This window comes from Streptomyces sp. NPDC058045, assembly GCF_042885635.1.
Taxonomy (GTDB): domain Bacteria; phylum Actinomycetota; class Actinomycetes; order Streptomycetales; family Streptomycetaceae; genus Streptomyces.
On the sequence record NZ_JBHVRR010000014.1, the window covers coordinates 1 to 57,671 of the forward strand.

Consider the following 57,671-nt stretch of genomic DNA (forward strand, 5'->3'; position numbering starts at 1 on the left):
CCCCTTGTCCAAGGGGCGCGGGGAACTGTGCGACAGCGGGCCGTCCGACGGCTACTCCTCGTCCGACGGATCCTCCTCGTCCCCGTCCTCCCGCGGTTCCGCGGGCCGCTCAGGCCGCCGCGTCCGGCTGCTGGGCGTGTCCCGCAGATACGACGCGCCACCGTCCGTCGCGTGCCCGCCCGGCGAGGGACCCCCGCCGTCCCGCCGCCGCAGATACCGCTCGAACTCGCGGGCGATGGCCTCGCCGGACGCCTCCGGAAGCTCCGCGGTGTCCCGCGCCTCCTCCAGCGTCTGCACATACTCGGCGACCTCGCTGTCCTCCGCCGCGAGCTGGTCCACGCCCAACTGCCAGGCCCGCGCGTCCTCCGGCAGCTCACCCAGCGGGATCCGTACGTCGATCAGATCCTCAAGACGGTTCAGCAGGGCCAGGGTGGCCTTCGGGTTCGGTGGCTGGGACACATAGTGCGGGACGGCCGCCCACAGGCTGACCGCCGGGACGCCGGCATGGGTGCAGGCCTCCTGGAGGATGCCGACGATGCCGGTCGGGCCTTCGTACTTGGTCTCCTCCAGGTCCATGGTGCGGGCCAGATCCGGATCGGAGGTGACGCCGCTGACCGGGACCGGCCGGGTGTGCGGGGTGTCGCCGAGCAGCGCGCCAAGGACCACCACCAGCTCCACCCCCAACTCATGTGCGAAGCCCAGCAGTTCGTTGCAGAACGAGCGCCAGCGCATCGATGGTTCGATACCGCGCACCAGCACCAGGTCCCGCGGTTTGTCGCCGCCGACCCGGACCACGGAGAGCCGCGTCGTCGGCCAGGTGATCTTGCGCACTCCGCCGTCCAGCCACACCGTGGGCCGGTTGACCTGGAAGTCGTAGTAGTCCTCCGCGTCCAGCGCCGCGAACACCTCGCCCTTCCACTCGCTGTCGAGATGCGCGACCGCGGTGGAAGCGGCGTCACCGGCATCGTTCCAGCCTTCGAACGCGGCCACCATGACCGGGTCGACCAGCTCGGGAACCCCCTCGAGCTCGATCACCCAGCGCCTCCTTCCGACGAGCCCTCGCGTACGACCCAACCTTACGGCGTGTGCGCGATCAGTCCCGGGGGTTCGTCATCGCCCCGTGAATCCGGTGGTGCGGCAAGGCGGTTGGGGCGGGATCACTTCTCCAGCAGCCGCCGCACCCCGGCCCGCACCTCGTCGCCGGCCAGGCCGCGGATGGTGAGCGTGGTACGGCGGCGCAGCACGTCGTCCGCGGTCTCGGCCCACTCGTGGTCCCGCGCGTACACCACCTGCGCCCAGATCTCCGGGGCGTCGGGGTGGATCCGCTCGGCCAGCTCGGGGCGCTCGTTGGCGAGGCGGGCGATGTCGAAGGCCAGCGAACCGTAGTGCGTGGCCAGATGCCGCGCGGTCTCCGGCGACATCCGCGGGCCGGGCGCGGGGTGGTCCACCAGCAGCCGGTGCGCCACCGCGCGCGGGCTGGCCACCCCGGGCAGGGGCAGCCGCCGCGGCAACCGCCCGATCGGCTCGAAGTCCTCGCCCAGCGGGTGGCCGGGCAGCGTCTCCAGCTTCTGCATCACGGTCCGCCCGATGTGCCGGAACGTGGTCCACTTGCCGCCGGCCACCGACAGCATCCCGCCGCGGCCCTCGGTGACGACGGTCTCCCGCTTCGCCTTGGAGGTGTCGCCCGGCCCGCCCGGCAGCACCCGCAGCCCGGCGAACGAGTAGGTGATCAGGTCCCGGGAGAGCTGCTGGTCGCGGACGGAGAAGGCGGCCTCGTCGAGAATCTGCGCGATGTCCTGCTCGGTGACCGCGACCTCGCCCGGCTCGCCCTCGTACTCCTCGTCGGTGGTGCCGAGCAGCAGCATGTCCTCCCAGGGGAGGGCGAAGGTGATGCGGTACTTGTCGATGGGCGTGGCCAGCGCCGCCTTCCACGGCGCGGTCCGCTTCAGCACCAGATGGGCGCCCTTGGACAGCCGTATCGACGGGTCGGCGCCCCGGTCCTCCATCCGGCGCAGGTGGTCCACCCAGGGGCCGGTGGCGTTGAGCACCAGGCGGGCGTCCACCCCGAACTCGTCGCCGTCGAGGCGGTCCCGCAGTTCGGCGCCGGTGACCCGGCCGCGGGTGAAGCGCAGCCCGGTGACCTCGGCGTGGTTCAGCACCACGGCACCCGCGTTGACCGCGGCCCGTACCGTCATCAGTGCCATCCGCGCGTCGTTCATCTGGTTGTCGCCGTAGACCGCGACCGCCTTCAGACCGTCGGTGCGCAGCTCCGGCACATCCTGCTGGGCCCGCGCCGGACTGAGCAGATGCCCGATGCCGTCCCCGAACGCGGAGAGCGCCGAGTACGCGAGGACACCCGCGCCGAGCTTGGCCGCGCCGTGCGGGCCGCCCTTGTAGACGGGCAGGTAGAAGGTGAGCGGATTGGCCAGGTGCGGGGCGACCTGGCGGGAGACGGCGCGCCGCTCGAAGTGGTTCTCCGCGACCAGCTTCACCGCACCGGTCTGGAGGTACCGCAGCCCGCCGTGCAGCAGCTTCGAGGACGCCGAGGAGGTGGCGCCGGCGAAGTCCCCGGAGTCCACCAGGGCCACCCTGAGCCCGGACTGCGCGGCGTGCCAGGCGGTGGAGATGCCCAGGATGCCGCCGCCGACCACCAGGAGGTCGTAGGTGGCGCGCGCCAACCGCTCCCGGGTCTCGGCGCGGCCCGGGTTGGCGCCGGCTGCCGGATGCGTGCCCAGTGCGGGAACGCGCTCAAGGGTGGTCATGGTGTTACTCCTTGTCGACTTGTCCGACTCGATCCGCCGGTCCGGCCGGGGCCCGGTGCGGGCCCCGGCCCGCCCGGTCAGTCCTCGTCGAGCCAGCCCATGGTCCGCTGTACGGCCTTGAGCCAGAGCTTGTACTCGCGCTCCCGGGTCTCCGCGTCCATGCGGGGCGTCCACTCGGCGGCCCGGCGCCAGTTGGCGCGCAGCGCCTCGGTGTCCGGCCAGAAGCCGACGGCGAGGCCGGCGGCGTAGGCCGCGCCGAGGCAGGTCGTCTCCGCGACCATGGGCCGCACCACGGGCGCGTCCAGGACGTCGGAGAGGGTCTGCATCAGCAGGTTGTTGGAGGTCATGCCGCCGTCCACCTTGAGGGCGGTCAGCTCGACCCCGGAGTCCTTCGTCATGGCGTCGGCGATCTCCCGCGTCTGCCAGGCGGTGGCCTCCAGCACGGCCCGCGCGATGTGCGCCTTGGTGACGTACCGGGTCAGACCGGCGATCACCCCGCGCGCGTCGGAGTGCCAGTACGGGGCGAAGAGGCCGGAGAAGGCCGGTACGAAGTAGGCGCCGCCGTTGTCCTCGACGGAGGAGGCGAGGGTCTCGATCTCGGCGGCGGAGTTGATCAGGCCCATCTGGTCCCGCATCCACTGCACCAGCGCACCGGTGACCGCGATGGAGCCCTCCAGCGCGTAGACCGGCTTCTGCTCGCCGATCTGGTAGCCGACCGTGGTGATCAGGCCCGAGTAGGAGTTGATGGCCTTGTCACCGGTGTTGATCAGCATGAACGTGCCGGTGCCGTAGGTGGACTTGGCCTCGCCCTCCGCGTAGCAGGTCTGGCCGAAGAGGGCGGCCTGCTGGTCGCCGAGGGCGGAGGCGACGGGGATGCCGCCGAGGGTCTCGCCGAGGCGGCCGCCGGTGATCTCGCCGTACACCTCGGCCGAGGAGCGGATCTCCGGGAGCATCTGCATGGGCACGCCGATGGACGAGCAGATCTTCTCGTCCCAGGTCATGGTGTGCAGGTTCATCAGGAGGGTGCGGGAGGCGTTGGTGACGTCGGTGACGTGGTGGCCGCCGTTGACTCCGCCGGTGAGGTTCCAGATGACCCAGGAGTCCATGGTGCCGAAGAGGATGTCCCCGGCCTCGGCGCGCTCCTGGAGCCCCGGCACGTTGTCCAGGAGCCAGCGGGCCTTGGGCCCGGCGAAGTAGGAGGCGAGGGGCAGGCCGGTCTCGCGGCGGAAGCGGTCCTGGCCGACGTTGCGCCCGAGTTCCTTGCAGAGCGCGTCGGTGCGGGTGTCCTGCCAGACGATGGCGTTGTGCACCGGCTCGCCGGTGTTCTTGTCCCAGAGCAGCGTGGTCTCACGCTGGTTGGTGATGCCGATGGCCTTGATGTCGTCGCGGGTGATGCCGGCCTTCTCGATGGCGCCGACGACCACGGCCTGGACGTTGGTCCAGATCTCGTTGGCGTCGTGCTCCACCCAGCCGGGCTTCGGCAGGATCTGCTCGTGCTCGCGCTGGTCGACGGAGACGATGCGGCCGTCCCGGTCGAAGACGATGCACCGGCTGGAGGTGGTGCCCTGGTCGATGGCTGCGATGAACGGCCCGGTGCCGTGCGAGTGGGCTGCGGGGCTGGTTGCGTCGGTCACGGTGTGCTCCAGAGTCTGTTCGTTGGCGTCTGCGCGGAGGTGTACGGCGGGGTGCCGCGTACGGCGCTACCGGCCGGGTGCACGTTCAGGCGAACGTGAGGTTGTAGAACCCGGCCGCGAGGGCGCCGCCGATGAGCGGTCCCACCACGGGTATCCACGCATAGCTCCAGTCAGACCCACCCTTGTTCGGCAGTGGCAGCAGCGCATGTACGATGCGCGGCCCGAGGTCGCGCACCGGGTTGATGGCGTACCCCGTCGGACCGCCCAGGGAGAGGCCGATACCGACCACGACCAGCGAGGTGATCAGCGCACCGAGCGTGCCGAGGCCGTCGCCGTCGGCGTTGAGGCCCTGGGTGAGGATCGCGATGACCAGCACGAAGGTGGCGATGACCTCGGTCAGCACGTTCTGCCAGGTGTTCCGGATCTCGGGGCCGGTGGAGAAGACGCCGAGCACCGGTCCGGCCTTGGGCGCCGCCTTCTGGTCGACCATCCCCTCCTCGGCCGGCAGCTCGGCCAGGACCTCCGGGTCCTTGAGGTGCGCCTGGAACTGGCCGTAGTACGTGAGCCAGACGAGTACCGCGCCGATCATCGCGCCGAAGAGCTCCGAGACCAGGTAGAGCGGGACGTCGCTCCACTTGGTGCCGCCCTCGATGGCCAGGCCGATGGTGAGCGCCGGATTGAGGTGGGCGCCGGAGAGCCCGCCGGCCAGATAGGCGCCGGTGAGCACGGCGAAGCCCCACCCGAAGGTGATGGCCAGCCAGCCGGCGCCGTGCGCCTTGGAGCGCTTGAAGGTGACGGCGGCGCAGACACCGCCGCCCAGCAGGGTGAGAAGGGCGGTACCTACGGTCTCGCCGATGAAGATGTCGGAGCTGGACACCCGCGACTCCTTTGTCCTTCGTCCAGGGGAAGGCGAACCCCGGGTCCCTCCGGTGGTCCGCGCCCTCGGTGAGGGCGGTTCCCGGCCCATGGCGTTGTCGCAATGTAGCGTGTATTGCCGTTTGGTGTTCGACAATGCCGACCGATGGACGCGAGTCTTTCGTTCCCTCCGGTGGTGAGTCAAGGGTGGAAGCACCCAAAGTCCGATCGTTACCGATCCCCGAGCCGGTCAAAACGTGGCCCTGGTCAGTCGCGTCTTGACAACCCGCGCCGCCCGGTCTCCAGGGCCGCACCCCGGACACGGGGAACCGGCGCCTCCGGCGCGCGTGGGCGCAGAGCGCGGGACGGGGGCGCGGGACGGAGGTCGCGGGCGGGGTGCGGATGCCGGCGGCACTCGGGAACGCCGCGTACGGGCGCCGCGCGGGGAGGCGCCGGGCGGGCGTGCGTCAGAAGCGCTGGGCGCCCAGGTCCCGGGAGACGGAGCGGGCGCAGTCCCGTACCGCGGCGATCAGTTCCGGGCGCAGCTCGCCGTCCCGGCAGACCCGCTCCACGGCGCCGGTGACGCCGACCGCGCCGACCGGCATCCGGCGCCGGTCGTGGATGGGGGCGGCGATCGAGGCCACGCCCTCCCAGGTCTCCTCCACATCGGCCGCGTAGCCGCGCGCCCTGGTCAGATCGAGCACCTGCTCCAGATCGCCCAGGCCCGCCACGGTGCGTGCGGTGAACGTCTTCCGCTCCGCCTCCACGACCTCGCTGTGCGCCACCGGGTCGTAGGCGCAGAGCACCTTGCCGAGGGCGGTGCTGTGCAGCGGCTGCATCGCGCCGACCTCCAGCACCTGCCGGCTGTCGTCCGGCCGGAAGACGTGGTGCACGACCAGGACGCCCTGCTGGTGGAGCACGCCCAGATAGGCGCTCTCGCCGCTGGAGCGGGCCAGGTCGTCGGTCCAGACGAGGGCGCGGGCCCGCAACTCGTGCACATCGAGGTAGCTGTTGCCCAGGCGCAGCAGTTCGGCGCCCAACTGGTAGCGCCCGGAGGCCGGGTCCTGCTCGACGAAGCCCTCGTCGTGCAGGGTGCGCAGGATGCCGTGCGCGGTGCCTTTGGCCAGGCCCAGCGAGGAGGCGATGTCCGACAGGCCGAGCCGTCGCTCGCCGCCCGCCAGCAGCCGCAGCATCGCGGCTGCCCGTTCGAGCGACTGGATGTTCCGTGCCATCGCCGCTCCCACCTCCGTCCCCCGGCCGTCCCGGCCTCCAGGCCGACCGTTCACACCTGAATTCCGGCCGCGTTCGACAATGCTGAACACTATCGGTCGTTGCCGACCTCGTACCAAACCCATGCCGCCGGAGCGTCGCTCTCCGGCCACCGACGGGAAGGTACGCCAAGCCCGTCCGACCGGTGGACGCCCCCACCGCGGAAACAGCCCGCCCGGCTACCCTGGCCGGGTGCGGATCCCCCAGGACTCCGCAAAGCCGACAGCCGTCGCATCCCAGGGAGCACTCTCATGGCCTCGCTGCCGACCCCGTCCACCGCGCCCGCCGACAGCCCCGGCAGGACCGCCGCCCTCCGTGCGGCGCTCGCCGGCCGGGTGGTGGTGGCCGACGGTGCGATGGGCACCATGCTCCAGGCGCAGGACCCCACCCTGGACGACTTCCAGCAGCTCGAAGGCTGCAACGAGATCCTCAACATCACCCGCCCCGACATCGTCCGCTCCGTCCACGGCGAGTACCTCGCGGTGGGCGTCGACTGCATCGAGACGAACACCTTCGGCGCGAACCACACCGCGCTGGGCGAGTACGAGGTCTCCGACCGCATCTTCGAACTCTCCGAGGCCGGAGCCCGGATCGCCCGCGAGGCCACCGACGAGTACACCGCCGGGGACGGCAGGCTGCGCTGGGTCCTCGGCTCCATCGGCCCCGGCACCAAGCTCCCCACCCTCGGCCATATCGACTACGGCACCCTGCGCGACGGTTTCCAGGCCAACGCGGAGGGACTGATCGCCGGCGGTGCGGACGCGCTGCTGGTGGAGACCACCCAGGACCTGCTCCAGACCAAGGCCGCCCTGCTCGGTGCCCGCCGCGCCATCGAGGCGGCCGGCAGCGGCCAGCCTCTGCTGTGCTCGCTGGCCTTCGAAACCACCGGCACCATGCTGCTCGGCTCCGAGATCGGCGCCGCCCTGGCCGCCCTGGAGCCGCTCGGCGTCGACCTGATCGGCCTGAACTGCTCCACCGGACCGGCCGAGATGAGCGAGCACCTCCGCTTCCTCGCCCGGCACTCCCGCATCCCGCTGCTCTGTATGCCCAACGCCGGACTGCCCGTACTGACCAAGGACGGCGCCCACTTCCCGCTGGACCCGCAGGGCCTGGCCGACGCCCAGCAGAACTTCGTACGGGACTACGGGCTGTCCCTGGTCGGCGGGTGCTGCGGTACGACGCCCGAGCATCTGCGCCAGTTGGTGGAGCGGGTGCGGGGTGTCACGCCGCCGGAGCGCTCCCCGCAGCCCGAACCCGGCGCCTCCTCGCTCTACCAGGCCGTGCCGTTCCGGCAGGACACCTCCTATCTGGCCATCGGCGAGCGGACCAACGCCAACGGCTCGAAGAAGTTCCGCACCGCCATGCTGGAGGGCCGCTGGGAGGACTGCGTCGAGATCGCCCGGGAGCAGATCCGGGAGGGCGCCCATCTGCTCGACCTGTGTGTGGACTACGTGGGCCGGGACGGCGTCGCCGATATGCGGGAGCTGGCCGGGCGCTTCGCCACCGCGTCCACCCTGCCGATCGTGCTGGACTCCACCGAGGTCGGTGTACTGCGCGCCGGGCTGGAGAAGCTGGGCGGCCGGGCCGTCATCAACTCGGTCAACTACGAGGACGGGGACGGGCCCGAGTCGCGCTTCGCGCAGGTGACCGCGCTGGCCGTGGAGCACGGGGCGGCGCTGATCGCCCTCACCATCGACGAGGAGGGCCAGGCGCGCACCGCCGAGCACAAGGTGGCGATCGCCGAGCGCCTCATCGCCGACCTGACCGGCAACTGGGGCGTGCTGGAGTCGGACATCCTGATCGACTGCCTGACCTTCACCATCTGCACCGGCCAGGAGGAGTCCCGCAAGGACGGGGTGGCCACCATCGAGGCGATCCGCGAGCTGAAGAAGCGGCACCCCGAGGTGCAGACCACCCTCGGCCTGTCCAACATCTCCTTCGGGCTGAACCCCGCGGCGCGCATCGTCCTCAACTCGGTCTTCCTGGACGAGTGCGTCAAGGCCGGTCTGGACTCGGCCATCGTGCACGCCTCCAAGATCCTCCCGATCGCCCGCTTCGACGAGGAGCAGGTCACCGTCGCACGCGACCTGGTCTACGACCGGCGGCGCGAGGGCTACGACCCCCTTCAGAAGCTGATGGAGCTCTTCGAGGGCGCCACCGCGAAGTCCCTGAAGGCGGGCAAGGCCGAGGAGTTGGCCGCGCTGCCGCTGGACGAACGGCTGAAGCGGCGCATCATCGACGGCGAGAAGAACGGCCTGGAGGACGATCTGGCCGAGGCGCTCCAGACCCGCAAGGCCCTCGACATCGTCAACGACACCCTGCTCGACGGCATGAAGGTGGTCGGCGAACTCTTCGGATCCGGCCAGATGCAACTGCCGTTCGTGCTCCAGTCCGCCGAGGTGATGAAGAGCGCGGTGGCCTATCTGGAGCCGTACATGGAGAAGGCCGAGGGCGAGGAGGGCAAGGGCACCATCGTGCTGGCCACCGTCCGCGGTGATGTTCACGACATCGGCAAGAATCTGGTCGACATCATCCTGTCCAACAACGGCTACAACGTGGTCAATCTGGGCATCAAGCAGCCGGTTTCAGCCATTCTCGACGCGGCCGAGGAGCACCGGGCCGATGTCATCGGCATGTCCGGGCTGCTGGTCAAGTCCACCGTGATCATGAAGGAGAACCTGGAGGAGCTGAACCAGCGCGGCCTCTCCGCCGACTTCCCGGTGATCCTCGGCGGAGCCGCCCTCACCCGCGCCTATGTCGAGCAGGACCTGCACGAGCTGTACCAGGGCGAAGTCCGGTACGCCCGGGACGCGTTCGAGGGGCTGCGGCTGATGGACGCGCTGGTCGCCGTCAAGCGCGGAGTGCCCGGCGCCACCCTGCCCGAGCTGCGGCAGCGGCGGGTGCGGGCGGCCACCCCCGAGGTCGAGGACCGCCCCGAGGAGGGCACCGTCCGCTCCGACGTCGCCACCGACAACCCGGTCCCCGAGCCCCCGTTCCGCGGCACCCGGGTCAGCAAGGGCATCCCGCTCAAGGAGTACGCGTCCTGGCTGGACGAGGGCGCCCTCTTCAAGGGCCAGTGGGGGCTGAAGCAGTCCCGCACCGGCGACGGGCCCACCTACGAGGAGCTGGTCGAGACCGAGGGGCGGCCCCGGCTGCGCGGCTGGCTGGACCGGCTCCAGACGGACAACCTGCTCGAAGCGGCCGTGGTGCACGGCTACTTCCCCTGCGTCTCCAAGGGCGACGACCTGATCGTCCTGGACGACGAGGGCAATGAGCGGACCCGCTTCACCTTCCCCCGCCAGCGCCGCGGCCGCCGCCTCTGCCTGGCCGACTTCTTCCGCCCCGAGGAGTCCGGCGAGATCGATGTGGTGGGCTTCCAGGTGGTGACCGTCGGCTCCCGGATCGGGGAGGCCACCGCCGAGTTGTTCGCCGCCGACTCCTACCGCGACTACCTCGAACTGCACGGCCTGTCCGTGCAGTTGGCCGAGGCGCTGGCCGAGTACTGGCACGCCCGGGTGCGCGCCGAGCTGGGCTTCGGCGGGGAGGACCCACAGGCCATGGAGGACATGTTCGCCCTGAAGTACCGGGGCGCCCGCTTCTCACTGGGCTACGGGGCCTGCCCCGAGCTGGAGGACCGGGCCAAGATCGCCGAGCTGCTGCGACCGGAGCGGATCGGCGTGCACCTCTCGGAGGAGTTCCAGCTCCACCCCGAGCAGTCCACCGACGCCATCGTCATCCACCACCCCGAGGCCAAGTACTTCAACGCCCGCTGACCGCGGGCGTCGACGTACCGGCCGACCGCCCCCGGGCCGCTCCGCGGGCGGGCCGATGCGGTGGGACGTACACTGGTCGGTCCAGTGCAGGCCGGCTGCCTTCCTGCCACCAGGGAGGCAGCCGGCCTTCTCGTCCCTTCACGGAGGTGCGCCGGATGACCAGTACGGTCCCCGCTGTCGGAACCCGAACGGCCGACGGGTCCACCCTTCAGGCCGTGCTGCTCGACATGGACGGCACCCTCGTGGACACCGAGGGCTTCTGGTGGGAGGCCGAGGTCGAGGTGTTCGCCCGGCTCGGCCACGCCCTGGACGAGGCCTGGCGGGAGGTGGTCGTGGGCGGGCCGATGAGCCGCAGCGCCGGCTTCCTGCTGGAGTCGACGGGCGCCAACGTCACCGTCGAGGAGCTGACCGTACTGCTCAACGAGGGCTTCGAGCGCCGTATCGGCCGGGCGCTGCCGCTGATGCCGGGGGCCGCCCGGCTGCTGGGCGAGCTGGCCGAGCACCGGGTGCCCACCGCGCTGGTCTCCGCCTCGCACCGGCGGATCATCGACCGGGTACTGATCTCGCTCGGCCCGCAGCACTTCACCATGACCGTGGCCGGCGACGAGGTGGAGCGCACCAAGCCGCACCCCGACCCGTACCTTCTGGCCGCCGAGGGGCTCGGGGTGGACCCGGCGCGGTGTGCGGTGGTGGAGGACACCGCGACCGGGGTCGCGGCGGGGGAGGCGGCGGGCTGCCGGGTGGTGGCGGTGCCGTCCGTGGCGCCGATCCCGGCGACGCCGCACCGCACCGTGGTCTCCTCGCTGGAGGACGTCGACCTGCCCTTTCTGCACGGTCTGATGACGCGTCGGCCGCGGCGCTGAGCGGGTGTGCTGACCCGTTCGGTGTGGCTGAAAACCGATGCCTCGCCCGAAGTTTCAACTGTGAGATTGCTCACAGGAGTTGGAGGCGGTGCGGCTGGACGCACCGCACATGTGAAGAGGGTGTGCCGCGACCTTGTGTCCCGATTGCGGCACCGGTGCGCGAAAGCTTCCCGCGCTGGGTCACCGGAACGCTCATGCCTGGTCGCACTCCGTGACCAAGCGCAGGCCCCGGCCGCCTGAAGCCCCAACATGCGTGCGCACTAACCTCGTTGCCAGAAACCGCACCCCTACCCGCGCCCGCGCTCCCTCGGCAGAACCGGCCGACCGGTACCGGGATCGAACGAGCTCTGGAGAACGTCGAGCATGAACCGCAAGACCTTGGTGTTGCCAGCCGTGATCGGCCTGCTCGCCCCCGTGCTCGCCGCCTGCGGCGCCACGGGCACCGGCAACCAGGGCGACGGCGCGATAGTAGTCGGAACCACCGACCCGTTCTCCGTCTCGAAGGAGGAGCCGGCCCCCTTCGACCCCGCCTACGCCTACGACGCCGGCTCCTGGAACCTGCTGCGGCAGACCGTGCAGACACTGGTCGCGCTGCCCCGCGGCGGCGGCGAGCCGATACCCGAGGCCGCCCGGAAGTGCGGCTTCACCGACACCGGCAACGAGCGCTACGCCTGCACCCTCCGCGACGGCCTCCGCTTCGCCAACGGCAAGGAGATCACCGCGGCCGAGGTGAAGTACTCCATCGAGCGGGTGCTGCGCATCAACGCCGACAGCGGCACGGCGGGGCTGCTCTCCAGCATCGACACCGTGGAGACCGACGGCAGTTCCCGGGTCGTCTTCCACCTCAAGACGCCCGACGCGACCTTCCCGTACAAGCTGGCCACCCCCGTCGCCGGCATCGTCTCGCCCGACGACTACCCGAAGAACAAGCTCCGCACCGGCTTCCACCTCGACGGCTCCGGGCCCTACACCGTCGACCTGAAGTCCGACGGCGAGGTCCTGACCAAGGCCGTCTTCAGCAAGAACTCCAACTACAAGGGCGAGTTGGGGCCGAAGGCCGACCATGTCGAGGTGCGGTCCTTCCCGGACGACGCGGCCGGCATGGGCAAGGCGCTCGCCAAGGGCGACATCGACGTGATGGGACGCACCCTCTCGCCCGAACTGGTACGGAAGTACTCGGACTCCCCGGGCAAGGACATCAACCTCATCGAGTCGCACGGGCTGGAGATCCGCTACCTCGGTTTCAACACCAGCGCCCCCGGCGTGCGCAACAAGGCCGTCCGCCAGGCCATGGCCCAGGTGGTGGACCGCGGCGCCCTGGTCGACAAGGTCTACGGCGAGATGGCCGAGCCGCTCTACTCGCTGGTGCCGGCCACCGTCATCGGGCACGCCAACGCCTTCTTCAACACCTACGGCAACCCCAGCACCCCCAAAGCCCGCGGCATCCTCCAGAAGGCCGGCATCACCACCCCGGTCAAGCTGACCCTGAACTACACCACCGACCACTACGGTCCGGCCACCAAGAAGGAGTTCGAGGAGCTGAAGCGGCAGCTCAACGCCAGCGGCCTGTTCAAGGTGGACATCAAGGGCGCCGCCTGGAGCAAGTACCGCGCCGCCGAACTCAAGGGCCGCTACGAGGTGTACGGCATGGGCTGGTTCCCCGACTTCCCCGACCCGGACAACTTCGTCGCCCCCTTCCTCGACAAGGGCAACTTCCTCAACTCGCCCTACACCAACAACGACATCCGCCACAAGCTGATCCCCCAGTCGCGGCGCGAGGCCGACCGGGCCACCGCCACCAAGAGCCTCACCAGGATCCAGGACCTCGTCGCCCAGGACGTGCCCGTACTGCCGCTCTGGCAGGGCAAGCAGTACGTCGCCGCCCGCAACGAGATCCAGGGCGCCGAATGGGCCCTGGACTCCTCCTCCAACCTCCAGCTCTGGGAACTGCGCCGAGGCGTCAGCGGCTGACCCGGGCCACCGCGGCCGGACACCGGACGGCGGGGCGCCCCACCAGGGAGCGCCCCGCCGTCCGCCGTACCACCGCGCCTACTGCGCCCCCGGCCGCACCAGCCCGCTCTCATACGCGTACACCGCGGCCTGCACCCGGTCCCGCAGGCCCAACTTCGTGAGCACATGGCCCACATGGGTCTTCACCGTCGTCTCGCTGACGAACAGGTCCGCCGCGATCTCCGCGTTCGACAGGCCGCGCGCCACCAGCTTGAGCACCTCCACCTCACGCTCGGTCAGCGCGCCCAGCGTGTCCGGCACCGGCTCCTCGCCCGAGGGCAGATGCCCCGCGTACTTGTCCAGCAGCCGGCGGGTGATGCTCGGGGCCAGCATCGCCTCACCGGCGGCCACCACCCGGATCGCCTGCACCAGCTCGTCCGCCGGCGCGTCCTTGAGCAGGAAGCCGCTGGCACCGGCGCGCAGCGCCTCCACCACGTACTCGTCCAGATCGAAGGTCGTCAGCACCAGCACCTTCGCCGGGCCGTCCCGGCCGGGGCCGGTGATCTGCCGGGTGGCCTCCACACCGTCCATCCGCGGCATCCGGATGTCCATCAGCACCACATCGGGCTGGAGCGCACGCACCTGGTCGAGGGCCTGGAGGCCGTCCCCGGCCTCGCCCACGACCGCGATGTCCTGCTCGGCCTCCAGGATCATCCGGAAGCCGGTGCGCAGCAGGGGCTGGTCGTCGACCAGTAGGACGCGGATGGCCACGTGACTCTCCTTCGGCTAGGCCGTGTCGTTTGGATCTCCGTGGAGCAAGGAGCGGGGTCTGGTGCGTGCTCTCGGCGTGCCGGTTGGAAGTCCTCGTAGCGGAGCTACTTGGACGCCAAGCGGCAGGTGCTCGCCGAGTACGAGCAGGTTGGAAGTCCTCGTAGCGGAGCTACTTGGGCTTTCGGCCGGTGCGGCGAGTGGGGCACCTCCCAGCGGTAGCTGGGGGAGCGTGCCAGTTCCTGCGACGCCGCGGAGATCCAAACGATACGGCCTAGTGCGCGCCCATTCTGCCCTGCGGACCCGGCTCCCCCCGAGGCGGCCCGACGGGGAGAACGGCGGGAGCCACCGGCAGCGGATAGGGCGGGGGAGTACCGCCGAACTCCGGGCACACCGCGCGGTGATCGCACCAGCCGCAGAGCTTGGTGCGGCGCGGCCGCCAGTCCCCGGACTCGGTCGCCGAGCGGATCGCCTCCCACAGCGCGGCCAGCTTCCGCTCCACCGCCTCCAGATCCGCCGGCACCGGGTCGTACGTCACCACATCGCCGCTGCCGAGATACACCAACTGCAGCCGCCGCGGCACCACTTGCCTCAGCCGCCACACCACCAGCGCGTAGAACTTCATCTGGAACAGCGCACCCTGCGCGTACTCGGGGCGCGGGGCCTTGCCCGTCTTGTAGTCGACGATGCGGACCTCGCCGGTGGGCGCCACATCCACCCGGTCGATGATGCCGCGCAGCCGCAGCCCCGAGGACAGCTCCGTCTCCACGAACAACTCCCGCTCGGCGGGCTCCAGTCGGGTCGGATCCTCCAGCGAGAACCAGCGCTCCACCAGCGCCTCCGCCTCCGCCAGCCACCGCGCCAACCGCTCGGCGGGCTCCTCGCCCTCCCCCTGCCCGGCCTCCGCCGCGGCGAACAGCTCCTCCAGCTCGGGCCGGGCCGCCCGCAGCCTGTCCCACTGCCCCGGCAGCATCGCCTTGGCCAGCGGAGCCGTACGCTCCGCCGCCGGTACGTCGAAGAGGCGCTCCAGCACCGCATGGACGAGCGTGCCCCGGGTGGCCGCCTCGCTCGGCTTCTCCGGCAGCCGGTCGATCACCCGGAAGCGGTAGAGCAGGGGGCACTGCATGAAATCACTCGCCCGCGACGGGGACAGCGAGGCGGGCGGCGCGGGCGGACGGCCCCCGCCCGGCCCCCTGCCCGCCGCCTCACCCGCAGGCCGCGCCCCGGACTCCCGCCGCTGCTCGCCGGCCCCGCCGTCCGTGCCGGTCACCCCACCCGTACTCGTCTCCATGACCCCAGACCCTACGGCGCCGCACTGACACCCGGCCGCATACCATCGACGGCAGACCCGCTCGCCCTGCATGATCAGGAGCGAGGACTGCTTCGACCGAGGGGACCGAGGGCAACGTGGACGAGAGCGGCGGCAGCGGGCAGCCGCGGTCCGGTGACGGCAGCGCGGGCGACCCCCGCGGCTCGGCACCGCGCCCGCACGCCGAGGACCACCCCGCCACCGGCGCCCACCCGGCCCCGGACGAGCCCGGAACGGATCCGGTTGCCCCGGAATCTGATGGTCCGGAGGCGGGCGACCCCGGGGAGCGGACGGCGGAGCCGGTCGGACCGGCGGAGGGGAAGCGGCCCGAGCCGGATGAGTCCGTGTCGGACGCACCCGAGCCGGACGCCCCCGATTCCGGCCAGCCCGACCCGGACGGATCCGAGCGGCGCCAACCCGGGGCGGGCAAGCCTCAGTTGAACGAACGTGAGCAGGGGGAACGGGAAGAACCGGCGAGTCCGGCGGGGGCGGCGGAGAGGCCGGAGGACGCGGCCGCCGACCCCGCACCCGACGCCCCTGACCCCGACCCCGCCGGGTCGACGCCCGACCCTGACGACCCCGACCCCGACCCCGCCGACCGCCCCTCCCACCCCCGGCAGAAACAGCCCCCCGCCGGGCGGACGCCCGCGCACACACCCGGGGGCGGTCCGCAGCCCGACGGCGGAAAGGGCGGGGGCAAGCAGGACGGCAAGTCCGCGCCCGGTGGCGGCATCCTGATGGGCCGCCCGTTCGGGGTGCCCGTCTACGTGGCCCCGAGCTGGTTCCTCGTCGCCGCCCTCATCACCTGGGTGTTCGGCGGGCAGTTGGAGCGTGTGCTGCCGCATCTGGGCGCCGCCCGCTATCTCGTCGCCCTCTTCTTCGCGGTCGCCTTCTACGCCTCTGTCCTCGTCCACGAACTGGCGCACACCGTCGTCGCGCTGCGCTACAAGCTGCCGGTGCGGCGGATCCAGTTGCAGTTCTTCGGCGGGGTCTCCGAGATCGAGAAGGAGTCCGAGAGCCCGGGCCGCGAGTTCCTGCTCGCCTTCGTCGGACCGCTGCTCTCCCTCGTCCTCGCCGCCGTCTTCTACGGCTCCATGCGCGCGGTGGAACGCGGTTCCGTACCGGGTGTCCTGCTCGCCGGCCTGATGATCTCCAACCTGCTGGTCGCCGCGTTCAACCTGCTCCCCGGTCTGCCCCTGGACGGCGGCCGGATGCTCCGCGCCGTCGTCTGGAAGATCACCGGCCGGCCGATGGCGGGCACCGTGGCCGCCGCCTGGGTGGGCCGCGCGCTCGCCGTCTCCGTACTGATCGGCCTGCCGCTGGCCACCTCCTCCGACACCTTCGGCGGCAACCAGGGCGGCACCAGCGGCTTCGACACCGTCACCAACGCCCTGCTCGCCGCCATCCTCGCCGCCATCATCTGGACCGGCGCCGGCAACAGCCTCCGGATGGCCCGGCTCCGCGAACACCTCCCCGAGCTGCGCGCCCGCACCCTGACCCGCCGCGCCGTCCCCGTCACCGCCGACACCCCGCTCTCCGAGGCCCTGCGCCGCGCCAACGCCTCCGGTGCCCGCGCCCTGGTCGTCGTCGACCCGGACGGCGAGCCCCGCGCCCTGGTCCGGGAGGCGGGCATCGTCGGCGTCCCGGAGCACCGCAGGCCGTGGGTCGCGGTCGGCTCCCTCGCCCAGGACCTCACCGAGGGCATGAGGGTCTCCGCCGAGTTGGCCGGCGAGGAACTGCTCGACTTCCTGCGCACCACCCCCGCCTCCGAGTACCTGGTGGTGGAGGAGTCCGGGGAGATCTACGGGGTGCTCTCGGCGGCGGATGTCGAGCGTGCCTTCGTCAAGGCGATGGCCCGGCCCAGCTGAGCCGCGGCGCCGGGCCGGGGCCTGCCTCCCGCGGTCCGGCGCACCCGCGGGGGACCGGTAGGCTGGGCACATGTCCGAACCGACCGGTGCCGCCCGCAGGCGCGGGCCCTTCAAGGTCGGGGACCAGGTCCAGCTCACCGACCCCAAGGGTCGCCACTACACGTTCACGCTTGAGGCCGGGAAAAGCTTCCACACCCACAAGGGCTCCTTCCCTCACGACGAACTGATCGGCTCCCCCGAGGGCAGCGTTGTCCGCACCACCGGAAACGTCGCCTACCTCGCGCTGCGCCCCCTGCTCCCCGACTACGTCCTGTCCATGCCCCGCGGCGCCGCCGTGGTCTACCCCAAGGACGCGGGGCAGGTGCTGGCCTTCGCCGACATCTTCCCCGGCGCCCGGGTCGTCGAGGCCGGGGTGGGCTCCGGTTCGCTGAGCAGCTTCCTGCTCCGCGCCGTCGGCGACCAGGGGATGCTGCACTCCTACGAGCGGCGGCAGGACTTCGCCGACATCGCCCGGCAGAACGTGGAGCGCTACTTCGGCGCCCCGCACCCGGCCTGGCAGTTGACCGTCGGCGACCTCCAGGACAACCTCTCCGACACCGAGGTCGACCGGGTCATCCTCGACATGCTCGCCCCCTGGGAGTGCCTGGACGCCGTCTCCAAGGCACTGGTCCCCGGCGGGATCCTGTGCAGCTATGTCGCCACCACCACCCAGCTCGCCCGGACCGTCGAGTCCATCCGGGAGCTCGGCTGCTTCAACGAGCCGACCGCCTGGGAGTCGATGATCCGCAACTGGCACATCGAGGGCCTCGCCGTCCGCCCCGACCACCGCATGATCGGGCACACCGGCTTCCTGCTCACCGCCCGCCGCCTCGCCGACGGAGTGGAGCCCCCGATGCGCCGCCGCCGCCCCTCCAAGGGCGCCTACGGCGAGGACTACGCGGGCCCCAACGCCGAAGGCGGCACGCCTCGTTGACGGCGCCCCACAACAGGACGTAGTCGCTCAAAGCAGACAACTCCCCGCTGGCGCCGCCGAGTTCCCCCAACATCCCGGGAACTCGGCGGCGTCAGCCGTACGTTGACGTCTCGGCAGCTCATCACGCCCCGGCGTTCCCACGCCCTGTGAGGTGTGACACCATACTGGCCACCCCCCGCCGGTACGCCCCTCGCAGGAGACGGTTCCAGTGCAGCAACCCGTCGTCCCCGAACTCGCCCACACCACCCCCCGGCCCATCCACTGGGTGGCCACCGCCGCCGCACTCGCCGCGGTCCTCGCCGCCTCCTCGTTCCTGCAGCCCGACTCGGCCACCGCGCAGGCCCACGACGTGCACGCCAGAACGGCGCCCACCACCGCCGCGGCCCCCGACGCCGAGGCCGCCACCTACCCCATCGAATGCGGCGGCGCCAAGACCCTGGTCCAGCACAGCGCCACCGGCGACCTGGACGGCGACCACCGCCCCGAGACCGTCGCCGTCGTCCGCTGCGACGCGGGCTCCGGCACCCCGCCCGACGGCGTCTACGTACTGACCGCCCCGGCCGGCGGCAAGCCCCGCACGGTGGCCACCCTGATAGATCCCAAGGACCGCTTCACCGTCACCGAACTCGCCATACGCCAGGGCTCCGTCAACGCGACCCTGCTCGGATACTCCTCACCGGACGTTCCGTCCTGCTGCCCGGACCAGAAGCAGGACACCAACTGGCGCTGGCAGAACGGTGCCTTCCAGCGCTCCGAGGGGAACCAGGCGCGCGGCGTCTGACGCCCCGGACGGCGACGGCCGACTCGAACCGTGCTCACTCAGCGCGACAAAACAGCTACTTCCAGCCATCGTTGAGGCGTCGCACCCGTACTCGTTCGCCCCGGGCGTAACTCCCGTTCCGGTGAACGGTCACTCCGCGTCAGGCCCGTAGACCTCCACGCGGTCGGCCACCCGCCGCACATGGATGCAGTCGCCCGGACACTCCACGGCGGAGTCGCGTACCTCGGTGAGAAGCGGCAGCGGAACCGGCGCCGTCGCACCCGGTTCCTGGAGCAACTCGTCGGCGGAGCTCTTCACATAGGCCAGACCGTCGATGTCCAGCTCGAACACCTCGGGCGCGTACTGCGCGCAGATCCCGTCGCCGGTGCAGAGATCCTGGTCGATCCACACCTCAAGAGCGGCCTCACCGCCGGTGCCCGGTACGTCTTCTCCGGTCTCCTGCTGAACGCTCATGTCTCCTGCCGGGTACGGCGCCGGGTGTGCCCGCCGCCGCAGCAAGTCGGGCCAACCCTGACGGGTGTTGGAGGTGCCGACCCTACAACCGACCGGCAATGGATGTTGTTCCGATGCAGTTCGGTGGGTATTCCCCTGGCGTGAGCGAGGGCCAGAGGTGAAGATCGGACACACCTCCGGGTCTTTGTGATCTAGGGGTTTCAATCGACATCCACCCAGGTAGGGTCTGGAAGCGTCCAGCTCCCCTTGGAGGAGGTGAGGACCGTGGCAGCCCACGACGACGACATGAACCGCGGCATCCGCCCGGGTCGCGGGTCCGACGACCCGGCCGGGCAGATTGCCTATCTTGAGCAGGAGATCGCCGTCCTGCGACGCAAGCTCGCCGACTCTCCGCGGCACACGAGGATTCTCGAAGAGCGGATCGTCGAGTTGCAGACCAACCTGGCCGGTGTCTCCGCACAGAACGAACGCCTCGCCAACACACTCCGTGAGGCCCGCGACCAGATCGTGGCCCTCAAGGAGGAGGTCGACCGGCTCGCTCAGCCGCCGGCCGGCTTCGGCGTCTTCCTGACCGCCAACGAGGACGGCACCGCCGACATCTTCACCGGGGGCCGCAAGCTCCGGGTGAACGTCAGCCCCGGCGTCGAACTCGAAGAGCTCAGGCGCGGCCAGGAGGTCATGCTCAACGAGGCGCTCAACGTGGTCGACGCGATGCAGTTCGAGCGCGTCGGCGACATCGTCACCCTCAAGGAGATCCTGGAGGACGGCGAACGCGCCCTGGTGCTCGGGCACACCGACGAGGAGCGGGTGGTCCGGCTCGCCGAGCCCCTGCTCGACGTCACCATCCGCCCCGGCGACGCCCTCCTGCTCGAACCGCGCTCCGGCTACGTCTACGAGGTCGTGCCCAAGAGCGAGGTCGAGGAACTGGTCCTCGAAGAGGTCCCCGACATCAGCTACGAGAAGATCGGCGGACTCGGCGGCCAGATCGAGCTGATCCGGGACGCCGTCGAACTTCCCTACCTCTACCCGGACCTCTTCAAGGAGCACGAGCTGCGGCCCCCCAAGGGCGTGCTGCTCTACGGCCCTCCCGGCTGCGGCAAGACCCTGATCGCCAAGGCCGTGGCCAACTCCCTTGCCAAGAAGGTCGCCGAGGTCACCGGCCAGCCCGCCGGCAAGAGCTACTTCCTCAACATCAAGGGCCCCGAGCTGCTCAACAAGTACGTGGGTGAGACCGAGCGGCACATCCGGCTCGTCTTCCAGCGGGCCCGCGAGAAGGCCAGCGAGGGCACCCCCGTCATCGTCTTCTTCGACGAGATGGAGTCCCTCTTCCGTACCCGCGGCAGCGGCGTCAGCTCGGACGTGGAGAACACCATCGTCCCGCAGCTCCTTGCCGAGATCGACGGTGTGGAGGGCCTGGAGAACGTCATCGTCATCGGCGCCTCCAACCGCGAGGACATGATCGACCCGGCGATCCTCCGCCCCGGCCGCCTCGATGTGAAGATCAAGATCGAGCGCCCGGACGCCGAGGCGGCGAAGGACATCTTCGCCAAGTACCTCACCGACCGGCTCCCGCTGCACGCGGACGACCTGAGCGAGCACGGCAGCGACAAGGCCGCCACCGTGGTCGCCATGATCCAGTCCGTGGTCGAGCAGATGTACGCGGAGTCCGAGGAGAACCGCTTCCTCGAAGTCACCTACGCCAACGGCGACAAGGAAGTCCTCTACTTCAAGGACTTCAACTCCGGCGCCATGATCGAGAACATCGTCGGCCGCGCCAAGAAGATGGCCATCAAGGCCTTCCTCGAACAGGACCAGAAGGGCCTCCGCGTCTCCCACCTGCTCCAGGCCTGCGTGGACGAGTTCAAGGAGAACGAGGACCTGCCCAACACCACCAACCCGGACGACTGGGCCCGCATCTCCGGCAAGAAGGGCGAGCGGATCGTCTACATCCGTACCCTCGTCACCGGAAAGCAGGGCGCGGACACCGGGCGCTCCATCGACACCGTCGCGAACACCGGACAGTACCTGTAGGAGAACGGGGAGGCTGCGGGTGCCCGTGCCGGGTACCCGCAGCCGCCTGTTTTCCGGGCACCGGGAATTCCCGGAACACCCCCGGACCAGCAAGGCCGCAAATGATCTCCCCACCAGAGCAGAGGCGTTCTAGGCTCTTTCGTACCGCCGAGTCGCGCACTGCGGGGACGGGCACCGCATCCGCACTCAAGCACCAGCGGTACTTGAGCGCCGCCCCCGCCCGGGGGCGCCGCCGGGCAAGGAGGGCCGCATGACCGTACGGCGAGTAATGGGCATCGAGACGGAGTACGGAATCTCCGTCCCCGGCCATCCCAATGCCAATGCCATGCTCACCTCGTCCCAGATCGTGAACGCCTACGCGGCGGCGATGCACCGGGCCCGCCGTGCCCGCTGGGACTTCGAGGAGGAGAACCCGCTCCGCGACGCCCGGGGCTTCGACCTCGCCCGGGAGGCCGCGGACTCCAGCCAGCTCACCGACGAGGACATCGGCCTGGCCAACGTCATCCTGACCAACGGCGCCCGCCTCTACGTCGACCACGCACACCCCGAGTACAGCGCCCCCGAGGTCACCAACCCGCGGGACGCGGTGCTCTGGGACAAGGCCGGCGAGCGCATCATGGCGGAGGCCGCCGAGCGCGCCGCCCAGCTGCCCGGCGCCCAGCCGATCCACCTGTACAAGAACAACACCGACAACAAGGGCGCCAGTTACGGCACGCACGAGAACTACCTGATGAAGCGGGAGACCCCGTTCTCGGACATCGTGCGGCATCTGACGCCGTTCTTCGTCTCCCGGCAGGTCGTCACCGGCGCCGGGCGGGTGGGCATCGGCCAGGACGGCAACGAGCACGGCTTCCAGCTCAGCCAGCGCGCGGACTACTTCGAGGTCGAGGTGGGCCTGGAGACCACCCTGAAGCGCCCCATCATCAACACCCGCGACGAGCCGCACGCCGACGCGGAGAAGTACCGCAGGCTGCATGTGATCATCGGGGACGCCAACCTCTCCGAGATCTCCACCTATCTCAAGCTGGGCACCACCGCACTGGTCCTCTCCATGATCGAGGACGGCTTCATCGCCGTGGACCTCGCCGTCGACCAGCCGGTACGCACCCTGCACCAGGTCTCCCACGACCCCACGCTGCACCACCTGATCACCCTCCGCAGCGGCCGCACCCTCACCGCCGTCCAGCTCCAGATGGAGTACTACGAGCTGGCCCGCAAATACGTCGAGGAGCGCTACGGCGTCGACGCGGACGAGCAGACCAGGGATGTGCTGGCCCGCTGGGAGGACGTCCTGGGCCGGCTGGAGCGGGACCCGATGAGCCTCTCCGGCGAGCTGGACTGGGTGGCCAAGCGCAAGCTGATGGAGGGCTACCGCCGCCGCGACGGCCTGGACTGGGACGCCGCCCGCCTCCACCTCGTCGACCTCCAGTACGCGGATGTGCGCGCCGACAAGGGCCTGTACAACCGGCTGGCGGCGCGCGGCACCATGCAGCGGCTGCTGGACGAGGACGAGGTCACCCGGGCGCGTACCCATCCGCCGGAGGACACCAGGGCCTACTTCCGCGGCCGCTGCCTTGAGCAGTACGCGGACGACGTGGCCGCCGCCTCCTGGGACTCGGTCATCTTCGACCTGCCCGGGCACGACTCGCTCCAGCGGGTGCCCACCCTGGAGCCGCTACGCGGAACGCGTCATCACGTCAAGGAACTGCTGGACCGCTGCCGTACGGCGGAAGACCTGGTCAGGGTGCTGTCCGGGAGCTGACGGGCCGCACCGGCGGGCGCGGTCGGAGCCCTGCCGGAAGGCTGAAAGGTGTGCCGTCCGGGAATCATGAAGGTGGTTCCCGGACGTTGCAGCAAGAGCGGGGCCGATGTCGGACCCTGCTTGTAGGGTCTGATCTTGAACGACTGTGACGGTCGAAGTCTCGAACCGAGCGGGGTGAGGGTCATGGCAACCAAGGACACCGGCGGCGGACAGCAGAAGGCCGCGCGTTCCACCGACGAGGCCGACGAGCAGGCGCAGGAAGCGCAGGGTTCGGAGGACCTCAAGGAGCGCCAGGACAAGCTCAACGACGATGTGGACGACGTCCTGGACGAGATCGACGACGTCCTGGAGTCCAACGCCGAGGACTTTGTGAAGTCCTTTGTGCAGAAGGGCGGGCAGTAGCCCCGCACCCCGGTCCCGGAGCCTGGCCGCAGCAGGTGGATCACCGCTCCGGGACGGGTAGGGTCCCAGGCGTACCGAGCCCCGGCTGCACGGCAGTTCAGGGTTGGATCAAGGATCGCCGGCAGCGTGCCGCAGGGTGGCTGCCGCATATCTGGAAGGAAACGTGTGGAAGCCAACACTCGTAGCACCGGGCGTCTGCCGGCTGCCTTCCTGACGCCGGGATCGTCGTCCTTCGTGGACTTCCTCTCCGCGCACAAGCCCGGACTGCTGCCGGGGAACCGCGAGCTGCCCGTGCAGGGCGCGATCGAGGCCCCGCACGGCACCACCATCGTCGCGGCCACCTTCGACGGCGGTGTCGTACTGGCCGGTGACCGGCGGGCCACCATGGGCAACGTCATCGCCCAGCGGGACGTCGAGAAGGTCTTCCCGGCGGACGAGTTCTCCGCGGTGGGCATCGCGGGGACCGCCGGTCTCGCCGTGGAGATGGTGAAGCTCTTCCAGTTGGAGCTGGAGCACTTCGAGAAGGTGGAGGGCGCCACCCTCTCCCTGGAGGGCAAGGCGAACCGCCTCTCCACCATGATCCGGTCGAATCTGGGCATGGCCATGCAGGGTCTGGCGGTGGTCCCGCTCTTCGCCGGCTTCGACGTGGACCGCGGCCGCGGCCGCATCTTCTCCTACGACGTCACCGGCGGCCGTTCCGAGGAGCACATCGGCTTTGCGGCCACCGGCTCCGGCTCGATCTTCGCGCGCGGCTCGATGAAGAAGCTCTTCCGGGACGACCTCTCGGCGGACCAGGCCACCACGCTGGTCGTGCAGGCCCTGTACGACGCGGCGGACGACGACTCGGCGACGGGCGGCCCGGACATGGGCCGGCGGATCTACCCGATCGTCACCGTGATCACCGAGGACGGATTCCGGCGGCTGACGGACGACGAGTCGTCCGAGATCGCGCGGGCGATCCTGGCGCGGCGCCTGGAGCAGCCGGACGGCCCGCGGGCCGAGCTGCTCTGACCGCCCCGTCCCAGACCCAGAAACCGAGAAAAGCCGAGATACACCGAGAGAAGGGGACGGGGAGCCGGTGTCGACGCCGTTCTATGTCTCACCCCAGCAGGCGATGGCCGACCGGGCCGAATACGCCCGGAAAGGCATCGCACGCGGGCGCAGTCTCGTCGTGATGCAGTTCGCCGACGGCATCGTTTTCGTCGGGGAGAATCCGTCCCGTGCGCTGCACAAGTTCAGCGAGATCTACGACCGGATCGGCTTCGCGGCCGCCGGCAAATACAACGAATACGAGAATCTCCGGATCGGCGGTGTGCGCTACGCGGATCTCCGCGGCTACACCTACGACCGGGACGACGTCACCGCCCGCGGCCTGGCCAACGTCTATGCGCAGACGCTGGGCACCATCTTCTCCAGTGCGGCCGAGAAGCCGTACGAGGTGGAGCTGGTGGTCGCCGAGGTGGGGGCGTCTCCGGACGGGGACCAGATCTACCGGCTGCCGCATGACGGCTCCATCGTGGACGAGCACGGCTCGGTCGCGGTCGGCGGCAACGCGGAGCAGATCAGCGGTTTCCTGGACCAGCGGCACCGGGACGGGATGACGCTGGCCGAGGCGCTGAAGCTGGCCGTGCAGGCACTGTCCCGGGACACCAACGGCGGTGAGCGGGAGATCCCCGCGGAGCGCCTTGAGGTGGCGGTGCTGGACCGTACGCGGCCGCAGCAGCGCAAGTTCAAGCGGATCGTCGGCGGGCAGCTGGCGCGGCTGCTCGACGGCAGTTCGGCGTCCGCGGCCGAGGCGGCGGAGGCCGATGAGGCCGCCGCGGAGTCCGGTGAGGCTGAGGCGGACACCTCGGAGGACAGTACGGAGGAGTGAGCCGCCGCGGGCGGCCGCCGAGCCCGGTGGCCGCCCGCGAGATCCACGGACCGCGATGCCCCGGTCGCCCGCGCGGCCGGGGCACCGTGCTGTCGGCGCTCAGGGCGGCGGGGCGGTGGAGCCACGGACGACCAGCTCCACGGGCAGGGTGTCGGGCGGCCCGGTACGGCCGTCGAGGGCGTCCAGCAGGGCGGTCATCCCGTGCTCGCCGATGTGTTCGGCGGGGAGGCGGACGGTGGTCAGTTCCGGTTCCACGGCGGTGGCCAGGGTGAGGTCGTCGAAGCCGGTGACGGAGAGGTCGCGGGGGATGTGCAGGCCCAGGCGGCGGGCGGCCTTGCAGGCGCCGGCGGCCAGGATGTCGTCGTCGCAGATCACCGCGGTCGGCCGGGGCCGGCCGCTCTCGCCGAGGGCGGTTTCCGCGGCCTGCCGGGCCGGCTCGGTGCCCAGTGCGGCCCGCCGGGTGTGCAGGGTGGCGCCGGTGCCGGCCAGCGCGTCCGCGAGCGCTGCGGCACGTGCCTGGAAGGTCCAGCTCTCGACGTCCGCCGCCAGGTGCAGCATCTGCCGGTGGCCGAGGGCGAGCAGATGGCGGGCGGTCTGCCGCATCCCGTCGGCCACATCCGCGTTGACGGTGGTGGTGCCGGGCCCGGCCGCCGGATCGCTGTCCAGCATGACCAGCGGCAGGCTCTCGCCGCGCAGGGTGACCAGGACGTCGGCGGCCATGGAGGAGGCGATGACGCCGTCCAGGGCGGCCTGCGCCGAGTGGAACGGATCGCGTACGGCGGCCGGGGCGGGGGCGGCCCCGTGTGCGGGCACCGTGCCGTCCGGTGTCGGGTAGAGCACCACGCCGAAGCCGTGCCGGTCGGCGATACGGCGGGCGCCGTGGTGGACGCGGGCGAAGAACTCGTTGGTGAGGGCCGGTACCACCAGCAGCGCGGTACGGGTGCTGCCGAGGCGGAGATTGCGTGCGGCGAGGTTGGGCCGGTAGCCCAGTTCGCGGGCGGCGCCCCGGACCCGTTCCGCGGTGGCGGGGGCGACCCGGCCGCGCCACTTCCCGCCGAGCACCAGGGAGACGGCGGCCTGCGAAACCCCGGCGATCCGGGCGACGTCGCGGCTGGTGGGCCGGTGGGTGCCGGCCGGGGGGCGGGCCCCGGTGGTCACGGTTCCTCCGTGGGGGACGGGCGGTGTGCGGGCGGGCGCGGGCCGGCGCAGGTGGACGGCCGGGTGCGGTCATGGTACGTATGAGCCCGGCAGTTATACGTAAAACTTCGGCGCGGTGCCGTACTTCGCGGGCGGCCGGGTGGGAAGGCGGGGGCATGGGCTCCGGATATGCGGAGATCCTCCGGGCGCGGCACGCGGCGCGGCTGCTCACCGGGACACTGGTGGGCCGGCTGCCCAATGCGACCGCCGCCATCGCGATCGTGCTGTTCACCCGCGCCGAGGGCGGCACCTACAGCCTGGCCGGGGCGCTGGCCGCGGTGTACGGCGTGGCCAACGCGGTGGGCCAGCCGCTACTGGGCCGCCTGGTGGATCTGCACGGCCAGCCCAGGGTGCAGTTGCCGGCCGCGCTGGCCTCGGCGCTCGGCGCGGTCGTCTTCGCGGCCGTCGGACTCCAGCCGCTGCCGGTGGCCTATGCGGCGGTCGGGGTGGCCGGCCTCTTCACACCGCCGCTGGAGGGCGGGCTGCGGGCGCTGTGGCCGAGCATCCTGCCCCGGGAGGGCCAGGTGCACGTCGCGTACGCGATGGACGCGGTGGCGCAGGAGGTGATGTTCACCGTCGGCCCCCTGCTGGTGACGGTGTGCGCCGCGCTGTGGTCCCCGGGCTGGGCGCTGGTGGTGCTGAACGCCGTCGGTGTGCTGGGCGCGCTGTCGGTGGTGGTGTCCCCGCCCTCCCGGGCCTGGCGTTCGGCGCCGCGGGAGGCGCACTGGCTGGGTGCGCTCCGCTCCCGGGGCCTGCTGGTGCTGCTCGGCGCCTTCCTCTTCGTCGGCACCGCCCTGGGCTCGATCACCGTCGCCGCGATCTCGTACGCCGACGGGCGCGGTGGGGACGCGGTCTACGGGTGGCTGATGGCCGCGCTGGGGCTGGGGGCGCTGGTGGGCGGCGCGGTGTACGGGGCGCGGCGGTGGGCGGGGGCGCCGGAGCCGCGGCTGCGGGTGCTGGTGCTGCTGCTGGCGGTGGGCTACGCACCGCTGCCGCTGATGCCGGGCCCGGCCGGGATGGTGGCGCTGGCGGCGGTGGCCGGGGTGTTCCTGGCGCCGGCGGTGGCCTGCGCGTTCCTGGTGGTGGACCGGCACGCCCCGCGGGGCACGGTGACGGAGGCGTTCTCCTGGCTGGTGACGACGTTCACGGTGGGCGCCTCGCTGGGTACCGCGGTGGCCGGTCCGGTGGTGGAGTGGGGCGGGGCGCGGTGGGGATTCGCGGTGCCGGTCGCTTCGGGGGTGGCGGCGGCCGCGGTGCTGCTGGTCGCGGGCCGGGTGCTGCGGGTGCCGCCGGCCGGGCCCAGGGCTGCGACGACGGCGGAAAATGATCGGAACCCTCTGGCTCCACCCGGTTTCAGCACCGGTCGTCAGGCGTAATGTTCATGCATGGACCGCCGCATTTTCGGGCTGGAGAACGAGTACGGCGTCACGTGTACGTTCAGGGGACAGCGCCGCCTGTCTCCTGACGAAGTGGCGCGGTACCTCTTCCGCCGTGTCGTGTCATGGGGCCGCAGCAGCAACGTCTTTCTGCGGAACGGCGCCCGGCTGTATCTCGACGTGGGTTCGCATCCGGAGTACGCCACACCGGAATGCGACAACGTGACCGAACTGGTCACCCACGACAAGGCCGGCGAGCGCATTCTGGAAGGCCTGCTGGTGGACGCCGAACGCCGGTTGCACGAGGAGGGCATCGCGGGCGACGTCTATCTCTTCAAGAACAACACCGATTCCGCGGGGAACTCCTACGGCTGCCACGAGAACTACCTGGTGGCCCGGCACGGCGAGTTCTCCCGGCTGGCCGACATCCTCATCCCGTTCCTGGTGACCCGCCAACTGCTGTGCGGCGCGGGCAAGGTGCTGCAGACGCCGCGCGGTGCGGTGTACTGCGTCAGCCAGCGCGCCGAGCACATCTGGGAGGGCGTCAGCTCCGCCACCACGCGCTCCCGCCCCATCATCAACACCCGGGACGAGCCGCACGCCGACGCCGAGCGGTACCGGCGGCTGCACGTCATCGTGGGCGACTCCAACATGTCGGAGACCACGATGCTGCTGAAGGTCGGCGCGACCGACCTGGTGCTCCGCATGATCGAGGCCGGCACCGTGATGCGGGACCTCACCCTGGAGAACCCGATCCGCGCCATCCGCGAGGTCAGCCACGACATCACCGGCCGGCGCAAGGTGCGCCTGGCGAGCGGCCGGGAGGCGTCCGCCCTGGAGGTGCAGCGCGAGTACTACGAGAAGGCGGTGGACTTCTGCGAGCGCCGCGGTATCCGCAGCGGCACCGTGGAGCAGGTGCTGGAGCTGTGGGGCCGCACCCTGGACGCGATCGAGGCCGAGGACCTGGACCGTATCGCCACGGAGATCGACTGGGTCATGAAGTACCAGCTCATCGAGCGGTACCGGGCGAAGAACAACCTGACCATGTCGCACCCGAGGGTCGCGCAGATAGACCTCGCGTACCACGACATCCACCGACGCCGCGGGCTGTACTACCTGCTGGAGCGGAAGGGGCAGGCGAAGCGCATCTGCAACGACGTGAAGATCTTCGAGGGCAAGTCGGTGCCCCCGCAGACCACCAGGGCGCGGCTGCGGGGCGACTTCATCCGGCGGGCGCAGGAGCAGCGGCGGGACTTCACGGTGGACTGGGTCCATCTGAAACTGAACGACCAGGCGCAGCGGACGGTGCTCTGCAAGGACCCGTTCCGCTCGGTGGACGACCGGGTGGAGAAGCTGATCGCCGGAATGTGATCGGCAGTTGACGCGTCCCCGGCAGGCCCTGGCGGTACGGGTGCGGGGACGCGGAGTGGGTGGAGGGACCGGTCCGGACAGCGGACCGGTCCCTCTTTTGCCTGCCGCGCTTCGGCGTGTGCGCCGCCGCCCGTAGAGTGGCGATCCTGACCACCTCCCCGAACCCCCCGAGGACCCTTGTGCGACGCCGACTTGCAGCCTTGCTCATCGTGCCTGCCCTGGCGCTGACCGCCTGCGGAGGTGAGGATTCCGGGTCGTCCGAGGCCAAATCCTCCCCCAGTGCCTCGCCGAGCGAGACGACCCCGCCGAAGGCGCCGAAGCCGGTGGAATCGGCCTCCCCGATGCCGAAGGTGACCGGCAAGACCGGCAAGCAGGCCGGCATCACGGTGCCCAAGGCGAAGCCGAGCGGGAAGTTCGTCGTCAACACCGTGTCCGAGGGCAGCGGGGCCACGGTCAAGAAGGACGACCTGGTGGTGGCCGACTACACCGCCAAGATCTGGGACAGCGGCAAGGACCTCGGCAGCTCCTATATGAAGGGCGGGGCGCCGCAGGTCATCACCGCCGGTTCGAAGACCATCATCCCGGCCTTCTCGCAGTCCGTGCTGGGGCAGAAGATCGGCTCCCGGGTCCTGGTGGTGGCGCCGCCCACCGCCGCCTTCGGCAGCCAGGGCAACCAGCAGCTCGGTGTGCAGGGCAGCGACACCCTCGTCTTCGCGCTCGACATCGACAAGGTGATCCCCAAGCAGGCCGAGGGCACCCAGTCGGCCATCCCGTCCGACCTGCCGCAGATCAAGGCGGACAAGCCGGAACCGGCCACCATCTCCATCCCCAAGAACGACCCGCCGAAGAAGCTCGTCTCCAAGACCCTCATCGAGGGCAAGGGCGCCGAGGTGAAGAACGGCCAGACCGTGTACATGCAGTACAGCGGCGCTGCCTGGAAGCTGAACGAGGGCAAGAAGGAGGCGAAGCTCTTCGACTCCTCCTGGAAGACCGGGGCGCCCTTCAGCACCAAGATCGGTGCGGGCCAGGTCATCGAGGGCTGGGACAAGGGCCTCGTCGGCAAGAAGGTGGGCAGCCGGGTGCTGCTGGTGATCCCGCCGGAGCAGGCGTACAAGGACCAGGCGCGGGGCGCCGACCTGCCCGCCAACTCCACCCTGGTCTTCGTCGCGGACATCCTCGCCGCCATGTGAGCGGGGCCCGCTGTCCGGAGCGCGGGGGATGGCACACTGTCCCCCGCCCCCCATCCGTAACCATCAGGAGCAAGTGACGTGAGCATCGAGAAGCCCGAGATCGACTTCCCCGAAGGCGACGCCCCGGCGGATCTTGAGATCAAGGACATCTGGGAGGGCGACGGCGAGCAGGCCAAGGCCGGCGACACCGTCTCCGTTCACTATGTGGGCGTGTCCTTCTCCACCGGCGAGGAGTTCGACGCCAGTTGGAACCGCGGCAAGCCGCTCCAGTTCCAGTTGGGCGCCGGCCAGGTCATCGCGGGCTGGGACCGGGGTGTGCAGGGCATGAAGGTCGGCGGGCGCCGCCAGTTGACCATCCCCGCGCACCTCGCCTACGGCGACCGCGGTGCCGGCGGCGGCCGGATCGCCCCCGGCGAGACGCTGATCTTCGTCTGCGACCTGGTCTCCGTCTGACCGCCCGCCGCGGCGCTCCGGCGCACCACCCGAGGCCCCTGCCCGTACGGCAGGGGCCTCGGCTTTGCCCGGGCGGGGGAGCGCTGTACGGTCAAGCGCACAGGGGCACAACGGAAGGACGTAGGGCGTCGATGGCCATTGCCAAGGCGGAGCGGTTGATGAACCTCGCGCTGTGCCTGCTCGGGACGCGGCGGCCGCTGAGCAAGCGGGAGTTGCGCGACTCCATCGAGGCCTACCTCGAAGCGGGCGGCGACGAGAGCTTCAGCCGCATGTTCGAGCGCGACAAGGACGATCTGCGCGAACTGGGCCTGGTCATCGAGACGGTGGAGAATCTCGACGGCGAGATCGGCTACCTCGCCCGCCGCGACAGCAACCGCCTGCCCCCCGTCACCCTGGACGCCGAGGAGGCCGCCGCGCTCGGCCTCGCCGCGAAGGTCTGGCAGCAGGCCCGCCTCGCCGCCGCCGCCAGCGGCGCCCTGCAGAAACTCCGTGCCGCCGGCCTCCCCGAGGACGTCGACCCGTACGGGCCGCACGGGGCGCTGGAGCCGCGGATCCCGGTGCACGAGGCCGCGTTCGAACCGCTGATGCTGGCCTGCCGGGACCGCAGACCGGTCGCCTTCGACTACCGCAAGGCCAACGCGGCCCGCCCCGAGCAGCGCCAGGTCGAACCCTGGGCGCTGGAGTGCTGGCGCGGCCACTGGTACCTGGCCGGCTTCGACCGGGACCGCGGCGCCGAGCGCGTCTTCCGCCTCTCCCGTATCACCGGCCGGGTGCGCAACCGTCCCGGACGCTTCACCGCCGAGGTGCCCGATGTGGTCACCGTCCGCGAGACGGTGGAGAGTTGGGCCGGCGAGAGCGCCGAGCGCAGCGCCCTCATCCGGCTCCGCACCGGCGCCGGCTACCCGCTGCGCGCCCGCGCCCGCACGGTACGGGAACTCGGCGGGGGCTGGGAGGAGTTGGAGATCCCGTACGGGCACGGCCTGGACGCCTGGCTGGTCGAGTTCGGCCCCGATGTGGTCGTGCTCGGACCGGCGGAGCTGCGGGCCGACGTGGTGGAGCGGCTGCGCGCCGTCGCCAAGGGCTGAGGGGGAGACGCGAGACCGTGGCAGGCAAGAGCACGCGCGGGGGGCGGCCGGTGAACGCCATCGACCAGACCCGCCGGATGCTGTCCCTCGTGACCTACCTCCGGGAGCGGCCCGGAGCCCGGGTGGAGGACGTGGCGCGCGCCTTCGGCGTCACCGAGGACGAGCTGATCTCCGACCTGGACGTACTGCCGCTGTGCGGTACCAGCTTCCGCGGCGGGGACCTCCTCGACATCGACACCGACGGCGAGTGCATCTGGTGGCGGAACCCGGGCGCGCTCGCCGCCGAGGCCGCCGAGCCGCTGCGGATCGCTGCCGACGAGGCGACGGCCCTGCTGGTCGCCGCCCGCGCGGTGGCCACCCTGCCCGGACTCCGCGAGAGCGACCGGCAGGCCCTGCTGCGGGCCACCGCCAAGCTGGAGACCGCGGCCGGCGAGGCGGCCGGCGCCAGCTCCCGACTCTCCGTCACCTTCGAGTCCGAGGGCGGCGTCTTCGCCGATGTGGACCGCGCCATCTCCGAGCGCCGCCGCCTGTGGATCCGCTACTACTCGCCCGCCCGCGACGAGGTCACCGAACGCGAGATCGACCCGATCCGGCTGGTGAGCGTCGGCCACACCTACGTCGAGGCATGGTGCCGCCGCTCCGAGGCCCGCCGCACCTTCCGCCTCGACCGGGTCGCCGAGATCCGCATCCTGGACGAGCCCGCCGCCCCGCCCGAGGTCGAGCTGCGGGACCTGTCCGAGGGCCTGGTGCAGCCCGCCGCGGAGGACCCGGAGGTGGTCGTCGAGGTGGGCCCCGGCGGACGCTGGGTCGCCGAGTACTACCCGCACGACAGCGCCGAGGAGCTGCCCGACGGCGGGCTCCGCATCACCCTGCGCACCCCCGACCCGGCCTCCCTGCGCCGGCTCGCCCTCCGCCTCGGTGCCGACGGCCGTATCACCGTCCCCGAGGAACTGGCCAGCAGCGCCCGGGAGGCGGCCCGGCTGGCCCTCGCCGCCTATGACGCGCCCGGGCCCGCCCCGGACGCCGCCCCTGCCCCCGGCCCGCAGGGGCAGACCCGGTGACGGCCACCGCGCCGGGCCGGCCCGCCGTCTTCCGGGCGGCCTGCCCGGACTGCCGGGCCTGCTTCCAACTGGCCGCCGGTGCACTGCGGTTGGCCATCGGAGCCTCCCGCCGCACCACGTTCTACTCGTTCACCTGCCCCGAGTGCGGGGCCGCGGTGCGCAAGCCGGCCGGAGAGCGCATCGTCGAACTGCTCACCGGCGGCGGGGTGCGCACCCTGCGGCTGCACTCGAAAGTCTGAGGGGCCGAGGGGTGTCCGAGCGGCCTGCGCGGGACCGTTAGGCTCGGCTCATGTTCTGGCCCATGCTTGCCATCGTCCTCGGGTTCGCCGGGCTCGCCGTGCTGGCGGTGTTCGCGGTGCGGGTCTTCGTGGAGGCCCAGCGACTGGGGCGGCAGGTGGACGACGCGGCCCGCCGCATCTCCCGCGCCGCCGACGACCTGGAACGCGCAGCCACCGCCACCGCGGCCACCGCGTCCACCACCCGCGATCTGGGCTGACCCGACGAGGCTTCCCCTCGCCCGTTCTCTCCTGCCGTGCCCCGGAGGCGAACCGAGCCTTGAAAAAGGCGTGCACAGTGCAGTTATTGCCTCGTGTTTACCCCTGCACGTTACGATCCTTGCTACCGCGGTGGTCGGACGGACGTCCGATCGTTCGGCCGCGTCCGCCCCTGCCGCCCTCGGTGAGAAGGTAGTCATTATGTTCGGAAGGCTCGGCGCCCCCGAGATCATTCTCATCCTCGTCGTGATCGTCCTGCTGTTCGGCGCGAAGAAGCTTCCTGACATGGCGCGCTCGCTCGGCAAGTCCGCGCGCATCCTCAAGAGCGAGGCCAAGGCGATGAAGACGGAGGGCAAGGACACGGCCGCCGCCCCGTCCGACCCGCCGCAGCCGGAGCAGTCCCAGCCGCCCCGTACCATCCAGGCCGCCCCGGGCGATGTGAAGAGTTCCCGCCCGGTCAACGAGCCCACGGACAACACGCAGCGCTGACGCTGGCCGGCCGCCGCCGGACCGCCGCACGAGATGAGGACGTGGGTTGCTGAAGTCTGCCCGCAAGAAGGACACACGGGACAAGGATCCCGAGGGGCGGATGCCGCTCGGAGAACATCTGCGTGAGCTGCGCAACCGGCTGGCCAAGGCCGTGCTGGGCATCGTGCTGGTCTCGATCGCGGCCGCCTTCTTCTACAAGGACATCATCGCGTTCTTCACGGACCCGATCCTGCACGCCGTGGGTTGCAAGAGCAGCTTCGCGGAGCTGGCCCGGCAGGAGAGCGGGACCTGCGCCCGGATCGTGCTGAACGGCCTGCTCACGCCGTTCACCCTGGCGCTGAAGGTGTCGCTGATGGTCGGTGTGATCGGCGCCTCGCCGATCTGGCTGTACCAGTTGTGGGCGTTCATCGCACCCGGGCTGCACCAGAACGAGAAGAAGTACGCCAGGGCGTTCGTGGCGGCGGGCTTTCCGCTCTTCCTGGGCGGTGCCTTCGCCGCGTACAAGATGCTGCCGACCATGTCGAGGGTGCTGCTGGACTTCTCGCCGGCGGATCTCGACAACCAGTTGCCGCTGGACGATCTGCTCGATCTGATCACGCGGATGGTGCTGGTCTTCGGGCTCTCCTTCGAGATGCCGCTGCTGCTGGTGATGCTGAACCTCACCGGGGTGCTCAGCGGGCGCCGGATGCTGGGCTGGTGGCGCGGGATGATCCTGGGCATCACCTGCTTCGCGGCGATCGCCACCCCCAGTACCGACCCGGTGAGCATGTTGGCGCTGGCCGGGCCGATCTGGGTGCTGTACTTCGGTGCCGCGGCGTTCTCCGTGCTCAACGACCGCCGCAAGGAGCGTGCCGAGGAGTCCGGGCCCGCGGACGACGAGGCCTCGGACCTGGATCTCACTCCGGAGGACATCGCCGGCACCGAGTCGGTGCCGGCGGGCCGGACGATGCCGGAGCAGTCGACCGGTGGCCAGGACCGGATCAACGGTTATGACGACGTGACCTGAGAGCCGGGGGCGGGGCGATAGCCTCCGCCGGGTGACCTGCGAGATCAGCCTGTTCGTCAATCCCGCCGCGGGCCGCGGCCGGGGCGCCCGCGCGGCGCAGCCGGCCGCGGCCGCTCTGCGTGACGCCGGTTTCCGTGTCCGTACCGTCCTCGGGGAGGACGCGCCCGACGCGCTGCGCCGCGCCCGGGAGGCGGTGGCCGCGGGGACGGGGGCGCTGGTCGCGGTCGGCGGGGACGGCCTGGTGCAGTTGGCGCTGCAGGCGGTGGCCGGTACCGGGACTCCGCTCGGGGTGGTCGCGGTCGGCACCGGGAACGACTTCGCGCGCACCGTGGGCCTGCCGATACGGAGTCCGGCCGCGGCCGCCCGGCTCGCCGCGGACGCCCTGAAGGAGTCCCGGACCACCGCGGTGGACCTGGGGCGGGTCGGTGACCGCTGGTTCGGTACCGTCCTCGCCTCCGGCTTCGACTCCCGGGTCAACGACCGTGGAAACCGCATGAGTTGGCCGCCCGGCCGGTTCAAGTACGACGTGGCGATGCTGGCCGAGCTGGCCGCGTTCCGGCCGCTGCCGTACCGGATCACCTTGGACGGCGGGCGGCCGCTGGAGGTGGCGGCGACGCTGGTCGCGGTGGGCAACGGGACCTCGTACGGCGGGGGGATGCGGATCTGTGCGCGGGCCGAGCTGACGGACGGGCTGTTCGATCTGACCGTGGTGGGGGAGTGCAGCCGCGGCACGCTGGTGCGTGTCTTCCCCCGAGTCTACCGGGGCACCCATCTCGACCATCCCGTGGTCCGCACCTTCCGCGCCCGCCGGGTGGAGCTGGCCGCGCCGGATGTGACGGGCTACGCGGACGGCGAGCCGCTGGGGCCGCTGCCGCTCACCGCCGAGTGCGTACCGGGCGCCTTGCGTCTGCTGGGCCCGCCCGACCTGCGGTGACGTCCGGATCCGGATAATGATCGGCCACTGTCAGAGGCGGCGGGTACGCTCGAAAGCACGATGACAGAGGATCTCTCACCGGCCGAACGGTACGCGGCAGCCCGTGCGCGCACCGTCGAGCAGGCCACCGCACTCGGCTCCTTTCGCGCGATGTACGAATTCGGCCTGGACCCCTTCCAGATCGAGGCGTGCCAGGCCCTGGACGCGGGCAAGGGCGTGCTGGTGGCCGCGCCCACGGGCTCCGGCAAGACCATCGTCGGCGAGTACGCGGTGCATCTCGCGCTGCGCCAGGGCAAGAAGTGCTTCTACACGACGCCGATCAAGGCGCTCTCCAACCAGAAGTACGCCGACCTCGCCAAGCGCTACGGCGCCGAGCACGTCGGCCTGCTCACCGGTGACAACAGCGTCAACGCGGACGCCCCCGTGGTGGTGATGACCACCGAGGTCCTGCGGAACATGCTGTACGCCGGCTCGCAGGCCCTGCTCGGCCTCGGCTATGTGGTCATGGACGAGGTGCACTACCTCTCCGACCGCTTCCGGGGCGCCGTGTGGGAGGAGGTCATCATCCACCTCCCGCCGTCGGTGACTCTGGTCTCGCTGTCGGCCACCGTCTCCAACGCCGAGGAGTTCGGGGACTGGCTGGACACCGTGCGCGGGCACACCGAGGTGATCGTCGCCGAGCACCGGCCGGTGCCGCTCTTCCAGCATGTGCTGGCGGGCCGCCGGATGTACGACCTCTTCGAGGAGGGCGAGGGGCAGAAGAAGGCGGTCAATCCGGATCTGACGCGGCTGGCGCGGATGGAGGCGGCCCGCCCCGGCTTCGGCGGTCCTGGCCGCCGCCGCGGCCGGGCCCAGCGCGAGGCGGACCGGGAGCGGGAGCGGCGCCAGCGGTCCCGGGTGTGGACGCCGGGCCGCCCCGAGGTGATCGAGCGCCTGGACGCGGAGGGGCTGCTGCCCGCGATCACCTTCATCTTCAGCCGGGCCGGCTGCGAGTCCGCCGTCCAGCAGTGCCTGTACGCGGGGCTGCGGCTGAACGACGAGGAGGCCCGCGGCACGGTCCGCGCCCTGGTGGAGGAGCGCACCGCCGCCATCCCCTCCGAGGATCTGCACGTCCTCGGGTACTACGAGTGGCTGGAGGGGCTTGAGCGGGGTATCGCCGCCCACCACGCGGGCATGTTGCCGACCTTCAAGGAGGTCGTCGAGGAGCTGTTCGTACGCGGCCTGGTGAAGGCGGTGTTCGCCACCGAGACACTGGCGCTGGGCATCAACATGCCCGCGCGTTCCGTGGTGTTGGAGAAGCTGGTCAAGTGGAACGGTGAGCAGCACGCCGACATCACGCCGGGGGAGTACACCCAGCTCACCGGCCGGGCCGGGCGCCGCGGCATCGATGTGGAGGGCCATGCGGTGGTGCTGTGGCAGCGCGCGATGAGCCCGGAGCATCTGGCCGGTCTCGCCGGTACGCGCACCTATCCGCTGCGGTCCAGCTTCAAGCCCTCGTACAACATGGCGGTGAATCTGGTCGGCCAGTTCGGGCGGCACCGTTCGCGGGAGCTGCTGGAGACGTCGTTCGCGCAGTTCCAGGCGGACCGTTCGGTGGTGGGCATCTCCCGCCAGGTCCAGCGCAACGAGGAGGGGCTCGACGGGTACCGGGAGTCGATGACCTGTCACCTCGGGGACTTCGAGGAGTACGCGCAGTTGCGCCGCGATCTCAAGGACCGGGAGACGGAGTTGGCGCGGCAGGGCGCGGCGCAGCGGCGGGCGCAGGCGGCGGCCGCGCTGGAGAAGCTGAAGCCGGGCGATGTCATCCATGTGCCGACGGGCAAGTTCGCCGGGCTGGCGCTGGTGCTGGATCCGGGGCTGCCGGCCGGCCGGTCCAACGGACACCGCGGCTTCGACCAGCACGACGGGCCGCGTCCGCTGGTGCTGACGGCGGAGCGGCAGGTGAAGCGGCTGGGGTCGATGGACTTCCCGGTGCCGGTGGCGGCGGTGGAGCGGATGCGCATCCCCAAGTCGTTCAACGCGCGCAGCCCGCAGTCCCGCCGTGATCTGGCCTCGGCGCTGCGTACCAAGGCGGGGCATCTGGAGCCGGAGCGGCACCGCAAGCAGCGGGCCGAGGCGGCAGACGACCAGCAGATCGCCCGGCTGCGGGCCGAGCTGCGGGCGCACCCCTGCCATGGCTGCAACGAGCGTGAGGACCACGCCCGTTGGGCGGAGCGGTACCACCGGCTGCTGCGGGACACCTCGCAGTTGGAGCGCCGGATCGAGGGCCGTACCAACACCATCGCCCGCACCTTCGACCGGATCGTCAAGCTCCTCACCGAGCTGGACTACCTCCGCGGTGACGAGGTCACCGAGCACGGGCGGCGGCTGGCGCGGCTCTACGGGGAGTTGGATCTGCTGGCCAGCGAGTGCCTGCGGGCCGGAGTCTGGGAGGGCCTCGCCCCGGCCGAACTGGCCGCGTGCGCCTCGGCGTTGGTGTACGAGGCGCGGGCGGCGGACGATGCGCTGGCGCCGAAGCTGCCGTCCGGGAAGGCGAAGGCGGCGCTCGGCGAGATGGTCCGCATCTGGGGCCGGCTGGACGGGCTGGAGGAGGACTTCCGGATCAGCCAGGCGGAGGGCGTCGGGCAGCGGGAGCCGGATCTGGGTTTCGCCTGGTCCGCCTATATGTGGGCGTCCGGGAAGGGGCTGGACGAGGTGCTGCGGGAGGCGGAGATGCCCGCGGGGGATTTCGTCCGCTGGTGCAAGCAGCTCATTGACGTGCTGGGGCAGATCTCGGCGGCGGCGCCGGGCGAGGGCTCCACGGTGGCGCGGAACGCCCGTAAGGCGGTGGACGGTCTGCTGCGCGGGGTGGTGGCGTACTCGTCGGTTGGCTGAGACCGGCCGCCGGATCGAGCGATGATGGTCGCCCCCGGTGCTCTGACCGGGGGTGTCGGCCTTTTCTGCGGCGGTGAGCGTCGCTTTTCGGCTATCCGGAGAGGGCCTTCGGGTCGGCGATGATCCGTTCTCCGGTGCTGTGATCACACAGTGCGGAGCACGGGCTTCCGTAAACCCGGAGTTGATCACTCCATGCGCTCGGATCACAGCGGTGCGTATAAATGGGCCTGAGTGTATGGGGTCCGGTCGGTCATTTCAGGCGCTTGGCGAATATGACTCGGTGATGTTCCAGCGGGACTAAGCTCGCCCGCAGCGCGCTGAGTTGAGCGATTCATGCGCTTGTTTCCCCGTGCCGGGAAGGTCCCCGTTCCGCTGTGGCGACCCCTGGCACTCCTCCCCGAGAAAACCGTTCAGAGGGCATACATGGTGAGTGTTCAACCGCCCCCCGGTGGCCGCGACGTCCCCTATCTGCGCGTGCTGCTGCTGCCCGCGCTGCTGATGGCGGCGGCCACCGGCGGAGCCGTCGCCCTGGTAGACCGGCCCGCGCGGACCGCCGTCGCGCTGTGCGGTGCCGTCGGCACCCTGCTGGTGGTCGCCGTCGCCGCCGAGGCCGTACGCCGCGGCCGCGCCCTGCGCGAGCTGCGCACCCACACCGGCCGCCAACTCGCCTTCCTGGAACGGCGTCTCGCCGCCCATGACGCCGAGACCCGGCACCTGGTCGACCAGTTGCTGCCCGACACCCTCTACCGGATGCGGCAGGGCGAGACGCCCGCCGAAGCCGTCCACGCGCTGGTCGACTCCGACCCCGCCCTGCGTGAACTCCCCGAAACGCCAAGGGCGTTGCTGCTCTCCGTACTGGACATCGTGGACCGGGAGAGCGAGATGAGGGAGGCCGCCCAGCGCGCCTTCGTCAACATCGCCCGCCGCGTCCAGGCCATCGTCCACCAACAGGCCGCCGACCTGCGGGAGATGGAGGACGACCACGGCCGCAACCCGGAGGTCTTCGACGACCTGCTCCGCATCGACCACGGCACCGCGCTGATCGGCCGCCTCGCCGACTCCATCGCGGTACTCGGCGGCGCCCGCCCCGGCCGCCAGTGGCCCCGCCCGGTGCCGCTGTACAGCGTGCTGCGCGGCGCCATGTCCCGCATCCTGGAGTACCAGCGCGTCGAACTGCACTCCATCGCCACCGTCGCCATCAAGGGCACCTCGGTGGAGCCACTCATCCACGCCTGCGCCGAACTCCTCGACAACGCCACCCGCTACTCGCCGCCGCACACCAAGGTGCATGTCACCGCGGTCGAGGTGCAGACCGGGATCGCCATCGAGATCGAGGACGGCGGCGTCAGCCTCAGCGAGGAGGCCAGGGCCCGCGCCGAGCGGATGCTCGCCCAGGCCCAGGCCGGTATCGACCTCAACGACCTGGGGGAGACCCCGCGCCTCGGCATGGCCGTGGTGGGCCGCCTCTCCCAGATGTACGACATGCAGGTGTCGCTGCGTCAGTCCGCCTACGGCGGGGTGCGGGCCGTGCTGGTCGTACCGCGGGACATGCTCACCACCGGGCCCGCCCCCGGACTCGCGCACGGTATCGGGGCCTCCGCGGTGCCCCGGGTGGACGAGACGGGGCAGCTCGTGGAGGCCACCCCGGGCCGCGCCAAGCTCCGCCGCCCCACCGGCCCCGTCCCCTCCCCGGCCCCGCCCACCGCACCCCTCAGCCCCGCGACCGCCATGGAGGACGAGGCACCGGTGGTCACCGAGTGGACGGCGAACGGCCTGCCGCAGCGCCGTAGCCGCGTCAAAGAACCCTTCAGCCACCGGATCGCCGAGGCCCACGCCGAACAGGCCGCCGCCAGACCGGCACCGCCCCAGCCCCGCCGCCCCGAGTCGCAGGACCCCGAACCGGGCCTGTGGGTCGAGGCGTTCATGAAGGGCGTCGGCGGTACCGGCGGCCAGGACACCGGCACCGATCCCACCTCCGGTGGCCACGGTGCAGCCAACGGCACGCCGCGGCGGGCCGATCAGAATGACATGTGGAACGACGGAGGACAGTCCCAGTGATCCAGCAGCGTGCCAACTTCGACTGGATGCTCAAGGAACTCGCCGACGGCGTCCCCGGTACCCGCCAGGTCGTGGTCCTCTCCGCCGACGGCCTGCGGATAGCGCGCCACGGCGGCGACCCGGACGCGGCCGACCGGATCGCCGCGGCGTGCGCCGGACTCCAGAGCCTGGCCAGCGCCGTCGCCACCGAGATCCCGGACAGCGACGGCCGGATGCGGATGGTCATCATCGAGGTCAGCGGCGGCTTCTTCTACCTGATGGCGGCCGGCGCCGGCGCCTATCTCGCGGTCCTCGCCGACGAGATCGTGGACGCCGGGCTGATGAGCAACCGTATGCGGGACCTGGTGGTGCGGATCGGTGCCCACCTCACCAGCCCGCCCCGGCGCGACGGGCACCCCGTATGACACCTCCCCGACGCGAACGCCGCACCCCCGAGCCCGGCTCGGGGGACACCCCCGGCAACCCGGAGCGCCTCTACGTCCTCACCGGTGGCCCGGACGGCAGCCGCCGCGCCCACCTCGACCTGGTCACCCTGGTCGTGGCCCGTGTCGACCCGCCGCCGCCCACCACCCAGCCGGAACAGGCCGCGTTACTGCGCCTGTGCCGCAACCCCCTGTCCGTGGCCGAGGTCTCGGCCTACCTCAACCTGCCGTTCAGCGTGGTGACCGTACTGCTGACCGAGCTGCTCACGGCCGAACTGGTGCAGGCGCGCGCGCCGATCGTCCGCTCCGCGCTCCCTGACCGTTCCCTTCTCGAAGCGGTGATGCATGGACTTTCAAGGCTCTGACACCCTCACGGGCCCCAGCAGCGAGGACGCGCTGCCGGACACCGCCCAGGCCGCGGTGAAGGTGGTGATCGTCGGCGGCTTCGGCGTGGGCAAGACCACCATGGTGGGCTCGGTCAGCGAGATCCGGCCGCTCACCACCGAGGAGACGATGACCCAGGCGGGCATCGGCGTCGACGACAACTACGGCTCCGAGACCAAGACCGCGACCACCGTCGCCATGGACTTCGGCCGGATCAGCATCACCGAGCAACTGGTGCTGTACCTCTTCGGCACCCCCGGCCAGGAACGCTTCTGGTTCCTCTGGAACGGCCTCTTCGAGGGGGCGCTCGGCGCGGTCGTCCTGGTCGACACCCGCCGTCTGGAAGTCAGCTTCGACGTCATCGGGCGGCTGGAGGAGCGCGGGGTGCCGTTCGTGGTCGCCGTCAACCACTTCCCGGACGCCCCGAGTTACCCGCTGGAGGAGCTGCGCGGCGCGCTCGACCTGCCGGCGCAGGTGCCCGTGATCAACTGCGACGCCCGGCACCGCGCCTCCAGCCGCGACGTCCTGATGACCCTGATGCGCTTTCTGCACTCCCTCTCCGCCACCCCCGCCTGACACGGCCCCACCCCCAGCCAACGGACCATCGGACCACCGGAATCCGGAGCGACGAAGTGACGACTCCCCCCTCCCACCCAGGTGCGGGCCACCCAGCGCCCCCGCCGGGCTGCCCCGCGCACGCCCACAGCCCCGGCGGACTGCGCCGCCTCTACGGGCCGGAAGCCGACGCCGACCTCTCCGGTCTGTACGAGAAGCTGCGCGCCGAACACGGCCCGGTGGCGCCCGTACTGCTCCATGAGGACGTGCCGGTGTGGGCGGTGCTCGGGCACAGCGAGAACATGCACATGGTCCGCACCCCGTCCCACTTCACCCGGGACACCCGCTACTGGCGGGCGGTGCAGGACGGCAGCGCGGGCCCCGGCCATCCGCTCGGCCCGGTCTTCACCTGGCAGCCGGTGTGCAGCTTCGCCGAGGGCGCCGAGCACCAGCGGCTGCGCGGCGCGGTCACCGCCGCCATGGCCACCATCGACCACCGCGGAATCCGCCGGCACATCAACCGCTACAGCCAGCGCCTGGTCAACGACATCTGCCAGGACGGCCGCGCCGACCTGGTCAGCCGCTTCGCCGAGCATCTGCCGATGATGGTGATGCTCCAGGTCCTCGGTATGCCCGAGGAGTACAGCGAGCGGATGGTGGGCGCCGCCCGCGACATGATCCGCGGCACCGAGACCGCCGTCAGCAGCAACCAGTACGTCATGGACGCGCTGATGCGGCTGGTGGTGCGGCGCAGGGCGCAGCCCGCGGAGGACTTCGCCAGCGCCCTCATCACCCATGGGTCGCGGCTCACCGACGACGAGGTGGCGCAGCATCTGCGGGTGGTGCTGATCGCCGCCTACGAGGCCACCGCCAACCTCATCGCCAACGTCCTGCGGATGGTCCTCACCGACCCCCGCTTCCGGGCCCAACTCAGCGGCGGGCAGATGACGGTGCCGGAGGCGGTGGAGCAATCCCTGTGGGACGAACCGCCGTTCAGCGCCATCCTCACCTATGTCGCCAAGCAGGACACCGAGTTGGGCGGCCAGCACATCCGGGCCGGGGACGGGCTGATGCTGGGCATGGCGCCGGGGAACGTCGACCCGGTGGTGCGCCCCGACCTCTCCGCCAACATGCAGGGCAACCGCTCGCATCTGGCGTTCAGCGGCGGCCCGCACGAGTGCCCGGGGCAGGACATCGGCCGGGCCATCGCCGACACCGGGGTGGACGCCCTGCTGATGCGGCTGCCGGACGTCCAACTCGCCGTGCCGGAGGAGGAGTTGCGCTGGACCGCGTCCATCCTCTCCCGGCACCTGGTGGAGCTGCCGGTGACCTTCGCCCCCAAGCCGCCCCAGGATGTGAGGGCCCGCCCCAGCGCCGGTACCGCGCGCCGCGTCGAGCCCGCCTGGCAGATCAGCACCCCGCGGCCCGCCGCCCACACCCCGGCCGCCGCGGTTCCCTCGCCCGCCGGGTCCGAGGCCGGTACGGGTCAGGGTGGCGAGCTGCCGCCCGAGGCGGTGCTGGCGACGGAGCCCGAGGTGACCGGCCAGGGAGGCGCCCCCTCTGGTGGCCCACTGGCGCGGTTGCTGCGGTGGTGGCGCGGGGAGTAACACCGGGGACGCGGGCCTGAGTTGGAGGCGGCCGGGGCGGCGGGGGATGGGTCAGACGGCCGGAGGTGGTGCGTCGGCGGACCAGCCCGCCGGGTCCGCCCAGGCCGCCAACTCCCGCCCGCTCTCGAAGCGGTGCTCCCGCCCCGTCACCGGGTCGGTGAACTCCAGTACGTGCGCGAGGAGTTGCAGCGGACGGCGGAACACCCCGGGCGGCTCGGGGTCGAGGACCTCCGGGTAGAGCGGGTCGCCGAGGATCGGCACCTCCAACGCGGCCAGATGCACCCGTAGTTGGTGGGTGCGCCCGGTCCTCGGCAGCAGCCGGTAGCTGCCGAGGCCGCCCCGGTGGTCCAGCAGTTCCACCCGCGTCTCCGCGTTGGGCTCGCCCGGCACCTCGCGGGCGGTCAGCACCCCGCGCTCCTTCACGATCCGGCTGCGCACCGTCCGCGGCAGCACCAGCCCCGCCCGGTACGGCGCCACCGCCCGGTACTCCTTGCGCACCCGCCGATCCCGGAACAGCCGCTGGTACGCGCCGCGTTCGGACGGCTCCACGGTGAACAGCACCAGGCCCGCGGTGAGCCGGTCCAGCCGGTGCGCGGCGCCCAGCTCCGGCAGGCCGAGTTCGCGGCGCAGCCGGGCCAGTGCCGTCTCGGCCACATGCCCGCCGCGCGGAGTGGTGGCCAGGAAGTGCGGCTTGTCCACCACCACCAGATGCTCGTCCCGGTACACCACCGGCAGCGGGAACGGCACCGGCACCTCCGGCGCCAACTCCCGGTGGAACCACACGTAGGCGCCCGGCCGGTACGGATCGCCGGAGCGCACCGCACTCCCGTCCTCGGTGACGAAGGCGCCGTCCCGCAGCATCGCGTCCACCACCGTGGGCCCCGGCGCCAGCCGCTCGGCGAGATGGTCCCGCACCGTGGCCCAGGGCCCCTCGACCGGCAGCCGCAGCCGCACCGGATCGACACCACCGCGCTGCGGCAGCGGAGCGGGCGGAACACGGCGCTTACGTCTCACGCGGGCCAGGGTACGGCGCGGGGCGCGGGCCAGGGTACGGCCTCCGCCGCCTCCCCGCCGAGCTGCGCGGAAACCGGCACCGGCGGCCGGAGGGCTGCGCCACCATCAGCCCCATGCCCTCCCTCATCGACGATGTCATCGGACCGGGCGGCCTCGGCGGCCGGGAGCAGCCTGAGCTGCCCGCCGGGGGCGGTCTGCTGCTGCGGCCGTGGCGGACGGAGGACGCGCCCGCCGTACACCGCGCCTTCCAGGACCCGCTGCTTGAGCGCTGGCACGCGCGCAGTTGCCGCTCCATCGCGGAGGCCGCGGAGTGGATCGGGCAGTGGCAGGCGGCGTGGCCGGGGGAGCAGGACGCGTTCTGGGCGGTGGCCGAGGCGGACAGCGGTGCGCTGCGCGGCCGGGTCGCCCTCCGCGGTATCCGACCGGAGGACGGCATCGCGGAGGTCGCCTACTGGACGGTGCCCGAGGCCCGCGGTACCGGCGTCGCCCCGCGCGCGGTACGGGCGCTGGCCTGCTGGGCGCTGGACGAAGTCGGCTTCCACCGGCTGGAGTTGACGCACGCCACCGGCAACGCCAGCTCCTGCCGGGTGGCCGGCAAGTGCGGGTTCGCCCTGGAGGGCGTCCAGCGCAGCGCCGCCCTGCACGCCGACGGCTGGCACGACACGCACCTCCACGCCCGTATCAGCACGGACCCGGCACCGCCCGCGGAGTAGGCACGACTCAAGCGGCTGCCGGTTCCTGCTCGGCCTCCACCCGGGCGTTCCAGTCGCGCTTGGAGGCCTGCCAGCCGTCCTCGTCATGGCCGAGGCGCCAGTAGCCGGAGATGGACAACTGCTCGCGTTCCAGGCCCAGTTCGACCCGGAGCAGTCGGCGCAGCTCCTTCACGCAGCCCGCCTCGCCGTGCACGAAGGCGTGCAGCCGACCGGTGGGGAACTCCAGGGCGCGCACCGTTGCCGTCAGCGCCTCGCCGACCGGGCGCTCCCCGCGGTGCAGCCACACCACCTCCGCGGCGGTGTCGATCTTCTGCTCCTCCTCGGGCCCCGCCACCTCGACGAAGGCGTACGCCCGCGCGCCGGACGGCAGGGACTCCAGGGCGGCGGCGATCGCGGGCAGCGCGCTCTCGTCCCCGGCGAGCAGATGCCAGTCCGCCTCGGGTGCGGGGGCGTAGGCGCCGCCGGGGCCCGTGAAGCGGATCTCCTCGCCGGGCCGGACGCCCGCGGCCCAGGGACCGGCCAGGCCCTGGTCGCCGTGGAGGACGAAGTCCAGGGTGAGCTCACCGGCCTCGGCGTCCCAGGCCCGCACCGTGTAGGTACGGGTCACCGGCCACTGGTCGCGGGGCAGTTCCTCCCGGACGCGGCCCAGGTCGAAGGGCTCCGGGTAGACGGCACCGGCCGGGGGGAAGAGCAGCTTCACATAGTGGTCGGTGTACTCGCCCGCGGTGAACGCGTCGAGGCCGGGGCCGCCCAGCACCACCCGCTGCATATGCGGGGTGAGCCGCTCGGTGCGCACCACCCGGGCCAGATGGGTGGGCCGGTCGCGCCGGGCCGGGCGGGCCGCGTCTGCCGGACGTTCTGCCATGGTGTCTCCCGCGGGTCGCTGCTGTACGGGGCGGGATGCGGCGGGCGCACCGTCCCGTACAAGCCCGTACAAGGTGCTTAGGCTTACCTAACTTAGCACCCCTGCGTATCACACCCGGCGCCGCTCACCCCGTCTGCCGCAGTGTGGTCAACAGCCGCTCCAGCGAGCCGCCGAGACCCCAGCGGGCGCCCAGCCGGGCCACCGCGTCCGGGTCCCGCGGCGCGGCCGGCAGCGCCGGGTCCACCGCGGGCAGCGGCACGTCGGAGGCGACGCGGACCACCTTGGGGGCGACCGCCAGATAGGGCCGGGCCTCGTCCAGGCGGCGGCGCTGCGCGGGGGTGAGCCGGGAGGCCGGGTCGTCCACCGCGGCCAGGATCCCGGCCAGGTCCCCGTACTGGTCGAGCAGCTTGGCGGCGGTCTTCTCGCCGACGCCGGGCACCCCGGGCAGCCCGTCGCTCGGGTCGCCGCGGAGCAGCGCCAGATCCGCGTAACCGGCGCCGTCCACACCGTACTTGGCGCGCAGCAGGGACTCGTCGGTGAGCTGGAGGGTGCCCACGCCCTTGACCGGGTAGAGCACCCGCACTCCGCGGGCGTCGTCCACGAGCTGGTAGAGGTCGCGGTCGCCGGTGACGATGTCGACGGGGCCGGTGGCCCGGTGGGTGAAGGTGCCGATGATGTCGTCTGCCTCGTATCCGGCGACGCCGACGCGGGCGATGCCCAGCGCGTCCAGGACCTCCTCGATGACCGGGACCTGCGGGGAGAGGGTGTCCGGCACCTCCTCGGTGTCGGGCTCGGCGCTGCTCGCCGGGGACTCCTCGGCGACCCGGTGGGCCTTGTAGGAGGGGATCAGCTCGACCCGCCAGGCCGGGCGCCAGTCGGCGTCCATACAGGCGACCAGGGCGCCGGGCCGGTGGTCGCGGACCAGGCGGTCGATGAACTCCAGCAGTCCGCGGACCGCGTTGACGGGGGTGCCGTCCGGGGCGCGTACGGACTCCGGGACGCCGAAGTAGGCGCGGAAGTAGAGGGATGCCGTGTCGAGCAGCATCAGGCGGGGAGTGCGGGTCGGCTCAGTCACGCTCTGCATTCTGTCGCAGCCCACTGACAACGGCCGGGCGGACGGCGGCGGGCGGGAGCAGTGGACAGCAGCCGACAGGAAGGGGCAGGAGGGACGGGAGGGGGCGGGATCGGACAAGAGCCGACAAGAGTGGAGAGCGGGCTATCAGTCATGGAGGAAATGTGAACTGGACCACTCTTGTGTTTGCTTCACCTAAGCCCGGGCAGGCGCGCACCTGGAGCGGACCAGGTCTCATTTTCAACAAATCAGCCCTGGCAGCCGGACCGAATCCGCACCGCTCCACGGCCCGCCGGCGGGGGAGGCGGGCCGTACTGGTTCGAGAGAAGTGGCGAGGTATACGTGTCCAGGCTTCAAGCAGAGCACCTGTTCATGGTGTTCGGGCGACGTCCCGAAGAGGCGGTGGCAAGGCTCAAGCAGGGAGCAGGCCGTGATCAGCTACGGGGCGAGGGCACGACCGCAGCGGTGATCGACGCTTCCTTCACGGTGGAGCCGGGCCAGATATTCGTGGTGATGGGCCTGTCCGGTTCGGGCAAGTCCACCCTGCTGCGGATGCTCAACGGCCTGCTCGAACCGACCTCGGGCCATGTCCGTTTCGACGGCGAGGACCTCACCGAGCTCGACCCGCGCGATCTGCGCGAGGTCCGTTCCAAGAAGATCAGCATGGTCTTCCAGCACTTCGCGCTCTTCCCGCACCGCAGCGTGCTGGACAACGCGGCCTACGGCCTTGAGGTCCAGGGCGTGCCCCGCGAGGAGCGCCTGAAGCGCGCCACCGAGGCACTGGAACTCGCGGGCCTCAAGGGCTGGGAGAAGTCCTGGCCGGACGAGCTGTCCGGCGGTATGCAGCAGCGCGTGGGCCTGGCCCGCGCCCTGGCCACCGACGCCGACCTGCTGCTGATGGACGAGTCGTTCAGCGCGCTCGACCCGCTGATCCGCCGCGATATGCAGGACCAACTCCTGGAACTGCAGAAGCGGTTGAAGAAGACCATCGTCTTCATCACCCACGACCTGAACGAGGCCATGCGCCTCGGCGACCAGATCGCCGTCATGCGCGACGGCGCCATCGTCCAGACCGGCACCGCCGAGGACATCCTGGTCACCCCGGCCAACGACTATGTGGCGTCCTTCACTCAGGACGTCGACCGCTCCCGGGTGCTGACCGCGGGCGCCATCATGGCCGACCCGGAGACGGCGATCGGCTCCACCACCGCGGACGGCAGATCGCTGCGCACCGCGCAGGACGTGATCGCCGCGGCCCCGGCCACCGTCGACGAGGACACTCCGATCATCGAACTCTTCACCCCCTGTTCCACCAGCAGCACCCCCGTCGCCGTGACCGGTGGCGACGGCGAGTTGGTGGGTGTGGTGCCGCGGGCCCGGCTGCTGGCCGTGCTCGGCGAGCCGATGACACCCGCGGACGAGGTCGCCGACGTCCCCGGCCTGGTCAAGACCGGGGACGAGAGCAACGGCAAGGGCGACGCCGAGGGCAAGGTGACCGCAGGTGCCTAGGTTCAAGTTCGGTGACTGGGTCGAGAACACCGTCGACTGGCTCCAGACACACCTCAGTTGGCTGTTCGACCTGGTGAAGTCCGTTCTGGACGGGATGTACGACGGGGTCAACACGGTCCTCGGCGGCGGTGAGCCGCTGCTGATGGCGGCCATCCTCGCCGTCATCGCCTTCTGGCTGCGCGGGCTGCTGCCCGGTGTGCTCACCTTTGTGGGCTTCGCGCTGATCGACTCCCTCGACCTGTGGGCCGAGGCGATGTCGACGCTGTCGCTGGTGATCGTCGCCGCGGTCATCACCGTGGTGATCGCGGTGCCGCTCGGTATCTGGGCGGCCCGCAACAGCCGGGTCAGCTCCACCGTGCGCCCGGTGCTGGACGTCATGCAGACCATGCCGGCGTTCGTGTACCTGATCCCCGGCGTGATGTTCTTCGGTGTCGGTGTCACCCCCGGCGTGATCGCCACCATCGTCTTCGCCATGCCGCCCGGGGTGCGCATGACGGAGCTGGGCATCCGCCAGGTCGACGGTGAACTCGTGGAAGCCGCCCAGGCGTTCGGCACCACCCCGCGCGACACCCTGACCCGGGTGCAGTTGCCGCTGGCGCTGCCCACCATCATGGCGGGCGTCAACCAGGTCATCATGCTGGCCCTGTCCATGGTCGTCATCGGCGGCATGGCCGGCGCCGGCGGCCTCGGCGAGAAGGTGTACGGCGCGATCACCCAGCTCCAGATCGGCCTCGCCGCCGAGAGCGGTGTCTCCGTCGTCATCCTCGCCATGTACCTGGACCGGATGACCGGCGCCCTCAACGAGCGGGTCTCCCCGCTGGGCCGCCGTGCCGCCGCCAAGGCCGCCGCGGCCGTTCAGCGCTTCCGCTTCGCGCACTACAAGCCGGGCACCGCCGTCGCCACCGTCGGTGTGGTCGTCCTCGCGGTCATCGCGGGCGGCCTCAACTGGGCGGAGAAGAGCGACGACGGGGGCACTCCGACCGCCGCCGCCAAGGTGGGCGAGGGCAAGACCATCAACATCGGCTACATGCCGTGGGACGAGGCCATCGCCACCTCCTACCTGTGGAAGGAGGTGCTGGAGCAGCGCGGCTACACGGTCAACGTCAAGCAACTCGACCCCGGCCCGCTGTACTCGGGTGTGGCCCGCGGCGACATCGACTTCCAGACCGACTCCTGGCTGCCGGTCACGCACAAGGACTACTACGGCAAGTACAAGGACAAGACGGACGACTACGGCGGCTGGTACGGGCCGACCTCGCTCGAACTGACGGTGCCGTCCTATGTGAAGGGCATCGACTCGCTGGCCGATCTCAAGGGCCAGGGCAAGAAGTTCGGCAACAAGATCGTCGGCATCGAGTCCAGCGCCGGCATGATGGCCATGCTCAAGAAGACCGTGCTCAAGGAGTACGGCCTGGAGGGCGAGTACAAGGTCGTCTCCTCCAGCACCTCCTCGATGCTGGCCGAGCTGACCCGCTCCATCAAGGCGAAGAAGCCGATCGTGGTGCCGCTCTGGTCGCCGCACTGGGTGTACGGCAAGTACGACCTGAAGAAGCTCAAGGACCCGAAGAAGGCCTGGGGCGAGGGCGAGCAGATCCACACCCTGGCGCACAAGGGCTTCGACAAGAAGGACCCGACGGCCGCCGGCTGGGTGAAGAAGTTCAAGCTGGAGGAGCAGCAGCTCACCAGCCTGGAGAACACCATCCGCGCCGCGGGCGAGAGCCACGAGCAGGACGGTGTCCGCGACTGGCTGAAGAAGAACCCGGGCATGGTCGACAAGATGGCCCCGGTAGCCGCCAAGGACACCGCCGACAAGAGCCAGACCGTGAACATGGGCTACTTCCCGTGGGACGAGGCCATCGCCTCCACCTACCTGTGGGAGAACATCCTGGAGGACCGCGGCTACAAGACGAAGGTGCAGCAGCTCGACCCGGGCCCGCTGTACACCTCGCTGGCCCGCGGTGACGTCGACTTCCAGACCGACGCCTGGCTACCGATCACGCACAAGGACTACTGGAACCGGTACAAGAAGGACCTCACCGATGTGGGGGCCTGGTACGGGCCGACGTCCCTGGAACTGACGGTGCCGTCGTATGTGAAGGGCGTCGACTCGCTGGCCGATCTCAAGGGCCAGGGCAAGAAGTTCAACGGGAAGATCATCGGCATCGAGGCCAGCGCCGGCATGATGGGCACCCTCAACAAGAACGTGCTCAAGGCCTACGGCCTGGAGGGCGAGTACAAGGTCGTCTCCTCCAGCACCTCCTCGATGCTGGCCGAGCTGAACCGCTCCATCAAGAAGCGCGAGCCGGTCGTGGTCACCCTCTGGTCGCCGCACTGGGCGTACGGCAAGTACGACCTGAAGAAGCTCAAGGACCCGAAGAAGGCCTGGGGCGAGGGCGAGCAGTTGCACACCGTGACGCACAAGGGCTTCGACAAGAAGTTCCCGGAGATCAACGGCTGGTTGAAGAACTTCAAGATGAGCGAGAAGGACCTCGCCTCGCTGGAGGTCGCCATCCAGCAGGGCGGCTCCGGCAAGGAGAAGGCCTCCGCGCGCAAGTGGCTCGACGACCACCCGGGCATCGAGGACAAGCTCGCCCCCACGGGGTGACGGTCCGCTCCCGGCTCCGGCCGTGAACCACTGAAACCGGAAAGGGTGGGCCCCGCTGCGGCGGGACCCACCCTTCGCCGTACCGCGGCGGGCGTGGGTCCGCGCCCGGCCCGGTGGGTACCCGGGGCGTGTCCGGAAGGATTCGGGGCGCGGTTTACTTGTGACAGGACCATGCAGCGTCGCTCGCGGGGTGAAACCGTCTGCCGGACCTGCGTAGGGTGCAGACAACTCCACACGGGCCGCAGTACGGCCGGGGGACGGGCACGGAAGGGAGCCGGGGCCATGGACGACAAGGACACGCCGCGGGTGGGCGCCGCCGTGCGGCGCAGGCGCCGCGCACTGGAGCTCACGCTCGCCGTGGTCGCCGAACGCAGCGGCCTCTCCGTGCCCTTCCTCAGCCAGGTCGAGAACGAGCGGGCCCGCCCCAGTACGCGTTCCCTGGAGCGGGTCGCCGACGCCCTCGGCACCACCGCCGTGGAACTGCTCGCCGCCGGCGATCCGGCCCGCAGTGTCGAACTGGTCCGCGCCGACGACGACCAGGGCCTTCCCCAGGGCACCCTGGTCCGGCAACTGGTGCGGGGCCACCACCAGTTGCACGCCATGGAGTTCGTCGGCGACCACGACGCGGGCCGCGAGTTCCAGCACCGCAACGACGAACTCCTCTACGTCGCCGAGGGCGTTGCCGAGGTGGAGGCCGAGGGCCGCGCCTACAAACTGGGCCGCGGCGACTCGCTGTATCTGACCGGTGGCGTACGGCACCGGTGGCGGGCCGCGGAGCCGCTGACCCGGGTCATCGTGGTGGCCCTCGCCGACCACATCGAGGCCGTCGAGGACCGGCCGTGACCGCCGCCCCGGCGCCGCCCCGGGTCGTCTCCCTGGTGCCCTCGCTGACCGAGGCGGTCGCCGCCACCATGCCCGGTGCGCTGATCGCCGCCACCGACTGGTGCACCCACCCCCGGGACGCCGCCCCGCACCGCGTCGGCGGCACCAAGAACCCGGACCTGGACCGCGTCCTCGCCCTCGCGCCCGATCTGGTCGTCGCCAACGAGGAGGAGAACCGGCCGGCCGACCTGGACGCGCTGCGCACCGCCGGCCTCACCGTGCTCTGCACCGAAGTACGCACCGTGGCCCAGGCGTTCACCGAACTGGAGCGGATGCTCACCGCCTGCGGCGCCCCCGCCCGGCCCCGCTGGCTGGACACCGCCGAGGACATCTGGGACCGGCTCCCCGTACCCACGCACCGCACCACCGCCGTGGTCCCGATCTGGCGGCGTCCCTGGATGGTCCTCGGCCGGGACACCTTCGCCGGTGACGTCCTCGCCCGCCTCGGCGTCGACAACGTCTACGCCGACCACCCCGAGCGCTACCCCCGCACCCCCCTCGACACCCTGCGCCCGGCCGGTATCGCCGTCCTCCCCGACGAGCCGTACCGCTTCACCGCCGAGGACGGGCCGGAGGCGCTGCCGATGCCCTGTGCCCTGGTCAGCGGCCGCCACCTCACCTGGTACGGGCCCTCCCTCACCGAGGCGCCCGCGGTACTCGGCGCCGCTCTGCGCGCGCTCACCCCCGCGGCCGGCTGAGTCCCGCCGCCGCATCCGCAGTCACCGCAGGTCACCGCCGCCGCACCGGCCGTGGGCGGTATCGCGGGCAGTAGACCGAGTGGCGGGTGCGGCGGTCCGCGGTCACGATGCTGCTATGCCTCCCTTTCCCTCCGCAGCACCTCCCGCGAGCGGTGTGCGCACCCCGTGGGAAAGGCTCCCGGTCCACGTCCGTGACGGTGTCGCGGAGATCCTGGGCGCCCCGGTCGCCACCGCCACCACCCAGCGCGGCGGCTTCTCCCCGGGGCTCGCCGCCCGGGTGGGCACCGCGGACGGGCGCCGCGCCTTCGTGAAGGCCGTCAGTGCCGAAGCCGGACCCCTCGGCCCCGGACTGCACCGCACCGAGGCCCGGCACACCGCCGCCCTCCCGCCCGACACCCCCGCCCCCCGCCTCCTCGGCACCTACGACGACGGTGTCTGGGTCGCCCTCGTCTTCGAGGACATCCCCGGCATCCAGCCCCATGTGCCGTGGCGGGACGACGAGTTGGGACGGGTGCTCACCGCCGTCCACGGGCTGTCGGACCGGCTCACCCCGTCCCCCTTCGACGCCCCGTCGGTCACCGACCGGCACCGGGACACCTTCCGCGGCTGGGAGCATCTGATGGCCGCGGGCGGCACCCACGGCCTGGACCCGTGGGCCGCCCACCACCTGCCGCAGCTCGCCCGCCTCAGCGAGGACTGGGCCGAGCACGCCGCGGGACACACCCTCACCCACGGCGACCTGCGGGCCGACAACGTCCTGCTCACCGCGGACGACCGGGTCGTCTTCGTGGACTGGCCGCACGCCTGCGTCGCCGCCCCCTGGTTCGACCTGCTGCTGATGCTGCCGTGCGTACGCGCCCAGGGCGGGCCCGATCCGCAGCGCGTCTTCACCGAGCACCCCCTCGGCCGGGACGCGGACCCGGAGGGCGTCACCTCGGTACTGGCCGCGCTCGCCGGGCGCTTCGTACACTTGTCCCGCCGTCCGCCGCCCGCGGGCCGGCCCACGGTGCGGGCCTTCCAGCACGCCCAGGGCGTCGCCGCCCTCCGCTGGCTCAGGTCCCGGCTGGCGAAGCGGCCCGTACGAGGGCTTGCATGACGCGCACGTCCGAGTCCATCTCCGGGTGCCACTGCACGCCCAACACCCAGTGCGCGCCCGGGAGTTCCACCGCCTCCACGGTGCCGTCCACGGCGTGCGCGGAGGGCCGCAGACCGGTGCCGAGCCGGTCCAGCGCCTGGTGGTGGTAGGTCGGCACCGAGGTCTCCTCCGGCACCAGCGCCCCGTAGCGGGTGCCCGGCACCGGGCGCACCGGATGCCGTCCGAAGACACCCCTGGGGCCGGAGTGCCCCGGCAGGTGCTGCACCAGGGTGCCGCCGAGGGCCACATTGAGCAGTTGCATCCCGCGGCACACGCCCAGCAGCGGCAGGCCCGTGTCCAGCGCCGCCCCGATCAGGGCCAGCTCCCAGGCATCCCGGGCCGCGGCCGGCGGGCCGGTACGGGGATCGCGGTCGGCGCCGTACCGGGCCGGGTCGACGTCCGGGCCGCCCGCCACCACCAGCGCGTCCAGCCCGGCCACCGCGGCACCCGCCAGCGCCGGATCGTCCGGCGGCAGCAGCACCGCCAGACCGCCCGCCACCCGCACCAGCCGCGGATAGCCGGCGGGCAGCAGCACCGCGGGCAGCTCCCACACACCCCAGGCCGCCCGCTCCTCCAGATAGGTGCTCACCCCGACCAGCGGGACCTGCGCACCCGGCCCGAGCCGCGGGTCCGGCGATCCGCCCGCCATCCGCGCCTCCCTTCGCCGCGCCGCCCCCGCCCCGTACCCTCCCCGCCGCGCCCCGCACCCGCAAGCCCGCCTCCGCGCCCGCCGCCCGGCTCCGCCATCCGGAGGTGCCACCTTCCCAACCCGACGCGGGCGCCCCTACCTTGAAGTCCCGGTCGAACCCAGGAGGGCCCCGTGGCTGTGCGCACCCCACCGCTGACCGTCGAGCAACTCAAGGCCCGGGTCACCGCGGGCGAGATCGACACCGTGGTGCTGGCCTTCCCCGACATGCAGGGCAGACTCCAGGGCAAGCGCTTCGCCGCCCGCCACTTCCTCGACGAGGTACTCGCCCACGGCACCGAGGGCTGCGCCTACCTCCTCACCGTCGACACCGAGATGAACACCGTCGACGGCTACCCCATGGCCTCCTGGGACAACGGCTACGGCGACTTCGCCCTCCACCCCGACCCGGCCACCCTGCGCCCCGTCCCCTGGCACGAGGGCACCGCACTCCTCCTCGCCGACCTGGCCTGGGCGGACGGCGCGCCCGTCACCGCCGCGCCCCGCCAGATCCTCCGCCGCCAGCTCGAACGCCTCGCCGCCCGCGGCTACACCGCCCAGGTCGGCACCGAGCTGGAGTTCATCGTCTTCAAGGACACCTATGAACAGGCCTGGGACGCCGACTACCGGGGCCTGACCCCCGCCAACCAGTACAACGTGGACTACTCGGTCCTCGGCACCGGCCGGGTCGAGCCCCTGCTGCGGAGCATCCGCAACGGGATGGCCGGCGCCGGGCTCACCGTGGAGTCCGCCAAGGGCGAGTGCAACCCCGGCCAGCACGAGATCGTCTTCCGCTACGACGAGGCGCTCACCACCTGCGACCAGCACGCCGTGTACAAGACCGGAGCCAAGGAGATCGCCGCCCAGCAGGGCATGGCCCTCACCTTCATGGCCAAGTACGACGAGCGCGAGGGCAACTCCTGCCATATCCACCTCTCCCTCGCCCACCCCGACGGCAGCAGCGCCATGCCGGGCGACGGGCCGTACGGAATGTCCCCGCTGATGCGGCACTTCCTCGCCGGACAGCTCGCCGCCCTACGGGACTTCGCCCTCCTCCACGCCCCCGGCATCAACTCCTACAAGCGCTTCCGCCCCGGCTCCTTCGCACCCACCGCCGTCGCCTGGGGCCTGGACAACCGCACCTGCGCCCTGCGCGTCGTCGGCCACGGCCCCGCCCTGCGCCTGGAGAACCGGCTCCCCGGCGGCGACGTCAACCCGTATCTGGCGGTCGCCGGGATGGTCGCCGCCGGGCTCCACGGCATCGACCAGGAACTCCAACTCCCCGAACCCTGCCCGGGGAACGCCTACACCGCCGAGTACCCGCATGTCCCCACCACGCTCCGGGAGGCCGCCGAGCTGTGGGAGACCAGCGAACTCGCCAAGGCCGCCTTCGGCAGCGAGGTGGTCGACCACTACCGCACCATGGCCCGCGTCGAACTCGACGCCTACGACACCGCCGTCACCGACTGGGAACGCCGCCGCTCCTTCGAACGCATCTGACACCCCGGCACCTCCGTGCACACCCGTGAGCCCGCTCCGCCGCACCCCTCGGAAAGGCCGCCCGTGTCCGAACAGCCCCCGCCCGCAAGCGAGTTGCAGCACCAGGTGCTCAACCCCGCCACCGAGGAACCGCTCGCCACCGTGCCCGCCACCGCGCCCCGGCAGGTGGACGAGGCGGTGGTCCGGGCGGCCGCCGCGCAGACCCGGTGGGCCGCACTCGCCCCCGGCGACCGGGCCCGCCTGCTGCGCCGCTTCGCCACCACCGTCGACGCCCACCGGGAGGAACTGGCCCGGCTGGAGGTCGCCGAGGCCGGACACCTGATCGGCGGCGCCCGCTGGGAGGCCGGCAACGTCCGCGACCTCCTCGACTACGCCGCCGGGGGAGTGGAGCGCCTCACCGGCCGGCAGATCCCCGTCGCCGGCGGCCTCGACGTCACCCTGCTGGAACCCCTCGGCGTGGTCGGCGTCATCGCCCCCTGGAACTTCCCGATGCCGATCGCCGCCTGGGCCACCGCGCCCGCCCTCGCCGCCGGCAACGCCGTACTGCTGAAACCCGCCGAGACCACCCCGCTCACCGCGCTGCGGCTGGCCCGGCTGGCGCTGGACGCGGGGCTGCCGGAGGACCTCTTCCAGGTGCTGCCGGGCGCCGGGCGGGTCACCGGCCGGGCGCTGGTGGACCACCCCGGCGTCGCCAAGATCGTCTTCACCGGTTCCGCCGCCACCGGCCGCGAGGTCATGGCCCGCTGCGCCCGCCACGTCAAGCGCCTCACCCTGGAACTCGGCGGCAAGAGCCCCAACATCGTCTTCGCCGACGCCGACCTCGAACAGGCCGCCGCCACCGCCCCCATGGCCTTCCTCGACAACGCCGGGCAGGACTGCTGCGCCCGCACCCGCATCCTCGTCCAACGCCCGGTGTACGAACGCTTCCTGGCCCTGCTGGCACCCGCCGTGGAGGCCGTCACCGTCGGCGACCCGGCCGACGAGGCCACCGCCATGGGCCCGCTGATCTCCGCCCGGCAACTCGCCCGCGTCCGCTCCTACGTCCCCGAGGGCGCCCCCGCGATCCGCGGCAAGGCCCCCGAGGGAGCCGGCTTCTGGTTCCCGCCGACCG

Annotated in this window: 49 protein-coding genes (1 of these 49 running past the window's edge); 36 read left to right on the forward strand and 13 right to left on the reverse strand. The window is 71.5% G+C overall.

The annotated features are described in order from the left end of the window. Positions 1–51: 51 nt before the first annotated feature. The 5 genes from ACFVST_RS11515 to ACFVST_RS11535 all read right to left on the reverse strand — a co-directional run bounded on the left by ACFVST_RS11515 (position 52) and on the right by ACFVST_RS11535 (position 6,483). Positions 52–1,035: a PAC2 family protein gene (locus ACFVST_RS11515; RefSeq protein WP_390149274.1), complete on the reverse strand. Its 984-nt coding sequence runs from the start codon at positions 1,033–1,035 to the stop codon at positions 52–54. A gap of 122 nt (positions 1,036–1,157) precedes the next feature. Next, the gene (locus tag ACFVST_RS11520; protein ID WP_390149275.1) at positions 1,158–2,762 is read right to left on the reverse strand and encodes an FAD-dependent oxidoreductase; all 1,605 of its coding nucleotides are present in this window, start codon (positions 2,760–2,762) and stop codon (positions 1,158–1,160) included. Positions 2,763–2,839: 77 nt separating this feature from the next. Then, positions 2,840–4,396 carry a glycerol kinase GlpK gene (gene glpK / locus ACFVST_RS11525; protein WP_390149277.1) on the reverse strand — a complete coding sequence of 519 codons (1,557 nt, stop codon included), beginning with the start codon at positions 4,394–4,396 and terminating at the stop codon, positions 2,840–2,842. A gap of 85 nt (positions 4,397–4,481) precedes the next feature. Continuing rightward, entirely contained in the window at positions 4,482–5,273 is a 792-nt protein-coding gene (locus ACFVST_RS11530) for an MIP/aquaporin family protein (protein ID WP_390149279.1), read from the reverse strand. A 445-nt stretch (positions 5,274–5,718) separates the two neighbouring features. Next, entirely contained in the window at positions 5,719–6,483 is a 765-nt protein-coding gene (locus ACFVST_RS11535) for an IclR family transcriptional regulator (protein WP_390149280.1), read from the reverse strand. A 288-nt stretch (positions 6,484–6,771) separates the two neighbouring features. Here ACFVST_RS11535 and metH point away from each other — a divergent pair, with 288 nt between their 5' ends. The 3 genes from metH (at position 6,772) to ACFVST_RS11550 (ending at position 13,127) form a co-directional block, all read left to right on the forward strand. Then, a complete protein-coding gene (gene metH / locus ACFVST_RS11540) occupies positions 6,772–10,293 on the forward strand; it encodes a methionine synthase (RefSeq protein ID WP_390149282.1) in 3,522 nt (1,173 codons plus the stop codon). A 155-nt stretch (positions 10,294–10,448) separates the two neighbouring features. Continuing rightward, positions 10,449–11,156 (forward strand): HAD family hydrolase, encoded by a 708-nt coding sequence (locus tag ACFVST_RS11545; protein WP_390149283.1) that lies wholly within the window; start codon positions 10,449–10,451, stop codon positions 11,154–11,156. A gap of 363 nt (positions 11,157–11,519) precedes the next feature. After that, entirely contained in the window at positions 11,520–13,127 is a 1,608-nt protein-coding gene (locus tag ACFVST_RS11550; protein WP_390149285.1) for an ABC transporter substrate-binding protein, read from the forward strand. A gap of 78 nt (positions 13,128–13,205) precedes the next feature. Here ACFVST_RS11550 and ACFVST_RS11555 read toward each other — a convergent pair whose 3' ends face one another. Both ACFVST_RS11555 and ACFVST_RS11560 read right to left on the reverse strand, forming a co-directional pair. Then, entirely contained in the window at positions 13,206–13,877 is a 672-nt protein-coding gene (locus tag ACFVST_RS11555) for a response regulator (RefSeq protein ID WP_390149287.1), read from the reverse strand. Positions 13,878–14,148: 271 nt separating this feature from the next. Next, the gene (locus tag ACFVST_RS11560) at positions 14,149–15,165 is read right to left on the reverse strand and encodes a RecB family exonuclease (RefSeq protein WP_390149289.1); all 1,017 of its coding nucleotides are present in this window, start codon (positions 15,163–15,165) and stop codon (positions 14,149–14,151) included. Between the two features lie 116 nt (positions 15,166–15,281). On the opposite strand from ACFVST_RS11560, the gene ACFVST_RS11565 reads away from it, so the two are divergent. From ACFVST_RS11565 to ACFVST_RS11575, 3 genes are all read left to right on the forward strand, one after another. Next, positions 15,282–17,051, forward strand: a complete 1,770-nt coding sequence (locus ACFVST_RS11565) for a site-2 protease family protein (RefSeq protein ID WP_390149291.1) — start codon at positions 15,282–15,284, stop codon at positions 17,049–17,051. A 70-nt stretch (positions 17,052–17,121) separates the two neighbouring features. Beyond that, the gene (locus ACFVST_RS11570; RefSeq protein ID WP_390149293.1) at positions 17,122–18,024 is read left to right on the forward strand and encodes a tRNA (adenine-N1)-methyltransferase; all 903 of its coding nucleotides are present in this window, start codon (positions 17,122–17,124) and stop codon (positions 18,022–18,024) included. Positions 18,025–18,232: 208 nt separating this feature from the next. After that, the gene (locus ACFVST_RS11575; protein ID WP_390149295.1) at positions 18,233–18,805 is read left to right on the forward strand and encodes a hypothetical protein; all 573 of its coding nucleotides are present in this window, start codon (positions 18,233–18,235) and stop codon (positions 18,803–18,805) included. Positions 18,806–18,934: 129 nt separating this feature from the next. On the opposite strand, the gene ACFVST_RS11580 is transcribed toward ACFVST_RS11575, so the two are convergent. Beyond that, a complete protein-coding gene (locus tag ACFVST_RS11580; RefSeq protein ID WP_390149297.1) occupies positions 18,935–19,258 on the reverse strand; it encodes a ferredoxin in 324 nt (107 codons plus the stop codon). Between the two features lie 264 nt (positions 19,259–19,522). Here ACFVST_RS11580 and arc point away from each other — a divergent pair, with 264 nt between their 5' ends. The 5 genes from arc (at position 19,523) to prcA (ending at position 25,326) form a co-directional block, all read left to right on the forward strand. Continuing rightward, positions 19,523–21,289, forward strand: a complete 1,767-nt coding sequence (arc, locus tag ACFVST_RS11585) for a proteasome ATPase (protein WP_390149299.1) — start codon at positions 19,523–19,525, stop codon at positions 21,287–21,289. Positions 21,290–21,539: 250 nt separating this feature from the next. Further along, the gene (gene dop / locus ACFVST_RS11590) at positions 21,540–23,051 is read left to right on the forward strand and encodes a depupylase/deamidase Dop (RefSeq protein ID WP_390149301.1); all 1,512 of its coding nucleotides are present in this window, start codon (positions 21,540–21,542) and stop codon (positions 23,049–23,051) included. Positions 23,052–23,234: 183 nt separating this feature from the next. Next, positions 23,235–23,453: a ubiquitin-like protein Pup gene (locus ACFVST_RS11595; RefSeq protein ID WP_390149303.1), complete on the forward strand. Its 219-nt coding sequence runs from the start codon at positions 23,235–23,237 to the stop codon at positions 23,451–23,453. Between the two features lie 165 nt (positions 23,454–23,618). Then, the gene (gene prcB / locus ACFVST_RS11600) at positions 23,619–24,464 is read left to right on the forward strand and encodes a proteasome subunit beta (RefSeq protein WP_390149305.1); all 846 of its coding nucleotides are present in this window, start codon (positions 23,619–23,621) and stop codon (positions 24,462–24,464) included. 67 nt (positions 24,465–24,531) lie between these two features. Next, positions 24,532–25,326, forward strand: coding sequence for a proteasome subunit alpha (gene prcA / locus ACFVST_RS11605; RefSeq protein ID WP_390149307.1), 795 nt, complete (start codon positions 24,532–24,534; stop codon positions 25,324–25,326). A 99-nt stretch (positions 25,327–25,425) separates the two neighbouring features. Here the strand turns inward: prcA and ACFVST_RS11610 are convergent, their stop codons facing one another. After that, a complete protein-coding gene (locus tag ACFVST_RS11610) occupies positions 25,426–26,484 on the reverse strand; it encodes a LacI family DNA-binding transcriptional regulator (RefSeq protein ID WP_390149309.1) in 1,059 nt (352 codons plus the stop codon). 155 nt (positions 26,485–26,639) lie between these two features. Here ACFVST_RS11610 and ACFVST_RS11615 point away from each other — a divergent pair, with 155 nt between their 5' ends. From ACFVST_RS11615 to ACFVST_RS11695, 17 genes are all read left to right on the forward strand, one after another. After that, positions 26,640–27,899, forward strand: a complete 1,260-nt coding sequence (locus ACFVST_RS11615) for an MFS transporter (protein WP_390149311.1) — start codon at positions 26,640–26,642, stop codon at positions 27,897–27,899. A gap of 9 nt (positions 27,900–27,908) precedes the next feature. Continuing rightward, positions 27,909–29,270: a Pup--protein ligase gene (gene pafA, locus ACFVST_RS11620; protein WP_390149313.1), complete on the forward strand. Its 1,362-nt coding sequence runs from the start codon at positions 27,909–27,911 to the stop codon at positions 29,268–29,270. 179 nt (positions 29,271–29,449) lie between these two features. Then, positions 29,450–30,460: an FKBP-type peptidyl-prolyl cis-trans isomerase gene (locus tag ACFVST_RS11625; protein WP_390149315.1), complete on the forward strand. Its 1,011-nt coding sequence runs from the start codon at positions 29,450–29,452 to the stop codon at positions 30,458–30,460. 78 nt (positions 30,461–30,538) lie between these two features. Further along, complete coding sequence (locus ACFVST_RS11630; RefSeq protein WP_390149316.1) at positions 30,539–30,913, forward strand: FKBP-type peptidyl-prolyl cis-trans isomerase; 375 nt, start codon at positions 30,539–30,541, stop codon at positions 30,911–30,913. Positions 30,914–31,044: 131 nt separating this feature from the next. Next, the gene (locus ACFVST_RS11635) at positions 31,045–31,998 is read left to right on the forward strand and encodes a helix-turn-helix transcriptional regulator (RefSeq protein ID WP_390149318.1); all 954 of its coding nucleotides are present in this window, start codon (positions 31,045–31,047) and stop codon (positions 31,996–31,998) included. A gap of 77 nt (positions 31,999–32,075) precedes the next feature. Continuing rightward, positions 32,076–33,059: a helix-turn-helix transcriptional regulator gene (locus tag ACFVST_RS11640; RefSeq protein ID WP_390149479.1), complete on the forward strand. Its 984-nt coding sequence runs from the start codon at positions 32,076–32,078 to the stop codon at positions 33,057–33,059. Next, complete coding sequence (locus ACFVST_RS11645) at positions 33,056–33,298, forward strand: hypothetical protein (protein ID WP_390149320.1); 243 nt, start codon at positions 33,056–33,058, stop codon at positions 33,296–33,298. The genes ACFVST_RS11640 and ACFVST_RS11645 overlap by 4 nt, the downstream gene beginning before the upstream one ends. A gap of 50 nt (positions 33,299–33,348) precedes the next feature. Continuing rightward, positions 33,349–33,555 (forward strand): hypothetical protein, encoded by a 207-nt coding sequence (locus ACFVST_RS11650; protein ID WP_390149322.1) that lies wholly within the window; start codon positions 33,349–33,351, stop codon positions 33,553–33,555. A 199-nt stretch (positions 33,556–33,754) separates the two neighbouring features. Then, a complete protein-coding gene (tatA, locus tag ACFVST_RS11655) occupies positions 33,755–34,042 on the forward strand; it encodes a Sec-independent protein translocase subunit TatA (RefSeq protein WP_390149324.1) in 288 nt (95 codons plus the stop codon). Between the two features lie 46 nt (positions 34,043–34,088). Beyond that, positions 34,089–35,048 carry a twin-arginine translocase subunit TatC gene (gene tatC / locus ACFVST_RS11660; protein ID WP_390149326.1) on the forward strand — a complete coding sequence of 320 codons (960 nt, stop codon included), beginning with the start codon at positions 34,089–34,091 and terminating at the stop codon, positions 35,046–35,048. A gap of 31 nt (positions 35,049–35,079) precedes the next feature. Next, entirely contained in the window at positions 35,080–35,982 is a 903-nt protein-coding gene (locus ACFVST_RS11665; RefSeq protein ID WP_390149328.1) for a diacylglycerol kinase, read from the forward strand. A gap of 60 nt (positions 35,983–36,042) precedes the next feature. Next, positions 36,043–38,856 (forward strand): DEAD/DEAH box helicase, encoded by a 2,814-nt coding sequence (locus tag ACFVST_RS11670; RefSeq protein ID WP_390149330.1) that lies wholly within the window; start codon positions 36,043–36,045, stop codon positions 38,854–38,856. A 423-nt stretch (positions 38,857–39,279) separates the two neighbouring features. Beyond that, positions 39,280–40,914: an ATP-binding protein gene (locus ACFVST_RS11675; protein WP_390149332.1), complete on the forward strand. Its 1,635-nt coding sequence runs from the start codon at positions 39,280–39,282 to the stop codon at positions 40,912–40,914. Then, complete coding sequence (locus ACFVST_RS11680) at positions 40,911–41,318, forward strand: roadblock/LC7 domain-containing protein (RefSeq protein WP_390149334.1); 408 nt, start codon at positions 40,911–40,913, stop codon at positions 41,316–41,318. The genes ACFVST_RS11675 and ACFVST_RS11680 overlap by 4 nt, the downstream gene beginning before the upstream one ends. Beyond that, positions 41,315–41,701, forward strand: a complete 387-nt coding sequence (locus tag ACFVST_RS11685; protein WP_390149335.1) for a DUF742 domain-containing protein — start codon at positions 41,315–41,317, stop codon at positions 41,699–41,701. The genes ACFVST_RS11680 and ACFVST_RS11685 overlap by 4 nt, the downstream gene beginning before the upstream one ends. Continuing rightward, a complete protein-coding gene (locus tag ACFVST_RS11690; protein WP_390149337.1) occupies positions 41,682–42,296 on the forward strand; it encodes an ATP/GTP-binding protein in 615 nt (204 codons plus the stop codon). The genes ACFVST_RS11685 and ACFVST_RS11690 overlap by 20 nt, the downstream gene beginning before the upstream one ends. A gap of 56 nt (positions 42,297–42,352) precedes the next feature. Next, positions 42,353–43,882 (forward strand): cytochrome P450, encoded by a 1,530-nt coding sequence (locus tag ACFVST_RS11695; protein WP_390149339.1) that lies wholly within the window; start codon positions 42,353–42,355, stop codon positions 43,880–43,882. Between the two features lie 51 nt (positions 43,883–43,933). Here ACFVST_RS11695 and ACFVST_RS11700 read toward each other — a convergent pair whose 3' ends face one another. Next, entirely contained in the window at positions 43,934–44,896 is a 963-nt protein-coding gene (locus ACFVST_RS11700) for a pseudouridine synthase (RefSeq protein WP_390149340.1), read from the reverse strand. A 113-nt stretch (positions 44,897–45,009) separates the two neighbouring features. On the opposite strand from ACFVST_RS11700, the gene ACFVST_RS11705 reads away from it, so the two are divergent. Continuing rightward, positions 45,010–45,609 carry a GNAT family N-acetyltransferase gene (locus ACFVST_RS11705; RefSeq protein ID WP_390149342.1) on the forward strand — a complete coding sequence of 200 codons (600 nt, stop codon included), beginning with the start codon at positions 45,010–45,012 and terminating at the stop codon, positions 45,607–45,609. Between the two features lie 7 nt (positions 45,610–45,616). Here ACFVST_RS11705 and ACFVST_RS11710 read toward each other — a convergent pair whose 3' ends face one another. Together ACFVST_RS11710 and ACFVST_RS11715 are read right to left on the reverse strand one after the other, a co-directional pair. Further along, on the reverse strand, positions 45,617–46,474 hold the full coding sequence (locus ACFVST_RS11710; RefSeq protein ID WP_390149344.1) for a siderophore-interacting protein: 858 nt from the start codon (positions 46,472–46,474) through the stop codon (positions 45,617–45,619). 124 nt (positions 46,475–46,598) lie between these two features. After that, entirely contained in the window at positions 46,599–47,519 is a 921-nt protein-coding gene (locus ACFVST_RS11715) for a 5'-3' exonuclease H3TH domain-containing protein (RefSeq protein WP_390149481.1), read from the reverse strand. Between the two features lie 369 nt (positions 47,520–47,888). Here ACFVST_RS11715 and ACFVST_RS11720 point away from each other — a divergent pair, with 369 nt between their 5' ends. The 5 genes from ACFVST_RS11720 to ACFVST_RS11740 all read left to right on the forward strand — a co-directional run bounded on the left by ACFVST_RS11720 (position 47,889) and on the right by ACFVST_RS11740 (position 54,336). Beyond that, positions 47,889–49,055, forward strand: a complete 1,167-nt coding sequence (locus tag ACFVST_RS11720) for a glycine betaine/L-proline ABC transporter ATP-binding protein (RefSeq protein ID WP_390149346.1) — start codon at positions 47,889–47,891, stop codon at positions 49,053–49,055. After that, the gene (locus ACFVST_RS11725; protein ID WP_390149348.1) at positions 49,048–51,660 is read left to right on the forward strand and encodes an ABC transporter permease/substrate binding protein; all 2,613 of its coding nucleotides are present in this window, start codon (positions 49,048–49,050) and stop codon (positions 51,658–51,660) included. The genes ACFVST_RS11720 and ACFVST_RS11725 overlap by 8 nt, the downstream gene beginning before the upstream one ends. Positions 51,661–51,942: 282 nt before the next feature. Beyond that, positions 51,943–52,503, forward strand: a complete 561-nt coding sequence (locus ACFVST_RS11730; protein WP_390149350.1) for a helix-turn-helix domain-containing protein — start codon at positions 51,943–51,945, stop codon at positions 52,501–52,503. 68 nt (positions 52,504–52,571) lie between these two features. Continuing rightward, entirely contained in the window at positions 52,572–53,240 is a 669-nt protein-coding gene (locus tag ACFVST_RS11735; RefSeq protein WP_390149483.1) for a helical backbone metal receptor, read from the forward strand. 115 nt (positions 53,241–53,355) lie between these two features. Further along, entirely contained in the window at positions 53,356–54,336 is a 981-nt protein-coding gene (locus ACFVST_RS11740) for an aminoglycoside phosphotransferase family protein (RefSeq protein ID WP_390149352.1), read from the forward strand. Here ACFVST_RS11740 and ACFVST_RS11745 read toward each other — a convergent pair. Next, the gene (locus ACFVST_RS11745) at positions 54,293–55,024 is read right to left on the reverse strand and encodes a gamma-glutamyl-gamma-aminobutyrate hydrolase family protein (protein ID WP_390149354.1); all 732 of its coding nucleotides are present in this window, start codon (positions 55,022–55,024) and stop codon (positions 54,293–54,295) included. The genes ACFVST_RS11740 and ACFVST_RS11745 overlap by 44 nt on opposite strands. Before the next feature lie 171 nt (positions 55,025–55,195). On the opposite strand from ACFVST_RS11745, the gene ACFVST_RS11750 reads away from it, so the two are divergent. Both ACFVST_RS11750 and ACFVST_RS11755 read left to right on the forward strand, forming a co-directional pair. Next, positions 55,196–56,560, forward strand: coding sequence for a glutamine synthetase family protein (locus ACFVST_RS11750; protein WP_390149356.1), 1,365 nt, complete (start codon positions 55,196–55,198; stop codon positions 56,558–56,560). A gap of 63 nt (positions 56,561–56,623) precedes the next feature. Further along, positions 56,624–57,671, forward strand: partial view of an aldehyde dehydrogenase family protein gene (locus ACFVST_RS11755; protein WP_390149358.1) — the 5' portion only. Its footprint extends 350 nt past the window's final position; 1,048 of the gene's 1,398 nt are visible here — the first part of the coding sequence; it begins with the start codon at positions 56,624–56,626; its stop codon lies off the right edge, out of view.

Excerpts from the sequence above, each read along its gene's own strand:
- ACFVST_RS11690 (WP_390149337.1), top strand. The coding sequence starts at position 41,682 with ATGGACTTTCAAGGCTCTGACACCCTCACGGGCCCCAGCAGCGAGGAC.
- ACFVST_RS11670 (WP_390149330.1), top strand. The coding sequence starts at position 36,043 with ATGACAGAGGATCTCTCACCGGCCGAACGGTACGCGGCAGCCCGTGCG.
- ACFVST_RS11545 (WP_390149283.1), top strand. The coding sequence starts at position 10,449 with ATGACCAGTACGGTCCCCGCTGTCGGAACCCGAACGGCCGACGGGTCC.
- ACFVST_RS11560 (WP_390149289.1), bottom strand. The coding sequence starts at position 15,165 with ATGGAGACGAGTACGGGTGGGGTGACCGGCACGGACGGCGGGGCCGGC.
- ACFVST_RS11705 (WP_390149342.1), top strand. The coding sequence starts at position 45,010 with ATGCCCTCCCTCATCGACGATGTCATCGGACCGGGCGGCCTCGGCGGC.
- ACFVST_RS11735 (WP_390149483.1), top strand. The coding sequence starts at position 52,572 with ATGCCCGGTGCGCTGATCGCCGCCACCGACTGGTGCACCCACCCCCGG.
- ACFVST_RS11715 (WP_390149481.1), bottom strand. The coding sequence starts at position 47,519 with ATGCTGCTCGACACGGCATCCCTCTACTTCCGCGCCTACTTCGGCGTC.
- pafA (WP_390149313.1), top strand. The coding sequence starts at position 27,909 with ATGGACCGCCGCATTTTCGGGCTGGAGAACGAGTACGGCGTCACGTGT.
- ACFVST_RS11685 (WP_390149335.1), top strand. The coding sequence starts at position 41,315 with ATGACACCTCCCCGACGCGAACGCCGCACCCCCGAGCCCGGCTCGGGG.
- ACFVST_RS11635 (WP_390149318.1), top strand. The coding sequence starts at position 31,045 with ATGGCCATTGCCAAGGCGGAGCGGTTGATGAACCTCGCGCTGTGCCTG.
- dop (WP_390149301.1), top strand. The coding sequence starts at position 21,540 with ATGACCGTACGGCGAGTAATGGGCATCGAGACGGAGTACGGAATCTCC.
- ACFVST_RS11615 (WP_390149311.1), top strand. The coding sequence starts at position 26,640 with ATGGGCTCCGGATATGCGGAGATCCTCCGGGCGCGGCACGCGGCGCGG.
- tatA (WP_390149324.1), top strand. The coding sequence starts at position 33,755 with ATGTTCGGAAGGCTCGGCGCCCCCGAGATCATTCTCATCCTCGTCGTG.
- ACFVST_RS11740 (WP_390149352.1), top strand. The coding sequence starts at position 53,356 with ATGCCTCCCTTTCCCTCCGCAGCACCTCCCGCGAGCGGTGTGCGCACC.
- ACFVST_RS11570 (WP_390149293.1), top strand. The coding sequence starts at position 17,122 with ATGTCCGAACCGACCGGTGCCGCCCGCAGGCGCGGGCCCTTCAAGGTC.
- ACFVST_RS11550 (WP_390149285.1), top strand. The coding sequence starts at position 11,520 with ATGAACCGCAAGACCTTGGTGTTGCCAGCCGTGATCGGCCTGCTCGCC.
- ACFVST_RS11595 (WP_390149303.1), top strand. The coding sequence starts at position 23,235 with ATGGCAACCAAGGACACCGGCGGCGGACAGCAGAAGGCCGCGCGTTCC.
- ACFVST_RS11640 (WP_390149479.1), top strand. The coding sequence starts at position 32,076 with ATGCTGTCCCTCGTGACCTACCTCCGGGAGCGGCCCGGAGCCCGGGTG.
- ACFVST_RS11535 (WP_390149280.1), bottom strand. The coding sequence starts at position 6,483 with ATGGCACGGAACATCCAGTCGCTCGAACGGGCAGCCGCGATGCTGCGG.
- ACFVST_RS11745 (WP_390149354.1), bottom strand. The coding sequence starts at position 55,024 with ATGGCGGGCGGATCGCCGGACCCGCGGCTCGGGCCGGGTGCGCAGGTC.
- ACFVST_RS11710 (WP_390149344.1), bottom strand. The coding sequence starts at position 46,474 with ATGGCAGAACGTCCGGCAGACGCGGCCCGCCCGGCCCGGCGCGACCGG.
- ACFVST_RS11730 (WP_390149350.1), top strand. The coding sequence starts at position 51,943 with ATGGACGACAAGGACACGCCGCGGGTGGGCGCCGCCGTGCGGCGCAGG.
- metH (WP_390149282.1), top strand. The coding sequence starts at position 6,772 with ATGGCCTCGCTGCCGACCCCGTCCACCGCGCCCGCCGACAGCCCCGGC.
- ACFVST_RS11580 (WP_390149297.1), bottom strand. The coding sequence starts at position 19,258 with ATGAGCGTTCAGCAGGAGACCGGAGAAGACGTACCGGGCACCGGCGGT.
- ACFVST_RS11520 (WP_390149275.1), bottom strand. The coding sequence starts at position 2,762 with ATGACCACCCTTGAGCGCGTTCCCGCACTGGGCACGCATCCGGCAGCC.
- ACFVST_RS11650 (WP_390149322.1), top strand. The coding sequence starts at position 33,349 with ATGTTCTGGCCCATGCTTGCCATCGTCCTCGGGTTCGCCGGGCTCGCC.
- ACFVST_RS11675 (WP_390149332.1), top strand. The coding sequence starts at position 39,280 with ATGGTGAGTGTTCAACCGCCCCCCGGTGGCCGCGACGTCCCCTATCTG.